Here is a 54,986-nt window from a genome sequence, read left to right as displayed (position 1 = left end):
GTGTGTCCTCTGAATCGTCAACTGAAAATCGGGAGCGCGGAGTATCCACAGGTGCGGTATCATTGTCAACCGGGCGGCTGGCGGCACCCGGCGCCCTGCTTCGGGACGTCGCCGCACCCCGCAAGGCCGCCGGACCCGCGCACGACCACCAGGAGTACCCCATGCCGCTCAAGCCCGACAGCGTTCACATCTGGCGGACGCCCGACGGTCATCATTACCTGCACTGGGAGACCAGTGACCCGTCGAGCGCGGTCGCCGTCGAACCCCTGGATGCCGCCGCCGAGGCCAGCGCGCTGCCGCCGGGCAGCGCGGGCAGGGTCCGGGTCACGGGGCTGCCCGCGGCGCGGCGGCACTTCTTCCGCCTGCGCGACAGCCACGGCACGGAGGTGGTTGCCCCGGCCCGGGGCCTCGGACTGCCGGGGGGTGTGAACTTCCGCGACTTCGGCGGCTACCGCGCCGCCGACGGCCGCCGCGTCCGCTGGGGCTACCTGTTCCGCTCCGGCAACCTGTCGCGGCTCACCGAGGAGGCCCAGGGCATGTTCGCCGGGCTCGGCATCGACGTGGTCTGCGACTTCCGTCGCGAGGACGAGCAGGCGAGCGACCCCAGCCGGCTCCCCGCCGAGACGCGGCGGATCAACCTCGCGATCACCCCCGGCAGCCAGGGCAGCGCGCTCTACGGCGGGCGCCACCGGCTCACCGGCGCCGAGGCCATGGCCGAGGCCATGCGCGACATCAACCGGGAGTTCGTGCGCTCCCAGAGCGACCGCTACGCCGCGCTCTTCGGTCACCTGCTGGCCCCCGGCAACGAGCGCTTCCTCGTGCACTGTGCGGCGGGCAAGGACCGCACCGGCTTCGCGGCGGCGCTGGTCCTCTTCGCCCTCGGTGTGCCGCGGGAAACGGTGCTGCAGGACTACCTGCTCACCCGGCATTACTTCGACCCCGCCCGCGAGCTGGCGCGGGTGCGGGAGAAATACGACATGCACCACCTCGAGGACGACACGCTGCTGCCGATGCTGCAGGTGGACGAGAGCTATCTCGGCGCGGCGCTGGCAGCGATCGAGGAGGATTACGGGTCGGTCGAGGCGTACCTGGAAGCGGCCCTGGGCGTGGGCCCGGCGGAGCGGGCGGCGCTGGCTGCCCGCTATCTCGAGGAGGACGGCTAGCCGAGGCCGAGGCCGAGCAGGAGGAGACCGAGCACGGCAAGGCCGATGCTCTGGCCGGCCTTGTCGAGGCGGAACAGGCCGTAGAGGTAGGCGAGGGGCGGCAGGAGCGTGGCGAAGAGGCCCCAGGCATAGTCTTCGCGCCAGGCAGTGATGAGCATGAGCACCCAGCTCACCAGCAGCAAGGCAGCGCCAAAGGTCGTCATTGCAGCACTCGCAGCGTCCATGGTTCCTCCGTGATGGACTTGGGGGTCTCTGAAGCGCGGCAAAGCCTACCAGACTGGGCCGCGGGCGCCACTGTTTTCTGGGCCCCGGCTTTCCCGCACGAGCCGTTCTGCCGGATGACGCTGCAGGGCTTTTTCGTTAAGGTTAGGCGCTTTTTTTCGAGGATACCCGCGTGAGCGAGCACGATCCCTACGCCGACATCAGGCCCTATCGCGACGACGAGGTCGCCCCGGTGCTCGCCCGGCTGCTCGAGGACCGGGAGCTCACCGGCGCCATCGCCGCGTTCCGCTTCGGCGGCCTGGCGCGGCTGCTGCCGTTCCTGCTGCGCCCGGCGGTGCGCTGGTACCTCAAGCGCCAGCTGCGCGGCGTCGAAACCGTCCATGACCTGCAGCTGGTGATCCGCGGCTACATGGATGCCATGATCGAGAACACGACCGCCGGCCTGACGGTGACCGGTCTCGACAAGCTCGACCCGGCCCGCGCCTGGCTCTTCGTGAGCAACCACCGGGATATCGCCATGGACCCGGCGTTCACCAACTACGCGCTGCACGTGAACGGTTTCGACACGCTGCAGATCGCCATCGGGGACAACCTGCTCACCAAGCCCTGGGTTTCGGACCTCATGCGCCTGAACAAGAGCTTCATCGTCCGCCGCTCCGCCGCCGGCCCGCGGGAGCTGCTGGCCGCCTCCCGCCACCTCTCCGCCTATATCCGCCACGCGCTCACCGAGCAGCATGCCAACGTCTGGATCGCCCAGCGCGAGGGGCGCGCCAAGGACGGTATCGACCGCACGGAGCCCGCGGTGATCAAGATGCTCTCCCTGAGCCGGGACAAGGCGAGCGAGGACTTCGGCGAACACATCGCCAGCCTGGGTATCGTTCCGGTCGCCATCTCCTACGAGATCGATCCCTGCGATGCGCTCAAGGCGCGCGAGCTCGCCGAGCGCGCCCGCACCGGCGCCTATGAAAAGGGTGAACAGGAGGATGTCGCTTCCATCGGCGTGGGCATCGCGGGCAGCAAGGGCCGGGTACACGTCAGCTTCGGCACCCCGCTCGACCGGCGTTTCGACAGCGCTGCGGCGGTGGCCGCGGAGATCGACCGGCAGGTGCTGGCCGGCTTCCGACTGCACCCGAGCAACCTCCAGGCCTGGGAGGCTCTCGAGGGCCGGCGAGCGCCCGCGGGGCTGCGCTGCGAGGCGGGCTCCGTGTCCGCCGCCGCTTTCCGGGCGCGCATGGAGGCGATACCCGAGGATCACCGCCCCTTTGCCCTCGCCATCTACGCCAACGCGGTTCGCAGCCAGCTGTCCCTGCGCGAGGCGGCCTGACCGACTTGCTGAGCGAGGCCCTCAAGGACCGGATCCGCGACGCCTACAGCGCCACGGTGGCCGCGCGCAACCTGAGCCCACGCCTCGGCCAGCGGCAGATGATCGGCGCCGTGGCCCGCGCGCTGGCCCGCTTGCCGGGCGATCGCAGCGCGCCGGCCGAGCCGCCCATCTGCGTCGTCGAGGCCGGCACCGGTACCGGCAAGACGCTCGCCTACGCCCTCGCGGCCATCCCCATCGCCCAGGACCGCGGCAAGCGCCTGGTGGTGGCGACCGCCACCGTGGCCCTGCAGGAGCAGTTCGTGCACAAGGATCTGCCGGACATTGCCGCCGGCAGCGGTCTCGCCTTCACCGCCGCCCTGGCCAAGGGACGGCGGCGCTACGTGTGCCTCAGCAAGCTGGACCGGCAGCTGGCGCAGGGGCAGGACGCCTCGGCGGCGATTCCCCTCTATCCCGACGAGCTGCCCGCCGCCGGTGCCGGCGACGCGCTGCCGGTCTACGAGGCCATGATCGACGCTCTCGGCCGCGGCAGCTGGGACGGCGACCGGGACAGCTGGCCCGAGGCGCTGGACGAGCCCACCTGGCTGCCGGTTACTACCGATCACAACCAGTGCACCGGGCGCCGCTGCCCGAATGTCGGCCAGTGCAGCTTCTTCCGCGCCCGGGAGGCGCTGCAGGGGGCCGATATCGTGGTCGCCAACCACGACCTGGTGCTCGCGGATCTCGCCCTGGGCGGTGGCGCGATCCTGCCGCCCCCGGAAGACACCATCTACATCTTCGACGAGGGCCACCACCTCCCGGACAAGGCCCTCAACCACTTCTCCAGCTTCTGCCGCCTGCACAGCACGCGGCAGTGGCTGCGCGGCAGCGCGCGCGGGCTCGCCGCGGGCGTGGCGGATATCGGCGGGGTCGCGGGCGTCGGTCCCCTGCTGGAAAAGCTGCCCGACCAGCTGGAGGAGCTCGCCGTGGGCCTCGAGGCGGCGGAGGACGCGGTGGTGGCGCTCCTCGCCGGGGAGGACGCGCGCACCGGCCGGGAGGCCGAGCGGCTGCGCTTTCCGCACGGCGTGGTGCCGGAGGCGCTCGTGCCGCTGGCCGGCACGCTCGCAGCGGGCTTCGGCCGCCTGGCCTCAGGGCTGGCCCGGCTCGAGGGCTGCCTCGAGGACGAGCTTGAAAACGGCGACCGGGAGTCTGTCGAGCCCTGGCACCTCGCCGTCGCGGGCATGCGCGGCCGGGCCGAGAACACCCTGGCACTGTGGCAGGATTACGCGGTGCCGGACCCGGAGGGCCCCCCGCCCCGGGCGCGCTGGATCAGCCGCGCCCGCGCCGGTGCCGGCGGGCCGGTGGGGCACGACCTGCTGTGCAGCCCGATCCTGGCGACGGATATTCTCGCCGAGCACCTCTGGCCCCGCGCCGCCGGCGTGGTGGTCACCTCGGCAACCCTGACGGCCCTCGGCAGCTTCGACCGTTTCCGCCAGCGCAGCGGCGTGCCGGAGGACGCGATCTTCGAGGTCGTCGGCAGCCCCTTCGACTATACCCGGGCGACGCTGTCTGTACCGGCCATGGCGGCTGACGGGGGCAACGCCGCCGCCCACACCGAAGAGCTCATCGAGCGCCTGCCCGGATGGCTGGACCCGGCGGAGGCGGCGCTGGTGCTGTTCGCGTCGCGGCGGCAGATGCTGGAGGTGCGCGACGGCGTCGCCGACCGTCTCGGCGACCGGCTGCTGGTTCAGGACAGCCTGGGCAAGCAGGAGATTCTCCGCCGCCACCGGGAGGCGGTGGACGCGGGCCGGGGCAGCGTCATCTTCGGCCTGGCGAGCTTTGCCGAGGGTGTGGACCTGCCCGGCGACTACTGCCGCCACGTGGTCATCGCCAAGCTGCCCTTTGCCGTGCCCGACAGCCCCCTGGAAGCCGCGCTCGCCGAGTGGGTGGAGGACCGGGGCGGCAACGCCTTCATGGAGATCAGCGTCCCCGACGCCGCGCTCCGCCTGACCCAGGCCAGCGGCCGATTGCTGCGCACGGAGGCGGACGGCGGGCGCATCACCCTCTGCGACCGCCGCGTGGTCACCCGGCGCTACGGCCGCGCGATCCTCGACTCCCTGCCGCCTTTCCGGCGCGAAATCGCCTGAAAACAATCCCTTGCCCGCCCGTGAAGAAGTGCTAGGCCAAAGAAGGCGGCGGGGTTCAGGCGTTGGGAACTGAAGCGGGTGCCAAGAAACGCCGGGGTCGCTCGAGTCCACGTCACCGCTTCATGGAATACTCGGGCCCGGCCGCTTGCGGGGATGGAGCGGGTGATGGGAATCGAACCCACGTCATCAGCTTGGGAAGCTGAGGTTCTACCATTGAACTACACCCGCGGGGGAAGCGCAGCTTAGGCCAAGTCCCCGCCGCCGTCAAAAGGGTCGGCTCTGGTACCCTAGACGGCCATGGAGGGGCCTATGCATACCCAGGTCGCGGAAGTGCTGATCGATATCGAGGCGGAACTCAGGCAGCTCCAGCTCTGGGAGTTCGAGCCGCCGCCGGACGAGGCCTTCGCGTCCACCCAGCCGTTCTGCTTCGACACGCTGACGCTGCCCCAGTGGCTGCAGTTCGTGTTCCTGCCGCGCATGCATGACCTCGTCGCTGCCGAGGCCTCGCTCCCCGGGGACTGCGGCATCCGTCCCATGGCCGAGGAGTACTTCCGCGACGCGCGGCTGCCCATCCGCGACCTCCTGCTCGCCCTGGACCGGGTCGACCGGCTCCTCGGCGGTCCCTGAGCGGCGGCGCTAGCCGCCCAGCCGCCAGTCCACGGAAACACCGACGATGCGCCCGCGGGCCAGCGGGCTGAAGGTGCCGCCCAGCGGCTCGCCGATGAACACGGCCGGCAGCTGCGAGTCGCCGCCGTGCTTGACCTCGTTGCGAAGGTTGCGGGCGTAGGCGGCGACGGTCCAGCGGCCGCTGCCGCTGGTCCAGGCGAGGTCCAGGTCGACGAGGTCCTGGGCCAGGATGTAGCCGAGGTTGTTGTCGGTGTAGGCGACGCGGTCGCGGTAGTTCCAGGCGGCGCGGGCGTCGAGGCGGCCGCCGGCGACGGCGCCCCGCCAGCGCGCTTCCAGGCTGCCGGTCCACTCCGGCGCCCGGGGCAGCTCGAGGTCTTCATCGGCGCTGTCCACGGTGCCGTTGCCGTCGAGGTCGAAGCGGACTTTCGTATAGCGGGCATCCAGGTAGCTCGCGGTCGCGGCGAGGGTGAAGCCCGCGCCGGCCTCGACGGTGAGGTCCAGCTCGGCGCCGGAGAGCTCCGCGCTCGCCGTGTTGCGGATCAGCTGCAGGATGCCGGCGGTGCCGCTGGGCAGGTTCACTTCCCGCTGCATGTCCTCCACCCGCGTGTGGTAGAGCGCGGCATCCAGGGCCCAGGCGCCGGCGCGTTGCTTGTAGCCCAGTTCGACCGTGTCCACCTGTTCCTCGTCGTAGGGCCCGGGCGGCTGGGCGGCGTTGGAATTGCGCAGGTTGTAGCCGCCGGAGCGGAAGCCGCGGGTCCAGCTGGCGTAGACGTGCCGGTCCGCATCCGGGCGGTAGCTCACGCCGAGCCGCGGCGAGAGCGTGTCCCACTGGTCGCGGTCGCGGAAGTCGAAGGGGCAATCGCCGCTGACCACGATATTGCAGGGCGTGGGGTTCAGGTTGAAGGAAGCGACTTGCACAGCTTTCTCCTCCCGGGACAGGCGCAGGCCGGCACTCAGCGTCCAGCGCTCGTTGAGCGCATAGTCCGCGCTACCGAACACGGCCAGCGTGTCCAGCGCCTGCTCGCCGCCGCCGTTCTGGGTGATCTGCGCGCTGCCGGGGACACCGCTCTCGCCGAGGAACAGGCGCCGGTCGTGGTAGGCGAGGTCGCCGGAGAAGAGGTAGAGGCCCGCGGTCACATCCACCGCCGACCCGAACTGCCCCCGGTAGCGCAGCTCGTTGCTCCACTGCTCGGCGTCGATCCAGCCGGGGGAGTGGAACAGGAAGCCCGGCTGGCCGTCGATGTCGCTCATGGCCACGGAGGACTGGTCGCGCCAGCCGAAGATGTTGGTCACCGTGCCTTCGCCGAAGGTCACGGCGCGGTCCCAGCGCAGGGTCAGGAAATCGCTCTCCACGGATTGGTAGCCGCGCTCGTCGATGGCGAACTCGTGGCTGTCCCGCGGAAAGTTACGCGGCGTGCCGGGTATCCCCGCGCCATTGGTGTGCGACTGCGTAGCCGCCCCCTCGCCGTCGATATCCGTGCGCTCGTAGAACAACGTCACCGTGTCGGCGGCCGTCGGTTCCCAGACCAGCGTGCCCCGGGCCATGGCCTGCTCGACGGCACCGAAGTCATCGCCATCGGCGAGGTTCTCAAACCAGCCCTGGTCGTCGTTGCCGTAGAGCACCAGCCGGCCCTCCAGGCTCTCGCCCAGCGGGCCTGACAGGCTGCCCATGAGGTAGCGCGACAGGCCGCCGTCGCCGCCGCCTTCCACGGCACCGCGCAGCGCCGCCTCGAAGCGGTCGCCGGGCTTGCGCGTTTCCAGCAGCACCGCGCCGCCGGTGACGTTGCGGCCGAAGAGAATACCCTGCGGGCCGCGCAGGACCTCGATGCGCTCGAGATCGAAGATATCGAAGACCGTGTCGTTGTTGACCGCGAGATAGACGCCGTTGACGAAGACGCCGACCGCCGGGTCGATGGACGGGATGGAGCTGTTGATGCCGAGGCCGCGGATGGAGAAGTTGGCGGTGCCGCGGCGGGTACCGACATCGTCGAGGAGGACACCGGGCAGCCCGGCGGACAGGCGGGTGAGGTCGCGTGCCTTGAGCGTCTCCAGGTCCTCGCTGCTGAAGGCCGTCACCGCCACCGGCGCCTCGATGGCGCGCTCGCTGCGCTTGCGGGCGGTCACCAGGACCTCCTCGAGGACCGGGCGGGCCCCGGTCTCCCGGGCAATGGCGGGGGTCGCCGCCGCGGCGGTGGCGAGGAGGAGGGCGGTGCTGAGGGTGCGCTGCATGGCAAACTCCCGGCTGGATGGCGCGCGAAGAGTGCGCCAAGCGCCGGGAGCTGTCAACCTGCATAGAGGCCCTGGGTTAACAGCGGGGCCGCGCCCGGTGTGGGAGCCGGCTGGTAGCGGTGTCTCGCCGGTCCCAGCCCGGCCATCACGGGCCCGGGCGGGGTCGTCGAGCGGGTCAGACCCGCTCGACGACCGTGGTGATGCCCTGGCCGAGGCCGATGCACATCGTGGAGATGCCCCAGGTCAGGTCGCGGTCCTGCATCACGTTCAGCAGCGAGCCGGTGATCCGCGTACCGGAGCAGCCGAAGGGGTGGCCGAGGGCGATGGCGCCGCCGTGGACGTTGACCTTCTCCTCCATGCTGTCCAGCAGGCCAAGGTCCTTGAGCACCGGCAGGGCCTGTGCCGCGAAGGCCTCGTTGAGCTCGACCATGTCGATGTCGCCGATGGACAGGCCCAGCTGCTTGAGGGCCTTCTTCGTCGACGGGACCGGGCCGTAGCCCATGATCGACGGGTCCACGCCGGCGACGGTCATGGCGCGGATACGGGCGATCGGTTCGAGGCCCAGGGCTTCCGCCTTCTCGGCCGAGAGCACCAGCATCGCCGAGGCGCCGTCCGAGATCTGCGAGGAGGTGCCCGCGGTCACCGTGCCGCCCTGCGGGTTGAAGGCCGGCGGCAGCTCCGCGAGGCCCTCCAGGGTCGTTTCCGGGCGGATCGTCTCGTCGCGGGTCACGGACACCAGGGCACCCTGCTCGTCGTGGCCCTCCACGGGGATGATCTCGCGATCGAACTTGCCGTCCACCGTGGCCTTGTGGGCCAGCTGGTGCGAGCGCAGCCCCAGCTTGTCCTGGTCCTCGCGCTTGATGCCGTGCATGAGCCCCAGGTACTCGGCGGTCATGCCCATCATGCCCGCCGCCTTGGCGACGTTGAGGCCGAGGCGGGGGTTGATGTCCACGTCGTCCATCATCGGCAGGTGGCCGAGGTGCTCCACGCCGCCGACGAGGTAGACGTCACCGATGCCGGCGATGATGCTGGCGGCGGCGGTGTGCAGGGCGGACATGGACGAGCCGCAGAGGCGGTTCACGGTCTGCGCGGGCACGGTGAACGGCAGCTGTGCCCGGAGCACGATGTTGCGCGCGAGGTTCATGCCCTGCTCACCCCGCTGCAGCACGCAGCCCCAGATCAGGTCGTCGATCTCCGCCGGGTCGAGCTTGTCGTTGCGGGCCAGCAGGCCCCTGATCACCGCGACGGACAGGTCGTCCGCGCGCACGTTGCGGAAGCAGCCGTTCTTGGACCGGCCCATGGCGCTGCGGGCGAAGTCGACGATGACGGCGTCTCTCGGGTTGGCTTTCACAGTCATTCTCCTTTGCTCGAGCCGGCGCTCAGTAGTAGGTCTCGCCGGCGGCGAGTTTTGCTTTCATGCCCTCGGTCAGCTCGTAGGTCTTGCCGAGGTCGGCGAACTTTTCCGACTGCTCCGCCAGCCAGGGCAGGCCGACGGTATCGAGCCAGCGGAAGACGCCGCCGCGGAAGGGCGGAAAGCCGATGCCGTAGACCAGGGCCATGTCCGCTTCGGCGGCGCTGCCGACGATGTTCTCCTCGAGGCAGCGGGCGAGCTCCGTGGCCATCGGCAGCATCATGCGGGCGATGATGTCGTCGCGCTCGAACTCGCGGCGCTCGCCGCAGACCGGGGCAATGAGCTCGTAGGCGGTCTCGGACGGGGTCTTCTTCGGCTTGCCGCGCTTGTCGGGCACGTAGTCGTAGAAGCCCTTGCCGTTTTTCTGGCCGAGGCGGTCGTTCTCGAACATGACTTCCGTCGCGGTCTTGAAGTCGAGTTTCATGCGGTCCGGGAAGCCCTCGGCCATGACGCCGGCGGCGTGCACGCCCGTATCGATGCCGACCACGTCCATGAGATAGGCCGGGCCCATGGGCCAGCCCCACTTCTCCATGACCTTGTCCACGGCCTGGAAGTCGGCGCCGTCGCGCAGGAGCTTCGAGAAGCCGTCGAAGTAGGGGAACAGTACCCGGTTGACGAGGAAGCCGGGGCAGTCCTTTACCACCACGGCCTTCTTGCCCATGCGGTTGGCATAGGCCACGGTGCGGGCGATGGCGGCGTCCGAGCTCTTCTCGCCGCGGATCACCTCGACCAGCGGCATGGCGTGCACGGGGTTGAAGAAGTGCATGCCGCAGAAGTTCTGCGGCCGCTCCAGCGCCTCGGCGAGGTAGGTGATCGAGATGGTCGAGGTGTTGGAAGCGAGGATCGTGTCCTCCGTGATCTGCTTCTCCGTCTCGGCGAGAACCGCGTGCTTGACCTTCGGGTTCTCGACCACCGCCTCGACGACGATATCGACCTGGTCGAAGCCATCGTAACTGAGCATGGGGTCGATGCTGCTGAGCACCTCGCCCATCTTCTCGGGCGTCATGCGGCCGCGCGCGACGCGCTTCGACAGCAGCTTGCCGGCCTCCGAGAGGCCGAGGTCCAGGCCTTCCTGGGCGATATCCTTCATCTTGATCGGAATGCCCTTGTAGGCGGACTGGTAGGCGATGCCGCCGCCCATGATGCCGGCGCCGAGGACCGCCGCGCGCTCGATGTTCTTGTCGGCCTGCTTTTCCCACCCCTTGGCCTGCTTGGACAGGTACTGGTCGCCGAGGAAGATGCCGACCAGGGCGGCGGCCTGCGGCGTGGTGGCCAGCTCGGCAAAGCCGCGGGCCTCGACCGCGAGGGCGTCCTCGAGGCCCATGCCCCGGGCTTCCTCGATCACCTCGACCACTTTCATGGGGGCCGGGTAGTTCTTGCCGGCCTGCTGCCCGACCATGGCCTTCATGGTGAAGAAGGCCATCATGGCCTCCGTGTCGTTCATGGGCAGGGGGCCCGCCTTGGCGGCGCGGCGGCCGGCGTAGTCGAGCCTGCCGTCGGCGGCATCGGCCAGCATCCTGAGCGCCGCGTCGCGGAGCGCGTCCGCCTCGACCACGGCATCCACCGCGCCGGCCTTGAGGGCGGCGTCGGCGCGCTGCTCCGCACCGGTGGTGATCCAGGTCACCGCCTCGTCCACGCCGATGATCCGCGGCAGGCGCACCGTGCCGCCCCAGCCGGGCAGGATGCCGAGCTTGGTTTCCGGCAGGCCGACCCTGGCGGCGCTGGCCATGACCCGGAAGTCGCAGGCCAGGCAGACCTCGAGGCCGCCGCCCATGGCGTAGCCGTTGATCGCCACCACGGTCGGGAAGGGCAGGGCCTGGAGGCGGTTGAAGTTGGCATTGTTGACGCCGGTGAAGCCGGCGATGTCATCGGCCCCGGCACCGAAGAGCTCGGTGAACTCGGTGATGTCGGCGCCGACGATGAACACCGGCTTGCCCGAGGTCACCAGCAGCCCGCGCAGGCCCTGCTCGGCCTCCAGGGCATCGAGGGCCGCGGTGAGGTCGGCGACGGTGGCCTGGTTGAACTTGTTGACCGACTCGCCGGCGAGATCAAAGCGCAACTCGGCAAAGTCGCCATCGAGGCGAGCCACGGAAAGCGCGTCACTCTGGTAGATCATGGTGAGGTCCTGTTGCTGTAGGCAATGGATGCCGGCGCGGGAGCCGGCGGGGGCCCCACAGTGTAGCGCCCGCTCCCGGTCCTGTGAATGTTTGCAGTGTAAATATTTGCCGCGTCAGCGGTCCGCGGTGGCGGCCGCCTTGCGGTGTTCGCGCAGGTGGAGGGAGATGTCGAGGCCGAGTTTGAGGGCGACCAGGACCAGCAGCAGGCCGAGGGGCTCGCCCAGGGCGAGCACGGCGAAGCCGCCGGCGATGATAGCGATGTGGAGCACGGCGATGCGCCCGTAGGGCGCGCCCATCAGCGCGTTGAGCGACGCCCGTTCGCGCTCCCCGGCGAGCAGGAAGTTGAGCACGAAGGAGCCGCCGTGGCTTACCAGCAGCGCGAGGAATGCCCAGAGCCAGTAGGGCGGTGCGTGTGCGAGGACCTGCCGGACGACCTCCAGCAGCAGCTGGATGAAGACCAGGAACAGGGGCCAGCTGTCACCGCCGAGGACCTGGGCCTGGTCGTCGATGAGCAGGGTGAGGATGAACAGCCCGTGCACCGCACAGAAGCCGCCGTAGTGAATGGCGAAAAACAGGCCCATGGGCAGTGCCCCGAGCGGGTTCACGACCAGCATCTTAAGCAGGGTGTAGAAGCCGAGGACGAGATTCTCGGACCAGTAGAGCACCACGAGGGCGGCGATATCCCAGTCGAGGAAAAGCACGCCGGCCAGGGGAACGAGGTTGGCGATAACCAGCAGCGCCAGGCTGGCCCGGCGCCGGGTGCCCGCGTAGCCGGAGACCGGCCCGGCGGCGGTGGTCACGGGAGGGTCAGTGCAGGATTCGGTCCGGCGAGCTCGCGGTGGGCAGCCTGTCCTTGCCCTGGGTGCCGCCCTTGTCGCGGTCTGGCTCCGCTTCCGTCCGTGCCCGGGGCCGTGCCTCGCCCTGTGCCCGGCCGTGCCCTTCGCCCCGTGCCTCGACCTGGCTGCGCAGGCGGCCGACGACGCTGGTCATGACGTCGATGGTCTGGCTGATCTGGTCCAGCGCCATGAGGATACTCTCGCGGTCGCTGTACGGGTCGTCGCGGTCATTCATGGCGTTTTCCCTCCGCCGGGCCCCGCCGGGCCGCGGGGCTCGGCGCTGCGCCTTTGCTGGGTCGGGCGCTATATCTGGGGGCATGGTTTCAATTGGTGTACAAGATAGTGCGCTTTTGAAGGTTCTGCAAGTTTTTGGTGCATCTTGCTTAGGCGGCGCTCTCGAGGAGCGCTTCCAACAGCGCTTTCTGCGCGTGGAGCCGGTTCTCGGCCTCGTCCCAGATCACGCTGTCCGGCGCGTCCATGAGCCCCGCGCTGATCTCCTCGCCACGGTGCGCGGGCAGGCAGTGCATGTAGAGGGCGTCCGCAGCAGCCCGGGCGAGCAGGTCCTCGTTGAGCTGGTAGGGCGCGAAGGCCTCGGCCCGGGCCCGCTGCTCGCTTTCCTGGCCCATCGAGGCCCAGACATCGGTGACCAGCAGGTCGGCGCCCGCGGCCGCCGCCGCCGGGTCGCTGACCAGCGTCACCCGGTCCGCGTTCGCCGCCAGCAGATCGGCATCCGGCTCGAACCCGGGCGGGCAGGCGATGCGCAGTTCGAAATCGAACTGCCGCGCCGCGTTGATATAGGACTGGCACATGTTGTTGCCGTCGCCCACCCAGCAGACGCTGCGCCCGGCGATGGGGCCGCGGTGCTCACGGTAGGTCTGCATGTCGGCCAGCAGCTGGCAGGGGTGGTAGCTGTCGGTCAGCGCATTGATCACGGGGACCGTGGAGTGCGCGGCGAAGCGCTCGACGATGTCGTGGCCGAAGGTGCGGATCATCACCACGTCGACCATGGAGGAGATGACCCGCGCAGAGTCCTCGATCGGTTCTCCGCGTCCGAGCTGCGTATCCGTGGGCGACAGGAACATGGCGTGGCCGCCGAGCTGGGCCATGCCGGCCTCGAAGGAGACGCGGGTGCGGGTGGAGGACTTGGCGAACACCATGGCCAGGACCTTGCCGGGGAAGCGGCGCTGGTCCTCCCCGGCGCGGTGGCCGCGCTTCAGCTCGCTGGCGCGGTCGAGGAGCGCGCGCAGCTCGGCCGGCGTGAAGTCGAGGAGGGTCAGGAAGTGCCGCGTTGCCATAGTCGATCCTCTGCGGGCGTGCCCCCGGGGTGTTGTCGAAGGCCGGTGCCCGGGCGCGGAAAAACCGGCGAGCATAGCGGCTGACCCCGGCGCTGGCAATTGTCGCGGACCGAAAGCCGGGCCGCGACATTTGGCGAATAACCGACTAAAATACGCAGGTATACGCGGCGCACCCCGCCGACATCCGCCGGGTCCCTGCCCGGGCCGGATCTTTACCCAGGCAGCAACAGGAACGCTAAGGAAGTGACGATGGATATCATGGAGCAAATCCGGGAGCAGATCGAAAACAACACGATCCTGCTGTACATGAAGGGCTCACCGAACCAGCCGCAGTGCGGTTTCTCGGCCCGGACCGTGCAGGCACTCATGGCCTGTGGCGAGCGCTTCGCCTACGTGGATGTGCTCTCCAATCCGGATATCCGCGCCAACCTTCCGCAATATGCCAACTGGCCCACCTTTCCCCAGCTCTGGGTGAAGGGCGAGCTCATCGGCGGTTGCGATATCGTGAGCGAAATGCACGAGAGCGGCGAACTCGCCACCCTCATCAAGGAGGCCGCGGGGGGCGAGGCGGTCTCCTGAGACCGTCCCTGCGCAGCTGCGCAGGAGACGGTACCGCGGTCAGGCCTCGGGCTTGACCGTGCGCGCTGCCGTTTGCAGGTAGTTCTCCAGGCCGAGGCGCTCGATGAGGCCCAGCTGGGTTTCCAGCCAGTCGATGTGCTCTTCCTCGGCCTCGAGAATGCTGACCACGAGATCGCGGGAGACGTAGTCGCCGACGCTGTCGCAGTAGGCAGCGGCCTCCTTCAGATCCTTGTGCGCGATATGCTCGAGCTTGAGGTCGCACTCGAGCATGTCCTTGGTGTCCTCACCGATCAGCAGCTTGCCGAGGTCCTGCAGGTTGGGCAGGCCCTCCAGGAAGAGGATGCGCTCGACGAGGTCATCGGCGTGCTTCATCTCGTCGATGGATTCGTGGTACTCGTGCTCCGCGAGCTCGGTCAGGCCCCAGTCCTTGTACATCTTGGCGTGCAGAAAGTACTGGTTGATCGCCACCAGCTCGTTGCCGAGGATGCGGTTGAGGTGTTCGATGACCTTGGGGTCGCCCTTCATGCTGCTATCTCCTGTCTACGGAAACCCCTGCCGGCACAGGCAGGAGCCGGGGCCAGTGTATCCGCAGGTGAAGGTGGGTGCCAGTCAGCCGGCCCGGTCAGCCCGGGCGGACGGCCGCGTAGAATCGATCTTCGGGAATGGAGAAGGCGCCGCCGCTTTCCTCGAGCACGGCTTGCGCCATGGAGCCGCACTGTCCGCACTGGCTCGCCACACCGAGGTGCTCCGTGAGTTCCTCGAGGGTGGAAATACCGGTTGAGGCCGCGGCGCGGATCTGGCTTTCGGTGATGCCGTTGCAGAGACAGACGAACATGGTGATTTCCTTTGGCTACGGGTAAGAAGCTAGTGCCAATGAGAATGATTGTCAAATGTTTTTGTGGCCTCTTGCGACCGATTCACGGCCGCGCATCGGACGCGTCGGGTATACTGCGGCGCCCCTGTTGAACGATGGTTGGCAGCATGACCCTCGACAGCTACATGCAGGAACTCGGCCGCGGCGCGCGCATCGCGTCGCGGCGCCTGGCCGCCTCGACGACCGCGGAACGCAACGGCGCCCTCAAGGCCATCGCCGAGGCCCTCGATGGCGCCCGCGACCGCATCGCCGCGGCCAACGAGGAAGACCTCGCCCGCGGCCGCGAGCAGGGTCTCGACGCGGCACTGCTGGACCGCCTGGAGCTGACCCCCGTGCGCATCGACGGCATGCTCGCCGGGCTCGTCGAGGTGGCGGCCCTGCCGGACCCGGTCGGTGCCATCAGCGATCTCGCCAGCCGCCCCTCCGGCATCCGCGTCGGCCGCATGCGCGTACCGCTGGGGGTGATCGGCATCATCTACGAATCCCGGCCCAACGTGACCGTGGACGCCGCCGCGCTCTGCCTCAAGGCGGGCAACGCCAGCATTCTCCGCGGCGGTTCCGAGGCGCTGGCGTCCAACACGGCGATCGCCGGTGCCATCGCCGAGGGCCTGCGCGCCATGGCGCTGCCGGCAGGTGCCGTGCAGGTGGTCGACACGGCGGACCGCGCGGCGGTCTCCGCCCTGCTGCGCATGGAGGCCTACGTGGACGTGGTGGTCCCCCGCGGCGGCAAGGGGCTCATCGAGCGCGTGACCGCCGAGGCGCGGGTGCCGGTGCTCAAGCATCTCCACGGCGTCTGCCACGTCTTCATCGATGCCGCCGCGGACCCGGCCATGGCCCACGCCATCGCCTTCAACGCCAAGACCCAGCGCTACGGCACCTGCAACACCATGGAGACGCTGCTGGTCGACGCCGCCATTGCCGACACGGTGCTGCCCGGCCTCGGCGAGGCCTACCGGGAAGCGGGCGTGGAACTGCGCGGCTGCAAGCGCAGCTGTGCGCTGCTGCCCGGCATCCGCCCGGCCACGGAAGCGGACTGGAGCGAGGAGTACCTGGCACCGGTGCTCGCCGTGCGCGTGGTCGATGACTACGAGGCGGCGCTCGCGCACATCGCCCGCTACGGCTCCGGCCACACCGAGGCCATCGTGACCGCGGACCACGGCCGGGCCATGCGCTTCCTGCGCGAGGTCGATGCGAGCTCGGTGATGGTCAACGCCTCCACGCGCTTTGCCGACGGCTACGAGTACGGCCTCGGTGCGGAGATCGGCATCTCCACGGACAAGCTCCATGCGCGCGGCCCGGTCGGTCTCGAGGGGCTTACCTCGCAGAAGTGGATCGTCCTCGGTGAGGGGCACGTGCGCTCTTGACCGGCGCCGGCGCGCGACCGGGCCCTGTCGCCGTCTTCGGTGGCACCTTCAACCCGGTTCACCTGGGGCACCTGCGCTCGGCGGTGGAACTGGTCGAGCGGCTGGAGCTCGACGAGCTGCGCTTCATGCCCTGCGCACTGCCGCCGCACCGTGAGGCGCCCGGTGTCGACGCCGCGAGTCGTGCGGCGATGGTGGAGCTCGCGATCGCCGGCGCCCCCCGCCTCGCCTGTGACCGCCGGGAGCTGGAGCGCGATGGTCCGTCCTACACCATCGACAGCCTGCTGTCGCTGCGCGGCGAACTGGGCTCGGGCCGTTCCCTGCTGCTGGTGATGGGCAGTGACGCGCTGGCCGGGCTGGCGGGGTGGCACCGCTGGGAGGAACTGCTGGACCACTGTCACATCGTCGCGCTCGCGCGGCCCGACGCGGCCCTGCCCGACAGCGGCCCGGTGGCCGCCTGGCTGGCCCGGCACCGGGTCGAGGCCGATGTGCTGCGGGTGCGCCCGGCGGGCGGGGTACATGTCCTGCAGCTCCGGCCGCTGCCGATTTCCGCCACGGAAATCCGCGGGCTGGTACAATCGGGTTTTTCGGCGCGCTACCTGGTCCCGGACCCGGTGCTCGCCCACATCGAACGCCACGGGCTCTACCGACAGGAGCTCCCGGGACCGGTCAAGAGACAGGTAAACACACAGGAAGGAAACGATTGCCAGCAGTGAATCCCCCGGCCGCCTTCGGCGGCCCGCGCGCAAAGTGACCGCCGAGGAACTCCGCGACCTCGCCCGCGATGCCCTCGAGGACCTCAAGGGCGTGAACGTGGTCAGCATCGACGTGCGCGACCGCACCGACGTCACCGACTTCCTGGTCGTTGCCAGCGGCACCTCCAACCGGCACGTGAAATCTCTCTCCGACAGCGTGATCGAGAAGGCCAAGAAGGCGGACGCCCGGCCCCTCGGGGTGGAGGGCCAGGACGCCGGCGAGTGGGTCCTGGTGGACCTCGGCGACGTGGTGGTCCACGTGATGCTGCCCGCGGCCCGCGATTTCTACGACCTGGAGCGGCTCTGGGCAGTCCCCGACCGGCCCGGCTGATGCGCCTGACGGTGCACGCGGTAGCCGGCAAGCTGCCGCGCTGGGTGGCGGAGGGCAGCGCCGACTACGAACGCCGCCTGCCGCGGGAACTGAAGCTCACCTGGCGCGACGTGCCGCTGGCGCGGCGCGGTGCGGACGGCAGCGGCGCCGTGCTGGCCGAGCGCGAGGGAGAGCGGCTGCTCAAGGGGCTCGGCGACGAAGACCGGGTGATCGCCCTGGACCCGACCGGTGAGCCCTGGCGGACCGAGGACCTGGCGCGGCACCTGGCGGACTGGCAGATGGACGGGCGCCCGGTGGCCTTCCTGGTCGGCGGGCCCGACGGCCTGTCCCCGGCGTGCCGGGCGCGGGCGGAGCGGAGCTGGTCCCTGGGGCGGCTGACGCTGCCCCACCCGCTGGTGCGCATCGTGCTCGTCGAGCAGCTCTACCGGGCTTGGACAATCCTCAGCAACCACCCCTATCATCGCGGCTGATGGCGCAGACAATCACCCTGAAGGATACGCGGCGGGAACTGCGTATCTTTGGCGGCCGCACAGCGGTCGCGGTGCTTGCCGTGCTCGCGGCGCTGTTCCTCGTGTTCCTGCGCTATTTCAACCTGCAGGTCACCGGTTACGAGACCTACCGCACGCAGTCGGAACGCAACCGGGTCCAGCTGCAGGCGCTGCCGCCCAAGCGCGGCCTCATCTACGATCGCCACGGCGCGCTGCTGGCGGCCAACCAGCCGAGCCATATCCTGTCCCTCGTGCGCGAGCGCGTGCCGGACCTCGAGGGGACGCTCAGCGCCCTGGGCGAACTCGTCACCGTGGACGAGGACGACCTGGAGGCGTTTCGCCGCCGCCTCGACCAGCGTCGCCCCTACGAGCCCGTGCCCCTGCGTTTCCGCCTCACCGAGGAGGAGCGGGCCCGGCTGGCGGTGAACCGCCACCGCCTGCCCGGTGTCGTGGTCGATGCGCAGCTCATGCGTCACTACCCGCAGGGCGAGCTGTTCACGCACGCCATCGGCTACGTGGGGCGCATCAACGAGCGCGAGGCGGCGCGCCTGGACGCGTCGGACTACCGCGGGACCTTCCACATCGGCAAGACCGGCATCGAGCGCCGCTACGAGGACACGCTGCACGGCGAGGTGGGCTACCAGAACGTCGAGACCAACGCCCACGGCCGCGTGCTGCGCATCCTCGACCGCTTCGACCCCGAGCCGGGCCGGGACCTCGTGCTCAACCTCGACAGCACGCTGCAGCGCGTGGCCACGGAGGCCCTCGGTGACCAGCGCGGCGCCGTGGTGGCCATGGACCCGGCGACCGGGGGCGTGCTGGCCCTGGTCTCCACACCGGTCTTCGACGGCAACCTGTTCGTGAACGGCATCAGCAGCAGCGACTACAGCGCGCTGCGCGACTCGGCGGACGTGCCTCTGTTCAATCGCGCCGTGCAGGGGCAGTACCCGCCGGGCTCGACGGTCAAGCCGCTGATGGCCGTCGCCGGCCTGGAGTCCGGGCTGGTGACGCCGGAGAGCACCGTGCCGGACCCGGGCTGGTACCGGCTCCCGGGCGACACGCGGCGCTACCGCGACTGGATCCTGCGCATCCGCGGCACCGGCCACGCCCCCGAGGTGGACCTGCACATGGCCCTGGCGGAGTCCTGCGACGTCTATTTCTACGACCTCGCCCGCCGCCTGACGGTGGACCGCATGCACGACTATCTCGCGCCCTTCGGCCTCGGCTCGCGCACGGGTATCGATACCACCAACGAGCGCCCCGGTGTGCTCCCCTCGAGCGAGTGGAAGCGCAGGACCCTGGGCCAGCCCTGGTACCCGGGGGAGACGCTCAGCGTCGGCATCGGCCAGGGCTACATGCTGGCCACCCCGGTACAGCTGGCGGCGGCCACGGCGGCGATCGCCAACCGTGGCGTCTTCCACGTACCGCAGCTGGTCCGGCGTATCGGCGGGGAGGCGGTCGTCCCCGCACCGGCGCGAATGATCGAGGCGGCGCCGGAAACCTGGGACGCGATCCACGAGGGCATGCGCGCCGTGGTCCACGGGGAGCGGGGCACGGCGAAGCTCATCGCCCGGGGCCTCCAGTACGACATGGCCGGGAAGACCGGCACCGCGCAGGTCATCGGTATCGCCCAGGGCGAGGTCTACGACGAAGACGAGATCGCCGAGCGCCACCGCAACCATGGCCTCTTCGTGGCTTTTGCACCGCTCGAAGCACCCACGATCGCCGTGGCGGTGATCGTGGAGAACGGCGGTGGCAGCACCGCCGCCTCGCCGATCGCCCGCGAGGTGATCGACGCCTGGCTCCTGCGCGGGACCCTGGCCGATGGTTGATTACGTCCGCCAGCTGCCGGGGCATGAAGCGGGCCTGGGCCAGGGCTCGCGCGCCGCCTCACGGCTGCGCCTCGATCTGCCCCTGCTGGCGCTGCTGCTGGCGCTCACCGGCTACGGACTGGTGGTCCTGTACAGCGCTGCCGACGGGGATACGGGCGCCGTGCTGCGCCAGGCGCGCTACTTCGTTCTCGGCTTCCTGGTGATGCTCATCGCGGCCCAGGTTCCCCTCGTCCGCTACCAGCGCTGGTCGCCCTGGGTCTACCTGGGCGGACTTTTCCTGCTCTTCGGCGTGATGTTCTTCGGGGTCGGCGCCAAGGGCGCCCAGCGCTGGCTCGACCTCGGCGGTTTCCGTTTCCAGCCCTCGGAGATCATGAAGCTGCTGGTGCCCATGACCGTGGCCTGGTACCTCGCCGACCGGGTGCTGCCGCCGCGGCTGCCCTACCTGCTGGTCTGCTTCGGCCTCATCGTGCTGCCGGCGGCCCTGATCCTGCAGCAGCCGGACCTGGGGACGGCACTGCTCATCGCCGCCAGTGGCCTCTTCGTCGTGTTCATGGCCGGCATGGGCTGGCGCTACATCTTCGGTGCCCTCGCCCTGGCCCTGGCCTCCGCCTGGCCCATGTGGACCTTCGTGCTCAAGGACTACCAGCGCCAGCGCATCCTCACGCTGCTGAACCCCGAGAGCGACAAGCTCGGCGCCGGCTGGAACATCATCCAGTCCAAGACCGCCATCGGCTCCGGCGGCTGGTCCGGGAAGGGCTGGCTGGAGGGCACGCAGTCACACCTCGATTTCCTCCCGGAGAGCCACACGGACTTTATCATCGCGGTGCTGGCGGAGGAGTTCGGCCTGCGCGGCGTGGTGCTCCTGCTGGCCCTGTACCTGCTCATCCTGCTGCGCGGATTCTGGATCGGCCTCAATGCCCAGAGCACCTATGGCCGCATCCTCGCCGGCAGCCTGACGCTGACTTTCTTCGTCTACATCTTTGTTAATATGGGCATGGTGTCCGGGCTCCTGCCCGTGGTCGGTGTCCCGTTACCCCTGGTGAGCGCCGGGGGCACCTCCGTGGTCACACTCCTGGCGGGCTTCGGCCTGCTCATGGCCGTCGCCGCGGAGCAACGGGTCATCGGACAATGAGCCGCCATCCCGGCCAGCGAGGGAGCCCGATGCTGCACGCCTTTCCTGTCCCCCTGCCCCTGCGGCGCCTCGCGCTGCTCGCGGGCTTTTGTATTGCCCTGCCGGCCTGCGCAGAGCACTACGGCGACCACCCGGCCGCCGCCGGCTTCATCGACGAGCTGGTGGCCGAGGACGGTTTCGAGCGCGCGGAACTGGAGGCGCTGTTCGCACAGGCGGAACGCCAGGACAGCATCCTCGAGGCGATCGCCCGGCCGGCGGAGAAGACCAAGCCCTGGCACGAGTACCGCGACATCTTCCTCACCGACCGCCGCATCGACGAGGGTATTGCCTTCCTTGCCGAGCACCGCGACACCCTCGCCGCCGCCGAGGCGGAGAGCGGCGTACCGGCGCCGGTGATCGCCGCGGTGCTCGGTGTGGAAACCTACTACGGCCGCATCACCGGCAGCTACGCGGTTATCGATGCCCTGTCGACGCTCGCCTTCGACTATCCGCCGCGCTCGCCGTTCTTCCGCCGGGAGCTGCGCCACTTCCTGCTGCTGGCGCGGGAGCAGGGCCTCGACCCGGCAACACTCGAGGGCTCCTATGCCGGCGCCATGGGTTACGGCCAGTTCATGCCGAGCAGCTACCGCAGCTACGCGGTGGATTTCGACGGCGACGGGCTCGCCGACATCTGGAACAATCCCGCCGATGCCATCGGCAGCGTTGCCAACTACCTCGCGCGCCACGGCTGGCGGCCGGGTGAGCCGGTGGCGGCACGCGCGACCCTTGCCGGGCCGGTTCCGGCGGACTGGTTCGACGACGGCCTCGACGCGGAGCGCACGGTCGCCGAGCTCGGCGCCGGGGGGCTCGTCGCCGGGCGCGAACTGCCGGCCGAGGCCCCGGCCCTGGCCCTGTCCCTGCAGGGTGACGACGGGCCCGAGTACTGGATCGGCCTGCCCAACTTCTACGTCATCACCCGCTACAACCACAGCGTGCTGTACGCGATGGCCGTGTACCAGCTGAGCGAGCGACTGCGCGAAGGTGCCGGCGCGTGAGCCTGCCCTGGGGCCTGGGCTGCCTGCTGCTCGTCGGTCTGGGCGGCTGCAGTGTTTCGGAGCCGCCCGACGGCGCACCGCTTAAGCCCATCGCGGCGCACGAGGTGCCGGATGCGGTGCCCCGCGCCGAGCCTGTCCTGCGCGCCGGGAACAGCAGTCCCTACGTGGTTAACGGCGAGACCTACCGCGTGCTGCCGACGGCGGCGGGCTACCGCGCCGAAGGTATCGCCTCCTGGTACGGGACGCGCTTCCACGGGCGCGAGACCGCCAACGGCGAGCCCTATGACCTCTACGGCCCCACGGCAGCCCACCGGACGCTGCCTATTCCCTCCTACCTCCGGGTCACCAACCTCGCCAACGGGCGTTCTATGGTGGTGCGGGTGAACGACCGCGGCCCCTTCCACGCGGACCGGGTCATCGACCTCAGCTACGGCGCCGCCGTGCGCCTGGGCTTTGCCGAGGCGGGGACCGCGCCGGTGCGCCTGGAGGCCCTCGCCCTCGCCGGCGTCGACGACCGCCGCGACAGCGAGGCCGGGGTCTACCGCTACCTCCAGCTCGGCGCGTTCTCCAGCCAGGAGACGGCGGAGAGCCTGCGCGCCCAGGTGGCCGCGCTGGTCGATGCGCCGGTGACGGTGACGCCGGTCGAGGTGCACGGTCGCGCCCTGAACCGCGTCCGTGTCGGCCCCGTGCGCGACGAGGCGCACCTCGAGTCCGTGCGGGCGCTGCTGCGCGCCCGGGGACTCGATCCGGGACAGGCCCTGCCCTGAGAGCGCCACTTTCCGCCCGGCATCGGGGGCCTTCCTTTCGCTGGCCCGGGCCATGCGGTAACATCGCGCGCTCCTAGCCATCGGGGGATTGCCTGCCATGCGTCGACTCGCCTTCGCCATTCTCGGCCTGTTCCTGGCCGTGCAGGGCCAGGCCCAGAGCATCGTGCCCGCGCCGCCGCAGGTCGCCGCCGAGGCCTTCATCCTGGTCGACGCCGCGACCGGCTTCGTGATCGCGAAGGACAACCCCGACGCGGCGCTGCCCCCGGCGAGCCTGACCAAGCTCATGACCAGCTATGTACTGGCCAACGAGATCGCCGAGGGACGGCTCTCGCGCGACGAGCAGGTGGTGGTGAGCGAGAACTCCTGGTCCCAGAACCCGGTGTTCAACGGCTCTTCCCTGATGTGGATCGAGCCCGGCAAGGACGTGACCATCGGCGAACTCGAGCGCGGCATCGTCATCGCCTCCGGCAACGACGCGACCGTCGCCGTGGCCGAGCATATCGCCGGCAGCGAGGAGGCCTTCGCCGAGCTCATGAACCAGCACGCCGAGCGTCTCGGCCTGGGCGGCTCCCACTTCATGAACTCCCACGGGCTGCCGGACCCGAACCACTACACCACGGCGCGAGACCTCGCCAAGCTGTCCGCGGCGATCATCCGCGAGTTCCCCGAGCACTATGCGCGCTACCAGGAGCTCGACTACACCTACAACGACATCAAGCAGTACAACCGCAACAAGCTGCTGCGCGAGGACCCGTCCGTGGACGGTCTCAAGACCGGTTATACCAGCGAGGCCGGCTACGGCCTGGTGGCCTCGGCGAAGCGCGGCGACATGCGGCTCATCTCGGTCGTACTCGGCACCAGCAGCCCCACGGCGCGCAAGAACGAGACCCGCAGCCTGCTCAACTACGGCTTCCGCTTCTACGAGACGGCCCGCCTCCTCGATGCCGGCGAGGAACTGGAAAAGCCGCGGGTCTGGAAAGGGCAGGTCGACTACGCCCCCGTCGGCGTCCTCGACGAGATCGTGCTCACGCTGCCCCGGGGCAAGCGCCAGCAGGTGGAGCAGCGCGTGGCCCTGGCCGATGACATCGAGGCCCCGCTGGCGATCGGCGACAGCGTCGGCACGCTGACCCTGCTGCTCGATGGCGAGCTGCTCTACCAGGGTCCGGTGGTCGCGCTCCAGGCCGTGGAGCCCGGCGGCTTCTTCGCGCGGCTCTGGGACATCATCCTCATGTGGCTCGCGAGCCTCTTCGGAGCCTGAGGCGGCCCGTGACGGAGCGGGAACCGCCGAAGATCGAGTTTCCCTGCGAGTACCCGATCAAGGTGCTCGGCCGCAACCGCGAGGGCATGCAGGACGCCGTCGTGGCGGTGTTCGAGCGCCACGCGCCGGGCTTCGACCAGGCCGGCATCAGTATCCGCGATAGCCGCAACGGCACCTTCCTGGCGATGACCGTCACCATTACCGCCACTGGGCCGGAGCAGCTTAAGGCCCTGCACCGTGACCTCATGGCAACGGGCCACGTGCAGATGGTGCTGTGAACGCGGCGCTCCGCTACCGCCGCCTCGGCGAGGCGGATTACGAAGACACCCTCGCGGCCATGCGCCGGTTTACCGACGAGCGCGGCGCCGACACCCCCGACGAACTCTGGCTCCTGCAGCATCCCCGGGTCTTCACCCAGGGCCAGGCCGGCCGCGCAGAGCATGTGCTCGCGCCCGGCGATATTCCCGTGGTGCAGGTCGATCGCGGCGGCCAGGTGACCTACCACGGCCCGGGACAGTGGGTGGTCTACCTCCTCGTCGACCTGAAGCGCCGCGGCCTCGGTGTGCGCGAGCTGGTCAGCCTGATCGAGCGCGCCATCGTCACGGTGCTCGCCGGCCACGGCATCGAGGCGGCGGCAGACCCGGCCCGGCCCGGTGTCTACGTCGACGGGGCGAAGATCGCGTCCCTGGGGCTGCGGGTGCGCCGGGGCTGCAGCTACCACGGCCTTGCCCTCAACGTGAACCTCGACCTCGAGCCTTTCGGCCGCATCAATCCCTGCGGCTACGAGGGTCTCGTGGTGACATCCATGGCGGAGCTGCTTCCGGGGCAGGCGCTGGACGAGGATGCGGTCGGCGAGGCGCTGCTCAGCGCCCTGGACGGGGAACTCGCCGCGCTCAGTGCCTGACCGGCCGCTTGGCCAGCTTGCGCTGCAGCGTCCGCCGGTGCATGCCCAGGGCCCGGGCCGTGGCCGAGATGTTGCCGTCGTGGTCCCGGAGCACGCGCTGCAGATGTTCCCATTCCAGCCTGTCCAGGGACGTGGGCTGGCTGGGGATGTCCACGGGGGCGGGCCCGGCCTCGCCGAAGGCGGCAAGGATCTCGTCGATGCTCGCGGGCTTGCAGAGGTAGTTGGTCGCACCGGCCTTGGTCGCTTCCACCGCGGTAGCGATGCTCGAGTAGCCGGTGAGAACGACCAGGCGCGCCCCCGGCGCGCAGTCGAGGAGGGCGGGGAGCGCGACGAGGCCTGAGGTGCCCGGCATGTTCAGGTCCAGCAACACGTGGCTCGGCGCAAAGCCCGGGCAACGTTCCAGCGCCGTGTCCGCATCGTTGCAGACCAGCACCGCGAAGCCGCGGCGCTCGAGGCTGCGCGCCATGATCCGGGTAAACGCCGGATCGTCGTCCACGATCAACAGCCGCTGCCGGCTCATGCCTGCTCCTCGTTCTCTGTCAGCGTGGCGGTCGCGCTGCCGCCGGTCTCCCCGGGTGGCGCGAGCGGCAGGACCAGGCGCGCCTCGCTGCCGCCGTCGAGGTTGCGCAGCTCGATCCGCCCGCCGTGCCGCTCCACCGCGGCGTGACTCAGCATGAGGCCGATACCCAGCCCCTTGCGGCTGCCCAGCAGCACCGGCTTGCCGGGGTCCGCGAGCAGCTCCCGGGGGATCCCCGGGCCGTTGTCGCGCACCGTGACCCGGCCCTCCCGTGTATCCCAGCGGGTGCTGACCTCGACCCGGTCGCCGCCGCTGTCGGCGGCGTTGTTGAGCAGGTTCTCCAGCGCCTGCGCCAGCGTGGGCTCGGTGAGCACCGCCGGGGCGGGCCCCGCCTGGGACTCGAAGCCGTGGCGCACCGCTGGCCGGCGCACGGCCCAGCGCTCCAGGGTCTCCCGCGCGAAGGCATCGAGCGGCTGGCGCCGGGGACGGGTCGCGGAGGTCAGCTCTGCGGTGCTCGACAGCTCGCGCAGGGTGCTGCGGCAGGCCGCGAGCTGGTCGCGGAGGATCTCGCAGTCGGCCCGGGCAGCGCCGGGCAGCGCCGGGTCCTCGAGCAGCTCGTCGACGGTCACGGTCATGGTCGCGAGGGGCGTGGCCAGCTCGTGCGCCGTGCCCGCGGCGAGGCTCGCCACGGCCATGATCTGGTCATTGCGCAGGCGATCTTCCCGCTGTTTCGCGTCGCGGCTGGCCTGGGCCCGCAGTATCGCACCCATGCGCACGACGAAATAGGTGATGAGGCCTGCGCTGAACAGGAAGTTGAACCACATGCCCAGGGTGTGCATGTTGCCGGCGTCGCCGTGGCCCATGGCCGCGTGCGGCGAGAACAGCGGCAGCGGTACGTAAACGTAGAGCAGCACGCTGTAGGCGACGAGGGAGGCGCCGGTCACGAGCCAGGTGTAGCGCCAGGGCAGGACGGCGGCGGAAACCACCACGGGCACGATGTAATAGGAGATGAACGGGTTGTTGGCACCGCCGCTGAAGTACATGAGCGCGCTCCAGACGGCGACATCGCCGAGCAGCTGCCCGAAGAACTCGCCGTCGGTCACCGGCCAGGGCTGGCGGCTGCGCCAGTAGGTCGCAGCGGTGAAGCCGGCGAGGAGCGCCAGGCTGGCGCTCAGCCCCGGCAGGCTGGTGCCGCCCCGGCTGGCCAGCAGCACCCAGGTGAGCACGCCGGCCTGGCCGCAGAGGGCGATGGCGCGGATCGCCAGCAGGCTGCGCAGGTTGGCGAGGGAGGCGCGGTAGGCGTCGGGGTCCGGGTGGGCGCTCAGCATGGCGCGATTATAGCCTCGCGGCACGGGCGTGGCTGCAGCCCCTCTGCTACACTCGCGCCCCCCGAGAAACGTGAACCAGGCACCCCATGACCGAGACCGCCGCGAACGACGCCGTCGCCCGGCGCCGCACCTTCGCCATCATCTCCCACCCGGACGCGGGCAAGACGACCATGACCGAGAAGCTGCTGCTCCTCGGCAGCGTCATCCAGACCGCGGGCATGGTAAAGGGGAAGAAGGGGCCGCACGCCACCTCGGACTGGATGAGCATGGAGCAGGAGCGGGGCATCTCCGTCACCTCCTCGGTGATGCAGTTTCCCTACCGGAATTGCGTCGTCAACCTGCTCGACACTCCGGGGCACGAGGACTTCTCCGAGGATACCTACCGCACGCTCACGGCGGTGGATTCCGCGCTCATGGTCATCGACGGCGCCAAGGGTGTCGAGGACCGCACCATCAAGCTGATGAACGTGTGCCGGCTGCGCGACACGCCGATCATCAGCTTCGTCAACAAGCTGGACCGCGACATCCGCGACGCCATCGAGCTGCTCGACGAGATCGAGGAAGTGCTCGGCATCGCGGCGGCGCCGGTGAACTGGCCCATCGGCATGGGCGGTCACTTCCGCGGCGTCTACAACCTGTACACGGACACGGTGCACGTCTACGAGCCGGGCCACGGCCGCGAGCTGCACCCGGACACGCGCATCGAGGGCCTGGCCAGCGACGAGGCCCGCGCCCTGCTCGGCGATGACTACGATGCGTTCTGCGAGGAGATCGAGCTCGTCCGCGGCGCCAGCCACGAGTTCGACAAGGCGGAGTTCCTCGCCGGGCGGTTGACGCCGGTGTTCTTCGGCACGGCGCTCGCCAACTTCGGCGTGCGCGAAATGCTCGACGACTTCGTGGTCTGGGCGCCGGCACCCCTGGACCGGGAGACGACGACGCGCACGGTCGCCGCCGCGGAGCCGGAGTTCAGCGGCTTCGTTTTCAAGATCCAGGCCAACATGGACCCGCGCCACCGTGACCGCATCGCCTTCCTGCGGGTCTGTGCCGGCCGCTACGAGAAGGGCATGAAGATGCGCCACGTGCGCATCGGCAAGGACATCCGCATCGCCGATGCGGTGACCTTCAAGGCCGGCGAACGGGCCCTGGTCGAGGAAGCCGTGGCCGGGGACATCATCGGCCTGCACAATCACGGCACGATACAGATCGGCGACACGTTCACCGGTGGTGAGGCGCTGCAGTTCACCGGTATCCCGCACTTCGCGCCGGAGCTGTTCCGGCGCATCCGCCTGCGCGACCCGATGAAGTCGAAGCAGCTGCAGAAGGGCCTGCAGCAGCTGTCAGAGGAGGGTTCGACGCAGGTCTTCGCGCCGCTGATCTCGACGGATCTCATCGTCGGCGCCGTGGGGCAGCTGCAGTTCGACGTGGTCGCCTACCGGCTCAAGGACGAGTACAAGGTCGAGGCGCTCTACGAGCCGGTGAACGTCTACACCGCGCGCTGGGTCTACTGCGACGACCCGCGCAAGCTCGAGGAATTCCGCAAGAAAGCGGCCGAGCATCTCTCGGAAGACGGAGGCGGCTATCTCACCTACCTGGCGCCGACGCGGGTCAACCTGTCGCTGATGGAAGAGCGCTGGCCGGACATCGACTTCCGCGCGACGCGGGAGCACTGACCTGCCGCCCGCCGGGAAAGTTGCTATGCTGTTCGGGAACGGGCCCGGGTAGCGTCCGCCGCGGGCGGCCCCGGGTAAGCTCACCGCAGCGGGAAACAGCAGGCGCCGTCATCACTTCAGCGAACGACTCTGCCATCCCAGCTTCCCCCCGCGACAGCGACGGGTGGCTGGGCGACGCCTTCGCCGCGACCCGTGCCGCCTCCGTGGCGGCCTGCGCGGGCCTGGAGGCCGAGGACTACGGTCTGCAGGCGGCCGCCTTTGCGAGCCCGCCCAAGTGGCACCTGGCGCACACGACCTGGTTCTTCGAAACCTTCATCCTCCGCCCCTACAGCCCCGGCTACCGGGTCTTCCACCCGGCCTTCGAGGTGCTGTTCAACTCCTACTACAACGGCGTGGGCGAGCAGCACCCGCGGGCGCAGCGCGGGCTCCTGTCCCGGCCGACCCTCGACGAGGTGCTCGCCTACCGCGGGCATGTCGAGGCCGCGCTGCGGCCACTCCTCTATGACCCGGCCGCGGACCCGGTGATTGCCGACCGCTGCCGTCTCGGTATCGAACACGAGCGCCAGCACCAGGAACTCTTCCACACCGACATCAAGTACTCGCTCGCCGCCAACCCGCTGGCGCCGGCGCTCGCCGATGCGCCGGCGCTGGCGGCGGCCGAGGCTCCGCCGCTCGAGTGGCTGTCCTTCGAGGGCGGGCTGGTGGAGACCGGTCACGCGGGTGACGGCTTCGCCTTCGACAACGAGCTGCCACGGCACCGCAGCTGGCTCGAGCCCTTCCGCCTCGCCAGCCGGCTGGTAACCAACGGCGAGTTCGAAGCCTTTGTCGAGGACGGCGGCTACCGGCGTCCCGAGCTCTGGCTGGCCGACGGCTGGGACCTCGCCCGGCGCGAGGGCTGGAGCGCACCGCTCTACTGGCGCGGCGACGAGGAGTTCACGCTCTACGGCCGGCGCCGCCGCGACCCTTCGGCGCCGGTGGTGCACGTGAGCGGTTACGAGGCCGATGCCTACGCCCGCTGGGCCGGGGCGCGGCTGCCCGGCGAAGCCGAGTGGGAGACGGCCGCCGCGGCGCTTGCGCCCGAGCCCCTGGGCATCGAGGCGGGCCACCTGCACCCCCGGCCCGCGGCGTCCGGACCGGCCCAGTTCTACGGCGCCTGCTGGCAGTGGACGGCGAGCGCCTACGGACCCTACCCGGGCTTTGCGCCGGGCGAGGGCGCCATCGGCGAGTACAACGGCAAGTTCATGTGCAACCAGTGGGTGCTGCGCGGCGGCGCCTGCGTCACGCCGGGCGGTCAGCTGCGGCACAGCTACCGAAATTTCTTCTATCCCGCGGACCGCTGGCAGTTCAGTGGTATCCGCCTGGCGGCGGACCATGGCTGAAGGCGGCGGCAGCCCGGCGCCGGGAAACGTCGCGTTCCATGACCTGCACCCGGCCGTGGGCGACAGCCGCAGCGAAGCCCTGGCCGGACTGCGTGCGGCACAGAAGCGCGTGGACCCGAAGCATTTCTACGACGCCCGCGGCTCGCGGCTGTTCGAGGCCATCACCCGCCTGCCCGAGTACTACCCCACGCGCACGGAAACGGCGATCCTGCGCCGCGAGGCCCGCGCCATCGCCGGCAGCTGCGGCACCCGCGCCGTGCTTATCGAGCCGGGCAGCGGCAACTGCGAGAAGGTGCAGCTGCTGCTCGATGCGCTGCGCCCGGCGGCCTACGTACCCGTCGACATCTCCGCGGCGTTCCTGCGCGAGGCGGCTCAGGCGCTGGGGGATGCCTTCCCGTGGCTGCCGGTACGCGCCATCTGTGCCGATTTCAACGCGGCCCCGGAACTCGATGACTACCTGCCGCCGGGGCGGCGCCTGGTCTTCTACCCCGGTTCGACCATCGGCAACCTCGAGCCAGCGGCTGCCCGGGGTTTCCTGCGCCGCCTCGCCGGCTGGCTCGGCGAGGACGGCGGCGCCCTGGTGGGTGTCGACCTGCACAAGGATCCGGCCGTGCTCGAGCGCGCCTACAACGACAGCGCCGGGGTCACTGCCGCCTTCAACCTCAACGTGCTGAACAGCCTGAACCGGCTCCTGGACGCGGATTTCGACAGCGCTGCGTTCAGCCACCGGGCCTTCTACGATGCCCGACGCCAGCGCATAGAGATGCACCTGGTCAGCGAGCGCGAGCAGGCCGTCAGCTGCAACGGCGAGGCTATCCACTTCGCCGCCGGCGAGACCCTGCACACGGAGAACTCCTACAAGTACACGGTGGAGGGCTTTGCCGGGCTCGCGGCCGAGGCGGGGCTGGCCGTGCGCGAGCACTGGGTGGATCCTCGCCAGCTGTTCAGCGTGCATTACCTGGAGTGCGCCTGAAGCGCGCGGCCGCCGGGGCGTCGCCGGACCCCGCTATCGCCCTCGAGGGCGTGCGCAAGGGCTGGGGCCCGCGCCCGGTGCTCGATGGCATCGACCTCGCCTTCGCCCGCGGGTGCATTACCGCCGTGGTGGGCCGCTCCGGCTGCGGCAAGTCCACGCTGCTGCGCCTGTGCAACGGTCTTCTCGTGCCGGATGCCGGCACGGTGCGCGTCCTCGGTGAGGTGCTGCCGGCGCGGGACCCGGTCGCCCTGCGCCGCCGCATCGGCTACGCGGTGCAGCAGGCGGCGCTCTTTCCCCATCTCACGGCACGGGAGAACATCACGCTGGTGGCGCGCCTGGAAGGCTGGGCCGCGGCGGCGCTGGCGGAGCGGCTGGAGACGCTGCGCGTGCTGGTCGACCTGCCCGTCGATGCGCTCGAGCGCCTGCCCCACGAGCTGAGCGGCGGCCAGCAGCAGCGCGTCGGCCTTTGCCGGGCGCTGTTCCTGCACCCGGGCCTGCTCCTGCTCGACGAGCCTTTCGCCGCCGTCGACCCGCTCTCCCGGCGGGATATCCACCAGCGGCTCCTCGCCCTGCAGGCGCACGAACCCGTGACCACCGTGCTGGTGACTCACGACATGGCCGAGGCGCTGCGCCTGGCCGAGGAGGTGGTGATCCTCGGCGGCACCGGCGGTCCCCGGGTCTACAGCCGGGCTGCGCTGCGATTGCGGCAGGGGGACAGCGACGCGGAGGCCCTGCTGCTCGAACTCATGGGCGAGGGCCCGCCATGATACGTGCCCTGGCGCTGCTGCTTCTCCTGTGGAGCACCGCGGCTCCCGCGCTCACCGTGGGCTCGAAGCGTTTTGCCGAGAGCCACCTACTGGCGGAGATCGCCGCGCAGCTCCTCGAGCGCGAGGGCTTTGCCGTCGAGCGCGCGCACGGCCTCGGCGGCTCGCTGATCGCCTGGCAGGCTCTCGGCGCCGGCGACATCGATCTCTACCCGGCCTACACCGGTACGCTCGCCCGGGCCGTGCTCAAGGCGCCGTCGCTCAGCGGCGCCGCGCTCCGCGAGCGGCTGCAGGCGGAGGGCTTCGAGCTGCTCCCGGGCCTCGGTTTCGAAAACAGCTATGCGATCGCCATCGCCAGCGGTCTCGCCGAGGCCGGCGGCCTCGAGCGGGTCTCGCAACTCGCGGAGAGGCCAACGCTGCGCCTGGGCTTCAGCCACGAGTTCCTGCGCCGGGGCGACGGCTGGGAAGCGCTCGCGCGCCATTACGGGCTGCCGCAGCAGCCCCGCGGTCTCGAGCATGCGCTGGCCTACCGGGCCGTGGCCGCGGGCGAGCTGGACGGCACCGATGCCTACACCACGGACGGCGAACTCTCGGTCCACGACCTCGTGCTGCTCGAGGACGACCGCGGCTTCTTTCCCCGTTACGAAGCGGCGCTGCTGGTGCGCGAGGACCTGCCGGCCGCCGCGCGCCGCGCGCTGGTCCGCCTCTCCGGGCGTATCGATGCTGCCACGATGCGCCGCCTCAACTACCGGGTGAGTGCCGGGGGCGAGAGCCCGGCCGCGGTGGCTGCGGCGTTCCTGGCGGCCGAGGGACTCGCGGCGGACAGCGCCGCGGTCGCGCCGCCGACGCTGCTGCGGCGGGTGCTTGCGCGGACCCTGGAGCACCTGCGCCTGACCGGCATTGCCCTCGCCGCCGGTTGCCTTGTGGCTATCCCGGGCGCGCTGCTGCTGGCGGGGCGACCACTCGCCGCCCGGGTCTTTCTCTACGCCACGGGCCTGGTACAGACCATCCCGGCGCTGGCCCTGCTGGCGCTCCTGATCCCCTTGCTCGGGCTGGGTATGTCGACGGCGATCGGCGCCCTGTTTCTCTATTCCCTGCTGCCCGTGGCGCGCAATACGCTGAGCGGGCTGCTGACCATCGACCCGGTGCTGCTGGAGGTCGCCGACGGCATCGGCCTGACCCGGCGGCAGCGATTGCTGCGGGTGCAGCTGCCGCTGGCGGCACCGGCGGTGCTGGCGGGGGTGAAGACGGCGGCGGTGGTGAGCGTGGGTACCGCGACCCTCGCCGCCTTTGTCGGCGCCGGCGGGCTCGGCGAGCCGATCATCACGGGGTTGACGCTCAATGACCGGCGCCTGATTCTCGCCGGGGCCATACCGGCGGCGCTGCTGGCGCTGGCGGTAGAGCTGTTGTTCGAGCTGCTCGAGCGTGCCCTGGTGCCGGCGCACCTGCGCGGCGGCCGCGCGGGGGCGCCGGGCTAGCGTCCTGGCCGGGTGCGTGCAGGACCGGTCTAGAGAAGCGCCTCGATATCCCGGCGCAGCTCCTCGGGCTTCGTGGTGGGGGCGTAGCGTTTGACCACCCTGCCGTCGCGGTCGACGAGGAACTTGGTGAAGTTCCACTTGATGCGCTTGCTGCCGAGCGCGCCGGGCGCCTCGGCCTTGAGGTGGTCGAAGAGCGGGTCCGTGTCGGCGCCGTTGACGGCGATCTTGCCGAACATGGGGAAGCTCACGCCGTAGTTCAGCTGGCAGAATTCGACGATCTCGTCATTGCTTCCCGGGTCCTGGCCGCCGAACTGGTTGCAGGGAAAACCGAGAATGGCGAAGTCCTTTTCCGAGAGATCCTCGTAGAGCGCCTCGAGACCGGCGAACTGCGGCGTGAACCCGCACTTGGAGGCCGTGTTCACGATCAGCAGCACCTTGCCCCGGTAGTCGCCGAGGTCCACGGGCTTTCCGGTGGCGTCAGCGCAGGTGAAGTCGTAGACGGTCTGGCTCATTGGGGGCTCCGGGTTCGTTCAGCGTGGTGTTGCCATGGCCGGCACCTGCGCCATGAGCAGGCCCAGGCGCTTCTGCTGCATCTTCAGGGAGAACTCGAGTTCACGCAGCCGGGTGCGCAGGGCGGCGTGCTCCCACTTGTACTGCAGGGCAGCGCGGTGCTCGCCGATGGCGTCCTCGATGGCGTGCACGCGACGCTCGTAGCGCTCGGCCTGGAGTTCTTTCCACTGGTTCACGGCATCCGTGAACAGCTGGTACTCGCGCTCGAGCTTCTCGAGCAGCGGCTCGCCGGCGCGGTGCCGCGCCAGGGAGCGCCGGGCGCGCTCGAACTGGGTGTCGAGGAGGGCGCGACGGATGCGGAAGGCGGGTACGCGGTTGAGTTCGGAGGCGAGGCCCACGCGGGCGCAGAGGGCGATCATCCACTTGGTGGGGTCCCACTGGTACCAGCGGATGCCGTTGCGGTAGTCGTTCTGGAAGATGTGGTGAAAGTTGTGATAGCCCTCGCCGTAGGTGAGGAAGGCGAGGAAGCCGTTGTCCCGGGCGCTGTTGCTCTCCGTGTAGGGGCGCGTGCCCCAGAAGTGCGCGAGGGAGTTGATGAAGAACGTTACGTGGTGGTTCACCACCAGCCGGGCGAGGCCCACCAGCAGCACCGTGCCGATGATGTCACCGAGGAACCAGCCCAGGAGCAGCGGCAGACCCAGGTTCATGGCCGTGGTCAGCACCACGTAGTGGCGGTGCTGCCAGGCCACGATCGGGTCGCGCTCGAGGTCCGGGACGTTGCTGAAGTCCTCCGCATTGGTGGCGTACTCGCGCAGCATCCAGCCCATGTGGCTGAACCAGAGGCCGCGGCCGGCGGAGTAGGGGTCGCGCTCGTTGTCGTCGACGTGGCGGTGGTGCCGGCGGTGGTCCGAGGCCCAGACCAGGATGCTGTTCTGCAGGGCGCCGGCGCCCCACAGCGCGAACCACAGGCGCAGGGCCCAGTGCGCCTTGTAGGCCTTGTGGGACCAGAGCCGGTGATAGCCGCCGGTAATGGCGAGCCCGTTCAGGTAGAGGAAAACGACGGCCCAGAGCCACTGCAGGGCCGTGAAACCGTGGCTCAGGCCCCACCAGGGGACTAGGACCAGTGCGGCGACGGGGAAGCCCAGGAAGATGACGGCGTTGACCGGAATGAGGGCGGGCCGGGGTGTTGCTCGGGACATGGAATACCAACCAGTAACGTGACCCGCCAATGATAGCCGCTTGCGGCGCGGCTGTCTGTCCGGGTCCTGTCCGGGTGTCGCCGGCCGTTGCTACCCGCGGCCTGCGCTGCGGGCGGCTTGCCGGGCAATACCCGCGCCGCTTCAAAGCCGCTGCAGGTAGGTCTGGTATTCCATGGTGGTGATGTGGCGCAGGAACTCGGTGATCTCCTGCTCCTTGGTGAGCGCGAAGGTGTGCTGCATGGTCCTGCCCAGGGCGCGCCGGATGAAGTCGGAATCACTGAAGGTGCGCAGCGCGTCCTGCATGAAGATCGGCAGCTGCTCCTCGCCCTCGCGGCTGTAGCCATCGCCGGTGATCGGCTCCGGGGGTTCCAGTCGCTGCTCGATGCCTTCCAGGGCGGCGGCGAGGATCACGGCGAGGACGAGGTAGGGATTCGCGTCCGCGCCGGCGACGCGGTGCTCGATGCGGCGGGCGGCGGGGCTGCCCGCGGGCACGCGCAGGGCCACGGTGCGGTTTTCATAGCCCCAGCCGGGGTAGGTGGGCGCGTGGCTGCCCTTCTGGAAGCGGCGGTAGCCGTTGAAGCTCGGCGCAAAAAGCAGGAACGAGTCAGGCATGTAGCGCAGGCAGCCGGCAATGGCGTGCTGGAGTTCGGGTGTACCGCTCTCGCCGCCGTTGTCGAAGACGTTGCGCCCCTCCCGGTTGAGGACACTGCAGTGCACGTGCAGGCCATTGCCCGCCTCGCCCTGGAAGGGCTTGGGCATGAAGCTCGCGACCAGCCCGTGACGCTCGGCAACACCCTTGATGATCCGCTTCATCATCAGGATCTGCCGCGCAGCCAGTACGGGGCTGTCCACGTGCTGCATGTTGAACTCGTACTGTGACGGGGCGGACTCCTTGACCACGCCGTCAAAGGGCAGGTCCTGGATCTCGCAGGCGCGCTGCATTTCCTCGAGCATGGCCTGGTGCCGGTGCAGCACGTCCAGCCCGTAGAGATTGCCGGTGACCGGCTCCCGGCTCGCGGGGTTGGCGCCGGCATGCGTCGGGCCGCGGCCGTCCCACTCGACCAGGCTGAACTCGAGTTCCGCCGCCACCACCGGGCGCCAGCCGCGCTCCCGGTAGCGGGCCACGACCTGCTTGAGTACCTGCCGCGGGTCGCCGAGGTAGGGGCTGCCGTCCGCCTCGAACAGGGAGAGCATCACCTGCCCGTGCGTCGCGCCGGGGGACCAGGGCGTCGGCAGCAGGGAGCCTTCGATAGGCCGGCAGACGCCGTCCTCGTCGCCGGTGGCAAAGACGAGTTCCTCCACGTCGCGGCCCCAGATATCCAGGCTGAGGGCGGTCTTGGGAAACTTGAGTTCGCCCTGGTAGATCTTCGCCAGCTTGCCGCGCGGTACCCACTTGCCCCGGAGAATGCCGTTGGCGTCGGGCAGGAGTGCCTCCACCATCGTGATTTCCGGGTGCGCGCGCAGGAACCAGTCGACTTCAATCGCCATGGTCGGAAGCCAGCTTCAATCAGTGTGCAATGTCGGGCACCGGCCTTGCCACCTCAATGCCCCGCTTTGGGTAGCTACAACCCTTACGCGGTCCCCATGTACACCCGCAACGGGTCCTCGCCGGCGGCCTCCGCCAGGCAGGACATGCTGTTGATGAACAGCGCAAACAAATCGGTCTGCGAGCTCACGTCCAGCTTCTTGTAGATGTTCTTGCGGTGCCGCCGCAGCGTCTCCCGCGCGATGCTCAGGCGCTGCGCGGAGACCTCGGTGCTGTAGCCGCGCAGCATCAGTTCGAGCACGTCCTTCTCCCTGGGGGACAGCACCGAAGCGCCGAAGGTGTTGAAGGCGAGCTCGACCTGGTGGTCGATACCGGGCTGGATGAGGTTTTTCACCGCGAAGTCGCCGAGCCGGGTGTGGGCGCGCAGGAGCGCTGCAACGGGTTCAGCGAGCAGGTACATGCGCTGGTTCTCCTCGTCGCTGAAGGGCCCCTGCTTCGGCAGCCGCATCATGCTCAGGTTGATGACGTCGCCGTCGGGAAGGCGCGCCAGGTAGACGGCCTCGTCCACCGTGCCGGTCTCGGCATAGTAGTCGCGGTAGTAAGCCGATTCCTCGAGCTTGCCCGCAGTGAGCCGGGACAGCCGGTAGATGGATGACTTCGGCCGGTCCATGGAGGCACGGAAGAAGGGGTCTTCCCGGTAGGGCCCCTCGAGGTACTGGTCGATCTGCGCATGCACGGCGTGCGCTGGAATCTCGTGGTACAGCACCCGGGGAGGAAGTTCGCGGTGGTACAGCCAGAACTGGGGATAGGCGATGGAGACCTGGTTGCGCACGGCCTCGACGAGGGACGGGAAGAAGCTGTCAGTGCCCAGGTTGTCCACGACCCGCGCGAGATCCAGGTGCCACTGGCCCAGCTCGGAAAGATCGATCATGCGTCGACCGGTGCTCCCAGTTTGTTCGCGGCAGTGTGGGCAGCCCCCGCGGGCCTGTCAACCGGCAGCGCGCGGTGTGCGCTCACCACGGCAGCGGCGCGGTGCGCCAGCGCCCGCGCCAGGCCGCCTCCACGCGGTCCGGGTAATGTCGGCTGCCGCTGGAGCCGTTGTAGGCGGCGAGGGCGCGGCGCAGGTCTCCGTTTTCGCGCTCCAGATAGAACTGGAGGATGCGGCAGCCGTAGGCGAGGTTGGTGCGGTTGTGCGTGAGGTTGTCGCCGGGGCGGCCGATCTCGCCTTTCCAGAAAGGCATGACCTGCATGAGCCCCTGGGCGCCGGCGCGGGAAACGGCGAAGCGGTCGAAGCTGCTCTCCACCTCGATCACGGCGAGGACCAGCTCCGGCGCGAGGCCGCTCTGCGTGGCTGCCGCGTGCACCTGGCGCAGGAGCGCCAGGCGCCGGGCGGGGTCGCGCACAAAGGGGGCGAGGCGTGTCGCCATGTCCACGAGCCAGACTTCCGCCGCGTAGCGGTCCTGGAAGCTGTCGCTCTCGTTGATGGTGCGCTCGAGGAAGGCGCGCAGGGCGGCGCGTTCCTCGCCTTCGGGCACCGGAGCAGCGAGGGCGCCCGCCGCCAGTGTCACAAGCAGCGGCGCGACCAGTAGCGGCGCGAGGCGCCGCCGCGCCTCAGCCCGCCAGCCTGGCGCGCAGGAAGTCGAGGGCCTGGTCACGGTCGATGCGCTCTGCCTCTTCATCCCGGCGGCCCTTGTACTCGAACTGCCCGTCGGCCAGGGACTTGTCACCGATCACGATGCGGTGGGGAATACCGATCAGTTCCATGTCGGCAAACTTCACCCCGGGGCGCTCGTCGCGGTCGTCCAGGAGCACGTCGATGCCGGCTTCCCGGCAGGCCGCGTACAGGGCCTCTGCCGCTTCCGCCACCGCCTCGGACTTGTGCATGTTCAGCGGCACGATCACCACCTCGAAGGGCGCCATGGCGGCTGGCCAGATGATGCCGTTCTCGTCGTGATTCTGCTCGATCGCGGCGGCCACGATGCGGCTCACGCCGATGCCGTAGCAGCCCATGTAGAGCGTGACGCCACGCCCGCTCTCGTCGAGGACCGTGGCGTCCATGGCCTCGCTGTACTTGGTGCCGAGCTGGAAGATGTGGCCGACCTCGATGCCGCGCTTGATCATCAGCCGGCCCTTGCCGTCCGGGCTCGGGTCGCCCTCGACCACCTCGCGCAGGTCCTCGACGCGGGGCAGGGGCAGGTCGCGCTCCCAGTTGACGCCCGTGAGGTGGTAGCCGTCGCGATTGGCGCCGCAGGCGAAGTCGGCCAGCACCGCGGCGGAACGGTCCACGATCACCGGCAGCGCAAGGCCCACGGGACCGAGGGAGCCGAAGCCGGCGCCGGCCGCCGCGCGCACTTCTTCCTCGCCGGCGAGGCGCAGGGGTGAGGCGACCCCCGCCAGCTTCTCGGCCTTCACGGCGTTCAGGCTGTGGTCGCCGCGAAGTACCAGGGCGACCAGGCTGCCGGCCTCCTCGCCGGCGACGATGAGGGTCTTGACGGTCTGCGTGGCCGCGATGCCGAGCTGGCTGCACAGGCTGTCGATGCTGTCGACACCGGGCGTGGCGACCTCCTCGAGTGCCGCGGCGGCCGCGGGGCGCTCGTCCGCCGGGGCCAGCGCCTCGGCCATCTCGATGTTTGCTGCGTAGTCGCTGCCGTCACTGAACGCGATGGCGTCCTCGCCGGACTCGGCGAGCACGTGGAACTCCTGCGAGGTGCTGCCGCCGATGCTGCCGCTGTCGGCGACCACGGGACGGAAGGCCAGGCCCAGGCGCTCGAAGATCGCGCTGTAGGCGGCGTGCATTACCCAGTAGGTTTCCTCCAGGGAGGCCTGGCTGCTGTGGAAGGAGTAGGCGTCCTTCATAATGAACTCCCGCGAGCGCATCACGCCGAAGCGCGGGCGGATCTCGTCGCGGACCTTCGTCTGCACCTGGTAGAGGTTGATGGGCAGCTGCCGGTAGCTGCTGACCTCGTTGCGCACGAGCTCGGTAACGACCTCCTCGTGCGTGGGGCCGAGGCAGAAGTCGCGGTCGTGCCGGTCCTTGATGCGCAGGAGTTCCGGCCCGTACTGCACCCAGCGCCCGGACTCCTGCCAGAGCTCGGCCGGCTGCATCACCGGCATGGTGACCTCCTGTGCGCCGGTGCGATCCATTTCCTCGCGGACGACGCGCTCGACCTTGCGCAGCACGCGCAGGCCGGTGGGAAGCCAGGTGTAGAGACCGGCGCTGAGCTTGCGGATAAGCCCCGCGCGGAGCATGAGCCGGTGGCTGATAATCTCGGCGTCGGCCGGCGTTTCTTTCTGCGTGGCCAGGAGGTAGTGACGAGTGCGCATGGTGGCATTCCGGGGATGCTGCGAATGCGGCGAAGTTTACGTGTGAAACTTCCACCGGTACAGGCGAAAGCCCCCCGGGCCTGTAAAAAACAGGGTAAAAGCGCGTTTTTTCGCTACTCATAACCGCAAAACCCTTGTATTACAGTATTTTTTGTTTTAAACAAGCACGAAGTCGGGTGCGAGCACTGTCAATGCCGGGGTCAACGCATTGAACGCAGGGCTTAGTGCGCGGCTTGGATGAGGCCATTAAAAAGCAACGAGGAAGGGTTGAAACATGGCAACACGCAAAGCTGCAGCGAAGAAGAAGGCGCCGGCCAAGAAGAAGGTAGCCGCCAAAAAGGCACCGGCAAAGAAAGCACCCGCCAAGAAGGCCGCTCCGGCCAGGAAGGCACCTGCGAAAAAGGCACCGGCTGCAAAAGCCGCCCCGGCTCGCAAGACGACCGCACTCAAGGACAAGCTCACCAAGACGCAGATCGTCGGCAACATCGCCGAGAGCACCGGCCTCAGCAAGAAGCAGGTGTCTGATGTCATGGTCGAGCTCGAGGCGCTTATCGAACGCTCCATCAAAAAGCGTTCCGTCGGTGAGTTCACGCTCCCGGGCCTGATGAAAATCACCACCGTCAAGAAGCCGGCCCGCAAGGCGCGCAAGGGGATCAACCCCTTCACCGGTGAAGAGACGGTCTTCAAGGCCAAGCCGGCGAGCGTTGCCGTGAAGGTGCGCCCGCTGAAGAAGATGAAGGAGTTCGCCGACTCCTGATCGGCGCCTGACCACCGGCGCCGTCGGGCGCCGGTGGCTTCCTTCCGCCAGGTCTGCCTCCCGGGGCGGGCAGGGCCGACGACCCCCCTCGATAACTGCCGCCCACGCCCTTGGCCGCCTCAGACGCCATGGGGTAGAATCCCGCGCTTCCCCTACTCCGGCCAGATTCCGGGCGAGCAGCCATGCCAATCTACGAGTACCAGTGCCAGGCCTGCGGTGAACTGACCGAGGCCCTGCAGAAGCTCAGTGACGCGCCGCTGACGCGTTGTCCCGCCTGCGGCGCAGAAGCCCTGCGCAAGAAGGTGTCCGCCGCGTCCTTCCGGCTCAAGGGCAGTGGCTGGTACGAGACGGACTTCAAGACCGGCGGCAAGAAGAACCTCGCCGGCGAGAGCGACGGCAAGCCGGCGGGCGACAGCAAGGCTGACGGCAAGGACGGCAAGGACGGCAAGAAGGAAGGGAAAGCGGACGGCAAGACTGACAGCAAGAAGGAAGCGGGCGGCGGTGGCAAGGCCGCGGCCGACAAGAGCAAGGGCGGGAACAGCTCCAGCGCCAACTGACGGCCCGCCGGCGCGGGCCCCAGCAACCGGGAAACAGCAACCATGCGCAGCCATTACTGCGGCGTGCTCGGCAACGCCAACATCGACGAGACCGTGACTCTCTGCGGCTGGGTAGACCGCCGCCGGGATCACGGCGGCGTCATCTTCCTGGACCTGCGCGACCGGGAGGGCATCGTCCAGGTGGTCTTCGACCCGGACACGGAAGAGCACTTCCAGCGCGCGGACCGGGTCCGCAGCGAGTACGTGCTGCGGGTAACCGGCCGCGTGCGCGCCCGCTCCGAGGCCACGATCAACCCGGCCATGGCGACCGGCACCATCGAGGTGCTGGGCAAGGAGCTGGAGGTACTCAATACCGCGGCGACTCCCCCCTTCCAGCTCGATGAGCACACCGCCGTGGGCGAGGAAGTGCGCCTGCGCTACCGCTACATGGACCTGCGCCGTCCGGAGATGCAGAGCCGCCTGATGCTGCGCTCGCGCATCACCGCCGCGGTGCGCCGCTTTCTCGACGGCGAGGGATTCCTCGACATCGAGACGCCGGTGCTGACCCGCGCCACGCCGGAGGGGGCCCGCGATTACCTCGTGCCCAGCCGGACCCATCCGGGGGCCTTCTTCGCGCTGCCGCAGTCGCCGCAGCTCTTCAAGCAGCTGCTCATGGTGTCCGGCTTCGACCGCTATTACCAGGTCGCCAAGTGCTTCCGCGACGAGGACCTGCGCGCGGACCGGCAGCCCGAGTTCACCCAGATCGATATCGAGACCGCCTTCCTCGACGAGGCCGGGGTGATGGACATCACCGAGCGCATGATCCGCGAGCTGTTCCGCGAGGTGCTCGACGTCGACCTCGGTGACTTCCAGCACATGACCTGGGCGGAGGCCATGGAGCGCTTCGGTTCCGACAAGCCGGACCTGCGCATTCCCCTGGAGCTGTGCAGCCTCGATGACCTCATGGCGACGGTGGACTTCAAGGTGTTCCGTGGCCCTGCGGAGGATCCCCGCGGGCGCGTCGCCGCCCTGCGCGTGCCCGGCGGCGCCACGCTGTCGCGCAAGGAGATCGACGACTACACCCGCTACGTCGGCAACTACGGCGCCCGCGGCCTCGCCTGGATCAAGGTCAACGACCTCGCGGCGGGGCTCGACGGCCTGCAGTCGCCGATTCTCAAGTTCATGCCCGCCGAGGTCGTGGACCGGATGCTCGAGCGCCTCTGCGCCGAGGACGGCGATATCCTTTTCTTCGGCGCGGACCGGGCGGGCACCGTCAACGAGTCCCTCGGTGCGCTGCGCGTCAAGGTGGGCGTCGACCGCGGCTTTGTCCGCGAAGGCTGGGCCCCGCTCTGGGTCGTCGACTTCCCCATGTTCGAGGAAGACACGGACGGCAGCTTGGCGCCCCTGCACCACCCCTTCACGGCACCTGCCTGCGATGTCGAGAGCCTGCGCCGTTCCCCCGGCGAGGCGCTGTCCCGGGCCTACGACATGGTGCTCAACGGCACGGAGCTCGGCGGCGGCAGTATCCGTATCCACGACCGCGCCATGCAGGAAGCGGTCTTCGACATCCTCGGGATCGAGCCGGAGGAGGCAGAGAGCAAGTTCGGCTTCCTTCTCGACGCGCTGCGCTACGGCGCACCGCCGCACGGTGGCCTCGCCTTCGGCCTCGACCGGCTGGTGATGCTGATGACCGGCGCGAGCTCGATCCGCGACGTGATTGCCTTCCCGAAAACCCAGACCGCTCACTGCGTGATGACCGACGCGCCGTCGCCGGTCAGTGCCGCCCAGCTCAAGGAGGTGGGCATCCGCCTGCGCCAGGAGCAGCGCGCAGCGGGCGAGGCCCCGGCCGCCGGCGACGAGCCGGCGCGGTAGCGGGCGAGGGCGGGACAGGCAGGGGAACGGCTGGGGAAAGGACAGGAGGACATCATGGCCGGCCACAGTAAATGGGCCAACATCAAGCACCGCAAGGCGGCCCAGGACGCCAAGCGCGGGAAGATGTTCACCAAGCTCATCCGCGAACTGGTGGTGGCCGCCAAGGAGGGCGGGCCGCTCCCGGAAGACAACCCGCGGCTGCGCGCGGCCGTAGACAAGGCCCTCGGCGCCAACATGACCCGCGACACCATCGACCGGGCCATCGCCCGCGGCGCTGGCAATAACGAGGCCGACGACGTCGAGGAACTGACCTACGAGGGCTATGCGGCGGGCGGTATCGCCGTGCTGCTGGAGGTCATGACCGACAACCGCAACCGCACCGTCGCCGAGGTGCGCCATGCCTTCAGCAAGCGCGGCGGCAACCTCGGCACGGACGGCTCCGTTGCCTATCTCTTCACCCGGCGCGGCCAGCTCACCTTCCCCGCGGGCACCGATGAAGAGCAGCTCATGGAAGTGGCCCTGGAGGCGGGCGCCGAGGACATCATCCCCAACGACGACGGCTCCTTCGACGTGATGACACCCTGGGAGGACTTCTCTGCCATCAAGGCGGCCCTCGAGGAAGCGGGCCTCGTGCCCGAGAGCGGGGAGGTCGCCATGATCGCCAGCACCACGGTGCCCGTGGACGCCGCCGGCGCCGAGTCGCTCATGGGGCTGGTCGACGCGCTGGAGGATCTCGATGATGTCCAGAACGTGTACACGAACGTCGATATCCCCGACGAGGTCCTCGCCGAGCTGCAGGGTTGAACACGAGGGCTGAGCGGCTTCGCCCCGCCGCCGAAATACTGTAAATTCTTACAGTTATGAGGGCAGGCGCAGCGCCGGAGCGGCACCCATGGCGGTAATCCTCGGGATCGACCCCGGCTCCGTGAAGACGGGCTTTGGTATCATCGAGACCGGGCCGCGGGGCGCCCGTTACCTGACCAGCGGCGTGATCCGCCTGCCCGCGGGGCCGCTGCCGGAGCGCTTGCGCGTGCTCGCCGCGGGCATCACCGAGCTGGTCGAGCTGCACTGCCCGTCGGAGCTGGCCATCGAGCAGGTGTTCATGGCCCGCAGCGCCGGTTCCGCTCTCAAGCTCGGCCAGGCCCGGGGCGCGGCCATCGTCCCCTGCGTCGCGGCCGGTATGCAGGTCAGCGAGTACTCGGCGCGGCAGATCAAGCAGGCGGTCGTCGGCACCGGCGCCGCCGACAAGGTGCAGGTGCAGCATATGGTAAAGACACTCCTCAAGCTCCCCGGCACGCCGCAGGAAGACGCGGCCGACGCGCTGGCCGCGGCGCTCTGCCACGTGCACACGCAGGCGGGGCTCATCGCCCTGGCCGGCGCCAGCGCCGTGCGCCGGCGCCGGGTCCGCTGAGGGCCGACGCGATGATCGGCAGCCTGCGCGGCGTCCTGGTAGCGAAGCAGCCCCCCGAGATCCTCGTCGATGTCGGCGGCATCGGCTACGAGCTGCAGGTGCCCATGACCACCCTGTTCCAGCTCCCGGCCCTCGGCCAGGAAGTCGCCCTGGTGACCCACTTCGCCGTGCGCGAGGATGCGCAGGTTCTCTATGGCTTCATCGACGCCCGGGACCGGGAGCTGTTCCGCAACCTCGTGCGCGTTTCCGGCGTCGGCCCGAAGCTCGCCCTGGCGATTCTCTCCGGCATGGATGCAGACAGCTTCGTGCGCTGCGTGCAGCGCGACGACAGCGCCTCCCTCGTGGCCCTGCCGGGCGTCGGCCGCAAGACCGCCGAGCGGCTGCTGGTGGAGATGCGCGACCGCCTCAAGGGCTGGCTGGAGGACGCGGCGGCCCCCGCTGCCGCGCCGGCCGCAGGCCGCCCGGCGGACATCACCGCCGATGCCGAGGGCGCGCTCGTGGCCCTCGGCTACAAGCCCGCGGAGGCCGCCCGCCTGGTGGCCGCGGTGAACGACGACAGCATCGGCGACAGCGAGGAGCTGATCCGCCGCGCCCTGCGTTCGACGGTGCGCGCATGAACGGGGGCGGGGGATGATCGAACCGGACCGGCTGCTCGCGGCCGAGGGCGGCGGCGAGCGCGAGGACGCCCAGGACCGTGCCATCCGCCCGAAGACCCTCGAGGATTATGTCGGCCAGCCGGTCGTGCGCGAGCAGATGGGCATCTTTCTCGCCGCGGCAAAGGCCCGTCGCGAGCCCCTGGACCACACGCTGATCTTCGGCCCCCCGGGGCTCGGCAAGACCACCCTGGCCGCCATCGTGGCCCACGAGCTCGGTGTCTCCCTGAAGACCACGTCCGGCCCCGTGCTCGAGAAGGCCGGCGACATCGCCGCGCTGATGACCAACCTCGAGCCCGGGGACGTGCTTTTCATCGACGAGATCCACCGGCTGAGCCCCTTCGTCGAGGAGATCCTCTACCCGGCCATGGAGGACTACCAGCTCGACATCATGATCGGCGAGGGGCCGGCGGCGCGCTCCATCAAGCTCGATCTGCCGCCCTTTACGCTGGTCGGCGCCACCACGCGCGCCGGCCTGCTGACCTCGCCGCTGAGGGATCGCTTCGGCATCGTGCAGCGCCTGGAGTTTTACGAGGTGGCTGACCTCGCCCATATCGTCGGCCGCAGCGCGGGCATCCTCGGTATTCCCATGGACGCCGGCGGCGCGGCGGAGATCGCCCGGCGTTCCCGGGGTACGCCGCGCATCGCCAACCGGCTGCTCCGGCGCGTGCGCGACTTTGCCGAGGTCCGCGGCGACGGGCGCATCGATGCCGGCACGGCGGACCGGGCCCTCGACATGCTCAGCGTCGATGCCGCCGGCTTCGATCATCTCGACCGGCGCCTGCTGCTCACGCTGATCGAGAAGTTCGACGGCGGCCCCGTGGGCATCGACAGCCTCGCCGCCTCGCTCTCGGAGGAGCGCGGCACCATCGAGGACGTGCTCGAGCCGTACCTGATCCAGCAGGGCTTCATCGTCCGCACCCCCCGCGGCCGCGTGGTCACCCGCAACGCCTACCTGCACTTCGGGCTCCCCGCCCCGGAGCGCGGCAGGGAGGTGCCGCCACAGCCGTCCCTGCCCCTGGACGGGTCGCCGGACGAGGAACCGTGAGCGGCGGTGAATTTTCGCTGCCGGTGCGCGTCTACATTGAAGATACGGACGCCGGCGGCATCGTCTACTACGTGAATTACCTGAAGTTCATGGAGCGCGCCCGCACCGAGTTCCTGCGCGAGCTCGGCAGCGGCTGGGACAAGCTGCTCCCGGCGGGCCTCATGTTCGTGGTCCGCGATGCGTCGCTGACCTGGCATGCACCGGCACGGCTCGATGACCTGCTCGCGGTGACCGTGCTGCCGCACCGGGCCGCCGGCGCGACGCTGGCGCTGGCGCAGGCTGTGCGAAGGGGTGGCGAAACGCTGGTCAGCGGGGAGATCACCATCGCCTGCGTGGACGGTGCCACGCTGCGGCCGCGTCGCATCCCGCGCGACATGCTTGCTACACTTCGCGCCGTCATCACCGGGGAGTAGGGACTTGGAAGAACAGCTCAGCCTTCTGGACCTCGTGCTCAATGCGAGCTTCACCGTGCAGGCGGTCATGCTGCTCCTGCTCGCCGCGTCCGTCACCTCCTGGTACATGATCGCGCAGCGCGTCCTCTACTACCGCCAGAGCCTCGGCGACATGCTCGCCTTCGAGGAGCAGTTCTGGTCCGGCATCGACCTCGCCGAGCTCTACCGCGAGGGCAACCAGCGCGCCGCGGACGGCGACACGATCCTCGGCATGGAAAGCATCTTCCGCGCCGGCTTCAAGGAGTTTTCCCGGCTCGCCAAGCAGTCCGACATGGATGCCGAGGCGACCGTGGAGGGCGCGCGCCGGGCCATGCGCGTGGCCACGCTGCGCGAGGAGGAGCGGCTGGAGAAGAATCTCCCCTTCCTCGCTTCCGTGGGCTCCACCAGCCCCTACATCGGCCTGTTCGGTACCGTGTGGGGGATCATGCATTCCTTCCGCGGCCTCGCCAACGCGACCCAGGCCACCCTGGCCACGGTAGCGCCGGGGATCTCCGAGGCCCTGGTGGCCACGGCCATGGGCCTGTTCGCAGCCATCCCCGCGGTGATGGCCTACAACCGCTTCGCCGCCCGCGTGGACATGTTCGAGAACCGCTACGAGACCTTCGTCGACGAGTTCTCGAGCATCCTCTACCGCCAGGCCTACGCCCTGCGCGGCCGTCCCCGGGAGGGCTGATCCGCGGTGGGCCGCCAGCGCAACAAGCACCGGCCCATGGCCGAGATCAACGTCGTGCCCTACATCGACGTGATGCTCGTGCTGCTGATCATCTTCATGGTGACCGCGCCGATGCTCATGCAGGGTGTGAAGGTGGAGCTGCCCGACGCCGCGGCGGAGCCGGTGGAGAACCAGGACAGCGAGCCGGTGATCGTATCGGTGAACAGCGCGGGCCAGCTCTTTCTCAACCTGGGCGCTGACGAGGAGCGGCCCCTCTCGCTGGCCACGATCCAGCAGCGGGTAGGGGCGGTGATGCGCCGCAGCCCGGACAAGCCGGTGCTGGTCTGGGGGGACGAGGCCGTGCCCTACGGTGAAGTCGTCACCCTCATGGCTGCCCTGCAGGAGGCCGGCGCGCCCGCCGTCGGCCTGGTCACGGAAGACCCGCGATGAGCGCCCTGCTGGCGCCGGACAGCCCGGCTCTCAAGCTGCTGCCCGCGGCGGCCACGCTGGCCCTCCACGGGCTTCTGCTGCTCGCGCTGGCCGCGCGCTGGGAGTGGCAGCCCGAGCGGACCATCGAGGCGCGCACCATCACGCCGAAGATCATCGAGGCGAAGCTGGTGACCCTGGACCAGCTGCGCCCGGAGCCGAAACCAAAGGCCGAACCCCGGCCCGCGCCGAAGCCGAGATCGGAGCCGAAGGCCCAGCCGCGGCAGCAGGCCAGGCCGACACCGAAGCCCGCGCCTGCGGCGCAGCAGACAAAGCCGGTCGAGACGGCGCCCAGGCCCGAGCCGAAACCCGAGCCCAGGCCCGAGCCGCGGGAAGCGCAGCGCATGAGCGCCGAGGAACTGGCTGCCCTGGCGCGCAGGGAGCTCGAAGCGGCGGTGGCCAGCGAGGAAGAGGCCCGCGTTGCCGTCACTGCCGAGGAGATGGCAGCCAGCTACGCGGCGCTGATCCAGCGCACGGTGATCGGCTACTGGAGCCGGCCGCCGAGCGCGCGCAACGGCATGGAGGCGCTCCTCTCGGTGCAGCTCGTGCCCACCGGCGAGATCGTGAGCGTGACCGTGCTACGCTCCAGCGGTAACGCCGCCTTCGACCGCTCGGCGGTGAACGCGGTGGAGAAGGCTGGCAGCTTCCCGGAGCTGTCCAACCTGCCGACCCGCGAGTTCGAAAAGACATTCCGGCGTTTCCGCCTCCTGTTCAGACCCGAGGACCTTCGCTACTGATGACGATCAACAGACGTGTTGCCTGCCTTGTCCGTGTCCTGTTCCTGGCTCTCCTCGCGCCGCTCGCCGCCCGCGCGGAGCTGGTCATCGAGATTACCCAGGGCGTGGACGACCCGACGCCCATCGCCGTCGTGCCCTTTGCCAGCACGGGTGCGATACCGGAAGACATCGCCGGGGTCGTGCAGGGCGACCTCGCCCGCAGCGGCCAGTTCGCCCCGGTGGACCGCGGCGACATGCTCAGCCTGCCGAGCAGCGAAGCGGAAATCTTCTACCGCGACTGGCGCGCCATCGGTACCGAGTACCTGCTTGTCGGCCGGGCGAGCGCGGCGGAGGAGCTGCGGATCGACTATGCCCTCTACGACGTGAACCGCCAGCGCGAGGTGACCACGGGCACGGTGACGGGTCCCGTGAACGAGGCGCGCATGCTGGCGCACCGGGTCTCCGACGCAATCTACGAGCGGCTCACGGGCATTCCCGGTGCCTTTGCCACCCGCCTGCTATACGTCTCCGTGACCCGCAACCCCGGCGGCAAGGACTATTACCGTCTCACCCTCGCCGACAGCGACGGCGCGCGGCCCATCGTGCTGCTCGAGTCCCGGGAACCGGTGATGGCGCCGACCTGGGCGCCGGATGCGAGCCAGGTGGCCTACGTGTCTTTCGAGACCGGCCGACCGGCGATCTTCCGCCAGGACCTGCAGACCGGCGCCCGCGAGCAGCTCACCAACTTCCGGGGCCTGAACAGCTCTCCGGCCTGGTCGCCGGACGGCAACACGCTGGCCATGGTGCTGTCCAAGGACGGCAGCCCGGACATCTACCTGCTCGACCTCGCCAGCAAGCGCCTGACCCGCATCACGCGTCACTACGCCATCGATACGGAACCGACCTGGATGCCGGACGGGAAATCGCTGCTGTTCACCTCCGACCGGGGCGGCCGGCCGCAGATCTACCGCTACAACCTGCAGTCCGGGATTACCGACCGGGTCACCTTCGAGGGGGTCTACAACGCCCGGGCCCGGGTCGCCCAGGACGGGCGTAACGTGGCCCTGGTCCACCAGCGGGAGGGGCAGTTCCACATCGCCATCCACGACCTGGTGACCGAGCGCCTGCATGTGCTCACGAGCACGGACCTGGACGAAAGTCCGAGTATCGCGCCCAATGGCTCTATGATATTGTATGCCACCAAGCTGGGGGACCGTGGGATTCTCTCTGCCGTGTCCGTCGACGGCGGCGTCAAGTTCCGTCTGCCGGCGCGCAGCGGGGACGTCCGCGAGCCGGCCTGGTCGCCGTATATCAGCCAGTGAGCGCCCGACAGCGCGGCCGCTCTAACAACGATATGAAGGGAAGGAAAACCGCTATGAACCATCTGCCAGTCGCCGGCAAGGCACTGACCCTGCTGTTCACCGCCGCGTTCCTCGTTGCCTGCTCCGGCTCCGGCAGCAAGGAAGACGAAGCCGCCGCCGAGGCTGCACGCCAGGCCGAGGTCGCCGCCGCGGAAGCCGCCCGGGAAGCGGAGCGCCAGGCTGCCGAGGCCGCTGCCGCCGAGCAGCGCCAGCTTGAGCAGGCTGCCATGGCCGCCGGCAACGTCTTTTACTTCGACTTCGACAGCTCCGTGCTCAAGCCGGAAGCGCAGGACGCGCTGGACGCCCACATCGCGCTGCTGAAGACCAATGACGCGAGTGTCCGGCTCGAGGGCCACACCGACGAGCGCGGCACCCGCGACTACAACATGGCGCTTGGCGAACGCCGTGCCAATGCCGTGCGCGACTACATGGTCGTCAACGGCATCGCCAGCTACCGCATCGAAACCATCAGCTACGGCGAAGAAAAGCCGGTCGCCTACGGCTCCGGCGAGGCGAACTGGTCGCAGAACCGCCGCGTGGAGCTGGTGAAGTAAGCGACAGCGGCACGCGATGCGGTATCGAGCACCCAAGGTACTCCTGACCGGGCTGGCCCTCATGGCCGGCCCGGTGTCCTTTGGGGCCCTGGGCCAGGACTACATCGACGTCGAGGCCGAGCGCGCCCGCGCCGGCAACAGCAGTGCGGCCCAGCCGACCCCGGCGCGCAGCTACGGGCTCGACAGTAGCGCCGCACCCGCCCCGGTCAGCCGCGCCCCGGCGCCTGCGGGCAACAGCGAGCAGACCATCGGCAATCTCTTCATCCAGCTGCAGCGTTTGCAGCAGGAAGTCATGCAGCTCAACGGCAAGGTCGAAGAACAGGCCTACGAGATCCGCCGGCTGAAGGAACAGAGCCTCGAGCGCTACCTCGACCTGGACCGGCGCCTCGCCGGCGGGGCCGCTCCGACCGACAGCAGCAGCGGTGAGAGCCCGGTCATGAGCACCCCGGCCGCCAGCGGAGGCAGCGAGGCGGCCGAACTGCCCGGCGAGGGCGACGCCTACCGCGCGGCCTACGCGCTGGTGCGCAACCAGGAGTTCGGCGACGCCGTCACGGCCTTCAAGCAGTTCCTCGAGCGTTTCCCGGACGGGCGCTACGCGGCGAACGCGCACTACTGGCTCGGCGAACTCTACCTCGTGCTGCAGCCGCCGGACCCGGAGGCGGCGCGGCAGTCCTTCATGCTTCTCCTCGACCAGTACCCGGGTAACGCCAAGGAACCCGACGCCCTCTACAAGCTGGGGCGGGTGCACTACATCAAGGGCAACCGGGACCGCTCGAGGGAATTCCTGGACCGGGTGATCCGCCAGTACCCGGAGAGCTCCGCCGCGGGGCTGGCCAAGGAATTCATCCAGCAGAATCTCTGAGCGGGTCGACCATGACCGCCGCCGTAGACCCCAGCGCAACGACCCTGCGCATCACCGAGATCTTCCACTCGCTCCAGGGCGAGGCGAGGACCGTGGGCCTGCCCACCGTCTTCGTGCGCCTCACCGGCTGCCCGCTGCGCTGCGTCTACTGCGACACGGCCTATGCCTTCAGCGGCGGCGAGCTGTGGACGCAGGAGCGGGTCCTCGACGCCGTCGCCGGCTACGGCGCCCGCTACGTCACCGTGACCGGCGGTGAGCCGCTCGCACAGCCGGCCTGCCTGCCGCTGCTTGCGGTGCTCTGCGACGCCGGCTATGAGGTCTCCCTGGAGACCAGCGGCGCCATGCCCGTGGCGGAGGTGGACCCGCGGGTGGTGAAAGTGCTCGACCTGAAGACGCCGGCCTCCGGGGAAATGGCGCGCAATGACTACGGCAACATCGAGCACCTGACCGGGCAGGACCAGGTCAAGTTCGTGATCTGCGACCGCGCGGACTATGACTGGGCGCGCTTCAAGCTCGACGAGTACCGCCTGGCGGAGCGCGCCGGCGATGTGCTCTTCTCCCCCAGCCACGGTGAGCAGGATCCCCGGGAGCTCGCCGAGTGGATCCTGGCGGACCGGCTGCCGGTGCGCCTGCAGCTGCAGCTGCACAAGCTCCTCTGGAACGACGAGCCGGGACACTGACAGCCGTGGAAAAGCGTGCCGTCATCCTGACTTCGGGAGGCCTGGACTCCAGCACCGTGCTCGCCATGGCCCGGGCCGAGGGTTATGCCTGCTATACGCTGAGCTTCGACTACGGACAGCGACACCGGGCGGAACTCAATGCGGCGGCGCGGGTGTCCGCGGCGCTCGGCGACGTTGAGCACAAGGTCGTCTCGCTGAACCTCGACAGTATCGGCGGATCGGCGCTCACGGATGCCGCCATCGCCGTGCCCGAGGAGGCTACCGAGGGCATCCCGGTCACCTACGTGCCGGCGCGCAATACCGTGTTCCTCGCCATCGCCCTCGGCTGGGCCGAGGTGCTCGACGCCCGCGACATCTTCATCGGCGTCAACGCCGTGGACTACTCCGGCTACCCGGACTGCCGGCCGGCCTTCATTGAAGCCTTTGAGCGTGTCGCCAACCTGGCCACCCGCGTGGGCGTGGAAGAGGGTGGTATCCGCGTGCGCGCGCCGCTCATGGACCTGGGCAAGGCGGCGATCGTCCGCCGCGGCATCGAGCTCGGAGTCGACTACGCGCTCACGGTGTCCTGCTACCAGGCCACGGACGACGGCCTGGCCTGCGGCCGCTGCGACGCCTGCCGGCTGCGCCGGGAGGGCTTCGAAGCCGCCGGCGTACCGGACCCCACGCACTACGCCGGGAGCTGAGGCCGAACCCGGAAATCGCCCTTGTGTTTTGCCGGCAAATCCGTAAGATACGCGCCTCACTCGGTGCTCGGGCAACGCCCCGCCGGGGCCCTCCTCAGGGCCGTTAGCTCAGTTGGTAGAGCAGTTGGCTTTTAACCAATTGGTCGCTGGTTCGAGCCCAGCACGGCCCACCATTTTTTTCCAGCTGATAACCACACTGCCGTCGATAATGATTGGTCGCTGGGCTGCGCGCCCCGGTTGAGCCCAGCACGGCCCACCACTTTTTCAGTCCAAGTGCCTCACTGCCGTCGATAATGAGTGGCCTTCGAGTTGGCGCAATGCGCCGGTCGGTCAATCATTGTCGCTGCAGCTAGCCGTTCTCCCCGTTCTGCCGCCGAAGAGTGGGTGACGATACCGCTGTTCGCGTGATCCATGCTCAGCCTGCGCACCCCGGTCTTTGGATGGTTGCCACTGAAGTAGATGGCTCAAGCTACTTTTTGCGCGTCATGAATTCAGTGAACAGTTAACCAGTACGTGAGGTGCTCTGGCATTCGATAAAGTGGCGACTGGTTATCATTTCCGGGCTTGTGATTTTCTCGGTTATTTATAGGCTCTAGGTTAGAGGTTTAATAGTTCATGTATGGGTTTCGTAGCTTACCAAGGTTGAGCTGACCGAACGCATGGTTCCTGCCGATGGCAACGTTGATTCCCTCACTCAATTCCTGTCTGCCGAAAATGACGTCCGGAGAGAAACGTCTGGCGAGGCGGCTGGAAAGTCATCTGGAGGACGATTATTCCTGCTGGTTCGACATTCCGCTCGGCGGCCGGCAGAAGTATTCAGATTTCATCGTCTTGCACCCCGCTCGCGGGCTTCTTCTCCTCGAGGTCAAAGATTGGAAGCTCGACACGATTCGTTCAGTCGATCGCGCCTCTGTCGAACTGCTCACAAGCAGTGGCATAAAGCGTGTCGGAAATCCAATCGAGCAGGTGAGGCAGTGTGCCTATCAGTTAGTTAACAGGCTCCAGGCCGACCATCAACTCGTCCATCCGGGTGGGCGCTACAAGGGTAATTTGATCTTCCCTTACGGCTTCGGGGTCGTACTCTCCAATATTACGCGCAAGCAATTCGAGAGAGCTCAACTTGGAGAGGTGCTCCCGACCAACCAGACACTCTGCAGCGATGAAATGACTGAATCTACTGATTTGGAGGTGTTTCAGTCGAAGCTCTGGGGCATGTTCAACGTAGTGTTCCAGCGAAAATTGTCATTGCCCCAGCTCGATCGAATTCGCTGGCATATCTTTCCAGAAGTCCGCATAGGGACTGAGGAGTTTGTGTTCGAATCACCTCCGCAAGGGGAAACAGACAAGAGTGTGGCCGAGCTGCTACCGGACGTCGTGAAAGTCATGGACATGCAGCAAGAAAAACTGGCCCGGAGTCTAGGTTCTGGTCATCGAGTCATCCATGGAGTGGCGGGTTCGGGCAAAACGATGATCCTTGGCTATCGCAGCCTTTATTTAGCTGAGGTTTTAAGCAAGCCAATCTTGGTGGTCTGTTTCAACATCACGCTCGCTGCGCGACTACGCAGCATGCTGGCGAGTCGGGGAGTGGGCGACAAAGTACAGGTCTATCACTTTCATGACTGGTGCGCGTCACAAATGAGGGCGTATAACCTGCCGCGCCCGCAGCATGGCGACAGTTACGCTGCGGACCTCGTGAACAGCGTCATTCGGGCGGTGGACAGAGGGCAGATTCCGCGAGGACAGTATGGCGCTCTGTTGATTGACGAGGGGCACGATTTTGAAGCTGATTGGCTAAGGATGGTAGTGCAGATGGTCGATCCGAAGGAAGGGTCGCTACTGTTGCTGTACGACGATGCGCAGTCAATCTATCGGTCCAAGAAACCTCTCGACTTCAGCCTATCCAGCGTTGGGATTCAAGCTCGTGGGCGAACCACTGTGCTCCGAATCAACTACCGGAACACCGACGAGATTCTTGCTTTTGCCTATCGCTTCGCGAGCAACTACCTCTCTCCGTCAGCGAGTGATGAAGACCACGTGCCGCTTGTGGAGCCGGAGGCGGCCGGGCGATCTGGCCCTCAGCCTTACTTCAGACTGCTGCAGGCAGAGTCCGATGAGCATCGTTACGTTTCAAGATTTCTGCGCGCAATGAATGAAAAGCGCTGCCAGCCCTGGAGCGATATGCTGGTCACGTGCGTAACGAAGCGGCTTGCAGATCGGATCTGCGCAGCCCTTTCAGCAGAGGGGGTCCCGCACAGCAGAGTTATCGACCAGCAGGAAAAGAAGTCTCTCGATATGAGTGCAGATACGGTCAAGGTGATGACAATGCACAGTAGTAAGGGGCTGGAGTTTCCGTTAGTTGTGATCCCGGGCGTGGGCTATCTGCCGAGAGATAATATTGAACAGGAGGCGGAAGCCCGCTTGCTCTACGTCGCGATGACACGAGCGACTGAAAAGCTTCTGCTGACGGCCAGTCGTCGTTCTGAGTTTGTGAAATTGCTCGAGGCGCCTGTCCTTACCGGGCACATAGGTGACACTTTAGTTCCGAGCACATAGGTGACACTTCCGGAGCAAAGGGGTTTATCCTCACCGGCTCCACCCGGTTCAGGGCTCGGTCAAATAACCCTAGATCGTAATCCATCCGGCGGGCCGTATTAAGGCCAGATCGCATACACATAGATAGCGTAGCCGGCGAGTAGTAGCGCACCTTCCCGGCGTGAGATTCGAAGTCCTGTCCACGCGAACAGCAGCAGCGCGGCGGATACGCCAACCATAGCGAGGTTGTCGAAGCGGATGATCGCTGCTGGGACAGGGCCCGGGGCGATCAGCGCGGTGAAGCCGCCGATTCCGAGAAGATTGTAGATATTCGACCCGATGATGTTGCCGAACGCCACGTCTCCCTGCTTGCGAATGCTGGCAACCACCGATGTGACGAACTCAGGCATCGAGGTTCCGACCGCGACGATGGTCAGCCCG

At 68.8% G+C, this 54,986-nt stretch carries 55 protein-coding genes, 2 tRNA genes and 1 pseudogene (1 of these 58 running past the window's edge); 39 read left to right on the top strand and 19 right to left on the bottom strand.

Features of this window, described 5'->3' with window-relative positions; genetic code table 11:
* The first annotated feature begins 161 nt into the window (after positions 1-161).
* The gene (locus tag RKE50_RS14735; protein WP_350037567.1) at positions 162-1,163 is read left to right on the top strand and encodes a tyrosine-protein phosphatase; all 1,002 of its coding nucleotides are present in this window, start codon (positions 162-164) and stop codon (positions 1,161-1,163) included.
* Here the strand turns inward: RKE50_RS14735 and RKE50_RS14730 are convergent.
* Complete coding sequence (locus RKE50_RS14730; RefSeq protein ID WP_350037565.1) at positions 1,160-1,387, bottom strand: hypothetical protein; 228 nt, start codon at positions 1,385-1,387, stop codon at positions 1,160-1,162. The genes RKE50_RS14735 and RKE50_RS14730 overlap by 4 nt on opposite strands.
* Before the next feature lie 170 nt (positions 1,388-1,557).
* Between RKE50_RS14730 and RKE50_RS14725 the strand changes: the two genes are divergently transcribed.
* Positions 1,558-2,709, top strand: a complete 1,152-nt coding sequence (locus RKE50_RS14725) for a 1-acyl-sn-glycerol-3-phosphate acyltransferase (RefSeq protein ID WP_350037563.1) — start codon at positions 1,558-1,560, stop codon at positions 2,707-2,709.
* A gap of 5 nt (positions 2,710-2,714) precedes the next feature.
* Positions 2,715-4,832, top strand: coding sequence for an ATP-dependent DNA helicase DinG (gene dinG, locus RKE50_RS14720; RefSeq protein WP_350037561.1), 2,118 nt, complete (start codon positions 2,715-2,717; stop codon positions 4,830-4,832).
* A 154-nt stretch (positions 4,833-4,986) separates the two neighbouring features.
* On the opposite strand, the gene RKE50_RS14715 is transcribed toward dinG, so the two are convergent.
* A tRNA-Gly gene (locus RKE50_RS14715) sits at positions 4,987-5,060 on the bottom strand.
* Between the two features lie 81 nt (positions 5,061-5,141).
* On the opposite strand from RKE50_RS14715, the gene RKE50_RS14710 reads away from it, so the two are divergent.
* On the top strand, positions 5,142-5,459 hold the full coding sequence (locus RKE50_RS14710) for a YqcC family protein (protein ID WP_350037559.1): 318 nt from the start codon (positions 5,142-5,144) through the stop codon (positions 5,457-5,459).
* Between the two features lie 9 nt (positions 5,460-5,468).
* On the opposite strand, the gene RKE50_RS14705 is transcribed toward RKE50_RS14710, so the two are convergent.
* The 6 genes from RKE50_RS14705 to argF form a co-directional block, all read right to left on the bottom strand.
* On the bottom strand, positions 5,469-7,688 hold the full coding sequence (locus RKE50_RS14705) for a TonB-dependent receptor (RefSeq protein WP_350037557.1): 2,220 nt from the start codon (positions 7,686-7,688) through the stop codon (positions 5,469-5,471).
* A gap of 175 nt (positions 7,689-7,863) precedes the next feature.
* A complete protein-coding gene (gene fadA / locus RKE50_RS14700; protein WP_502937893.1) occupies positions 7,864-9,039 on the bottom strand; it encodes an acetyl-CoA C-acyltransferase FadA in 1,176 nt (391 codons plus the stop codon).
* A 28-nt stretch (positions 9,040-9,067) separates the two neighbouring features.
* Positions 9,068-11,215: a fatty acid oxidation complex subunit alpha FadB gene (fadB, locus tag RKE50_RS14695; RefSeq protein WP_350037554.1), complete on the bottom strand. Its 2,148-nt coding sequence runs from the start codon at positions 11,213-11,215 to the stop codon at positions 9,068-9,070.
* A gap of 114 nt (positions 11,216-11,329) precedes the next feature.
* Positions 11,330-12,016, bottom strand: a complete 687-nt coding sequence (locus RKE50_RS14690) for a DUF6498-containing protein (protein ID WP_350037552.1) — start codon at positions 12,014-12,016, stop codon at positions 11,330-11,332.
* A 7-nt stretch (positions 12,017-12,023) separates the two neighbouring features.
* Positions 12,024-12,287, bottom strand: coding sequence for a hypothetical protein (locus RKE50_RS14685; RefSeq protein ID WP_350037550.1), 264 nt, complete (start codon positions 12,285-12,287; stop codon positions 12,024-12,026).
* A gap of 148 nt (positions 12,288-12,435) precedes the next feature.
* Positions 12,436-13,347, bottom strand: coding sequence for an ornithine carbamoyltransferase (gene argF / locus RKE50_RS14680; protein ID WP_350037548.1), 912 nt, complete (start codon positions 13,345-13,347; stop codon positions 12,436-12,438).
* Positions 13,348-13,596: 249 nt separating this feature from the next.
* Between argF and grxD the strand changes: the two genes are divergently transcribed.
* The gene (gene grxD / locus RKE50_RS14675; protein ID WP_350037546.1) at positions 13,597-13,926 is read left to right on the top strand and encodes a Grx4 family monothiol glutaredoxin; all 330 of its coding nucleotides are present in this window, start codon (positions 13,597-13,599) and stop codon (positions 13,924-13,926) included.
* Between the two features lie 39 nt (positions 13,927-13,965).
* Here the strand turns inward: grxD and bfr are convergent, their stop codons facing one another.
* Together bfr and RKE50_RS14665 are read right to left on the bottom strand one after the other, a co-directional pair.
* Entirely contained in the window at positions 13,966-14,451 is a 486-nt protein-coding gene (bfr, locus tag RKE50_RS14670) for a bacterioferritin (protein ID WP_350037545.1), read from the bottom strand.
* A gap of 97 nt (positions 14,452-14,548) precedes the next feature.
* Positions 14,549-14,761, bottom strand: coding sequence for a bacterioferritin-associated ferredoxin (locus tag RKE50_RS14665; protein ID WP_350037543.1), 213 nt, complete (start codon positions 14,759-14,761; stop codon positions 14,549-14,551).
* 146 nt (positions 14,762-14,907) lie between these two features.
* On the opposite strand from RKE50_RS14665, the gene RKE50_RS14660 reads away from it, so the two are divergent.
* From RKE50_RS14660 to lipB, 11 genes are all read left to right on the top strand, one after another.
* Complete coding sequence (locus RKE50_RS14660) at positions 14,908-16,164, top strand: glutamate-5-semialdehyde dehydrogenase (RefSeq protein ID WP_350037541.1); 1,257 nt, start codon at positions 14,908-14,910, stop codon at positions 16,162-16,164.
* Positions 16,161-16,877, top strand: coding sequence for a nicotinate-nucleotide adenylyltransferase (gene nadD, locus RKE50_RS14655; protein ID WP_350037540.1), 717 nt, complete (start codon positions 16,161-16,163; stop codon positions 16,875-16,877). Before RKE50_RS14660 ends, nadD begins: the two co-directional genes overlap by 4 nt.
* Positions 16,878-16,911: 34 nt before the next feature.
* Positions 16,912-17,247 (top strand): ribosome silencing factor, encoded by a 336-nt coding sequence (gene rsfS, locus RKE50_RS14650; protein WP_350037538.1) that lies wholly within the window; start codon positions 16,912-16,914, stop codon positions 17,245-17,247.
* Entirely contained in the window at positions 17,247-17,717 is a 471-nt protein-coding gene (rlmH, locus tag RKE50_RS14645) for a 23S rRNA (pseudouridine(1915)-N(3))-methyltransferase RlmH (RefSeq protein ID WP_350037536.1), read from the top strand. Before rsfS ends, rlmH begins: the two co-directional genes overlap by 1 nt.
* Complete coding sequence (gene mrdA, locus RKE50_RS14640; protein WP_350037535.1) at positions 17,717-19,567, top strand: penicillin-binding protein 2; 1,851 nt, start codon at positions 17,717-17,719, stop codon at positions 19,565-19,567. The genes rlmH and mrdA overlap by 1 nt, the downstream gene beginning before the upstream one ends.
* Positions 19,560-20,699 (top strand): rod shape-determining protein RodA, encoded by a 1,140-nt coding sequence (gene rodA, locus RKE50_RS14635; protein WP_350037534.1) that lies wholly within the window; start codon positions 19,560-19,562, stop codon positions 20,697-20,699. Before mrdA ends, rodA begins: the two co-directional genes overlap by 8 nt.
* A 29-nt stretch (positions 20,700-20,728) precedes the next feature.
* Entirely contained in the window at positions 20,729-21,733 is a 1,005-nt protein-coding gene (mltB, locus tag RKE50_RS14630) for a lytic murein transglycosylase B (protein WP_350037533.1), read from the top strand.
* Positions 21,730-22,500: a septal ring lytic transglycosylase RlpA family protein gene (locus RKE50_RS14625; RefSeq protein ID WP_350037531.1), complete on the top strand. Its 771-nt coding sequence runs from the start codon at positions 21,730-21,732 to the stop codon at positions 22,498-22,500. Before mltB ends, RKE50_RS14625 begins: the two co-directional genes overlap by 4 nt.
* 97 nt (positions 22,501-22,597) lie before the next feature.
* On the top strand, positions 22,598-23,758 hold the full coding sequence (locus RKE50_RS14620) for a D-alanyl-D-alanine carboxypeptidase family protein (protein ID WP_350037530.1): 1,161 nt from the start codon (positions 22,598-22,600) through the stop codon (positions 23,756-23,758).
* Between the two features lie 8 nt (positions 23,759-23,766).
* On the top strand, positions 23,767-24,036 hold the full coding sequence (locus tag RKE50_RS14615) for a YbeD family protein (protein WP_350037528.1): 270 nt from the start codon (positions 23,767-23,769) through the stop codon (positions 24,034-24,036).
* Positions 24,033-24,662: a lipoyl(octanoyl) transferase LipB gene (gene lipB, locus RKE50_RS14610; RefSeq protein WP_350037526.1), complete on the top strand. Its 630-nt coding sequence runs from the start codon at positions 24,033-24,035 to the stop codon at positions 24,660-24,662. The genes RKE50_RS14615 and lipB overlap by 4 nt, the downstream gene beginning before the upstream one ends.
* Here lipB and RKE50_RS14605 read toward each other — a convergent pair.
* The gene (locus tag RKE50_RS14605; protein ID WP_350037524.1) at positions 24,652-25,182 is read right to left on the bottom strand and encodes a response regulator transcription factor; all 531 of its coding nucleotides are present in this window, start codon (positions 25,180-25,182) and stop codon (positions 24,652-24,654) included. The two genes, lipB and RKE50_RS14605, sit on opposite strands and share 11 nt — an antisense overlap.
* Positions 25,179-26,507: an ATP-binding protein gene (locus RKE50_RS14600; protein WP_350037522.1), complete on the bottom strand. Its 1,329-nt coding sequence runs from the start codon at positions 26,505-26,507 to the stop codon at positions 25,179-25,181. The genes RKE50_RS14605 and RKE50_RS14600 overlap by 4 nt, the downstream gene beginning before the upstream one ends.
* Positions 26,508-26,593: 86 nt before the next feature.
* On the opposite strand from RKE50_RS14600, the gene RKE50_RS14595 reads away from it, so the two are divergent.
* The 5 genes from RKE50_RS14595 (at position 26,594) to RKE50_RS14575 (ending at position 32,771) form a co-directional block, all read left to right on the top strand.
* On the top strand, positions 26,594-28,177 hold the full coding sequence (locus RKE50_RS14595; protein WP_350037520.1) for a peptide chain release factor 3: 1,584 nt from the start codon (positions 26,594-26,596) through the stop codon (positions 28,175-28,177).
* A 110-nt stretch (positions 28,178-28,287) separates the two neighbouring features.
* Positions 28,288-29,556 (top strand): ergothioneine biosynthesis protein EgtB, encoded by a 1,269-nt coding sequence (gene egtB / locus RKE50_RS14590; RefSeq protein ID WP_350037890.1) that lies wholly within the window; start codon positions 28,288-28,290, stop codon positions 29,554-29,556.
* Positions 29,549-30,529 carry an L-histidine N(alpha)-methyltransferase gene (egtD, locus tag RKE50_RS14585; protein WP_350037518.1) on the top strand — a complete coding sequence of 327 codons (981 nt, stop codon included), beginning with the start codon at positions 29,549-29,551 and terminating at the stop codon, positions 30,527-30,529. The genes egtB and egtD overlap by 8 nt, the downstream gene beginning before the upstream one ends.
* Positions 30,520-31,296, top strand: a complete 777-nt coding sequence (locus RKE50_RS14580) for an ATP-binding cassette domain-containing protein (RefSeq protein WP_350037516.1) — start codon at positions 30,520-30,522, stop codon at positions 31,294-31,296. The genes egtD and RKE50_RS14580 overlap by 10 nt, the downstream gene beginning before the upstream one ends.
* Positions 31,293-32,771 carry a glycine betaine ABC transporter substrate-binding protein gene (locus tag RKE50_RS14575; RefSeq protein WP_350037515.1) on the top strand — a complete coding sequence of 493 codons (1,479 nt, stop codon included), beginning with the start codon at positions 31,293-31,295 and terminating at the stop codon, positions 32,769-32,771. Before RKE50_RS14580 ends, RKE50_RS14575 begins: the two co-directional genes overlap by 4 nt.
* Positions 32,772-32,800: 29 nt before the next feature.
* On the opposite strand, the gene RKE50_RS14570 is transcribed toward RKE50_RS14575, so the two are convergent.
* The 6 genes from RKE50_RS14570 to RKE50_RS14545 all read right to left on the bottom strand — a co-directional run bounded on the left by RKE50_RS14570 (position 32,801) and on the right by RKE50_RS14545 (position 39,290).
* Positions 32,801-33,283, bottom strand: a complete 483-nt coding sequence (locus RKE50_RS14570; RefSeq protein WP_350037513.1) for a glutathione peroxidase — start codon at positions 33,281-33,283, stop codon at positions 32,801-32,803.
* 18 nt (positions 33,284-33,301) lie between these two features.
* The gene (locus tag RKE50_RS14565) at positions 33,302-34,480 is read right to left on the bottom strand and encodes an acyl-CoA desaturase (RefSeq protein ID WP_350037511.1); all 1,179 of its coding nucleotides are present in this window, start codon (positions 34,478-34,480) and stop codon (positions 33,302-33,304) included.
* A gap of 141 nt (positions 34,481-34,621) precedes the next feature.
* On the bottom strand, positions 34,622-35,968 hold the full coding sequence (locus tag RKE50_RS14560) for a glutamine synthetase family protein (protein WP_350037509.1): 1,347 nt from the start codon (positions 35,966-35,968) through the stop codon (positions 34,622-34,624).
* A gap of 83 nt (positions 35,969-36,051) precedes the next feature.
* Positions 36,052-36,897 carry a helix-turn-helix domain-containing protein gene (locus RKE50_RS14555; RefSeq protein ID WP_350037507.1) on the bottom strand — a complete coding sequence of 282 codons (846 nt, stop codon included), beginning with the start codon at positions 36,895-36,897 and terminating at the stop codon, positions 36,052-36,054.
* Positions 36,898-36,979: 82 nt separating this feature from the next.
* A complete protein-coding gene (locus RKE50_RS14550; protein WP_502937898.1) occupies positions 36,980-37,540 on the bottom strand; it encodes a transglycosylase SLT domain-containing protein in 561 nt (186 codons plus the stop codon).
* Between the two features lie 37 nt (positions 37,541-37,577).
* A complete protein-coding gene (locus RKE50_RS14545; RefSeq protein ID WP_350037505.1) occupies positions 37,578-39,290 on the bottom strand; it encodes a proline--tRNA ligase in 1,713 nt (570 codons plus the stop codon).
* A 274-nt stretch (positions 39,291-39,564) separates the two neighbouring features.
* Between RKE50_RS14545 and RKE50_RS14540 the strand changes: the two genes are divergently transcribed.
* The 18 genes and pseudogenes from RKE50_RS14540 (at position 39,565) to RKE50_RS14455 (ending at position 54,566) form a co-directional block, all read left to right on the top strand.
* Positions 39,565-40,047, top strand: a complete 483-nt coding sequence (locus tag RKE50_RS14540) for an HU family DNA-binding protein (RefSeq protein ID WP_350037503.1) — start codon at positions 39,565-39,567, stop codon at positions 40,045-40,047.
* 182 nt (positions 40,048-40,229) lie between these two features.
* A pseudogene (locus tag RKE50_RS14535) lies at positions 40,230-40,475 on the top strand (FmdB family zinc ribbon protein); the annotation flags it as partial.
* A gap of 171 nt (positions 40,476-40,646) precedes the next feature.
* Positions 40,647-42,455: an aspartate--tRNA ligase gene (gene aspS, locus RKE50_RS14530; protein WP_350037499.1), complete on the top strand. Its 1,809-nt coding sequence runs from the start codon at positions 40,647-40,649 to the stop codon at positions 42,453-42,455.
* Positions 42,456-42,509: 54 nt separating this feature from the next.
* Positions 42,510-43,259 carry a YebC/PmpR family DNA-binding transcriptional regulator gene (locus RKE50_RS14525; RefSeq protein ID WP_350037497.1) on the top strand — a complete coding sequence of 250 codons (750 nt, stop codon included), beginning with the start codon at positions 42,510-42,512 and terminating at the stop codon, positions 43,257-43,259.
* A gap of 88 nt (positions 43,260-43,347) precedes the next feature.
* The gene (gene ruvC, locus RKE50_RS14520; protein WP_350037495.1) at positions 43,348-43,866 is read left to right on the top strand and encodes a crossover junction endodeoxyribonuclease RuvC; all 519 of its coding nucleotides are present in this window, start codon (positions 43,348-43,350) and stop codon (positions 43,864-43,866) included.
* Between the two features lie 11 nt (positions 43,867-43,877).
* A complete protein-coding gene (gene ruvA / locus RKE50_RS14515; RefSeq protein WP_350037493.1) occupies positions 43,878-44,483 on the top strand; it encodes a Holliday junction branch migration protein RuvA in 606 nt (201 codons plus the stop codon).
* A 13-nt stretch (positions 44,484-44,496) separates the two neighbouring features.
* Positions 44,497-45,567, top strand: coding sequence for a Holliday junction branch migration DNA helicase RuvB (ruvB, locus tag RKE50_RS14510; RefSeq protein WP_350037491.1), 1,071 nt, complete (start codon positions 44,497-44,499; stop codon positions 45,565-45,567).
* Positions 45,564-45,980: a tol-pal system-associated acyl-CoA thioesterase gene (gene ybgC, locus RKE50_RS14505; RefSeq protein WP_350037489.1), complete on the top strand. Its 417-nt coding sequence runs from the start codon at positions 45,564-45,566 to the stop codon at positions 45,978-45,980. Before ruvB ends, ybgC begins: the two co-directional genes overlap by 4 nt.
* Positions 45,981-45,984: 4 nt before the next feature.
* A complete protein-coding gene (tolQ, locus tag RKE50_RS14500; protein ID WP_350037487.1) occupies positions 45,985-46,692 on the top strand; it encodes a protein TolQ in 708 nt (235 codons plus the stop codon).
* A gap of 36 nt (positions 46,693-46,728) precedes the next feature.
* The gene (gene tolR, locus RKE50_RS14495) at positions 46,729-47,121 is read left to right on the top strand and encodes a protein TolR (protein ID WP_350037886.1); all 393 of its coding nucleotides are present in this window, start codon (positions 46,729-46,731) and stop codon (positions 47,119-47,121) included.
* A complete protein-coding gene (gene tolA, locus RKE50_RS14490) occupies positions 47,118-47,894 on the top strand; it encodes a cell envelope integrity protein TolA (RefSeq protein ID WP_350037485.1) in 777 nt (258 codons plus the stop codon). Before tolR ends, tolA begins: the two co-directional genes overlap by 4 nt.
* On the top strand, positions 47,894-49,195 hold the full coding sequence (tolB, locus tag RKE50_RS14485) for a Tol-Pal system beta propeller repeat protein TolB (protein ID WP_350037483.1): 1,302 nt from the start codon (positions 47,894-47,896) through the stop codon (positions 49,193-49,195). Before tolA ends, tolB begins: the two co-directional genes overlap by 1 nt.
* A gap of 53 nt (positions 49,196-49,248) precedes the next feature.
* Positions 49,249-49,788: a peptidoglycan-associated lipoprotein Pal gene (pal, locus tag RKE50_RS14480; protein ID WP_350037481.1), complete on the top strand. Its 540-nt coding sequence runs from the start codon at positions 49,249-49,251 to the stop codon at positions 49,786-49,788.
* 16 nt (positions 49,789-49,804) lie between these two features.
* Positions 49,805-50,650, top strand: coding sequence for a tol-pal system protein YbgF (gene ybgF, locus RKE50_RS14475; RefSeq protein WP_350037479.1), 846 nt, complete (start codon positions 49,805-49,807; stop codon positions 50,648-50,650).
* Positions 50,651-50,661: 11 nt separating this feature from the next.
* Positions 50,662-51,330 (top strand): 7-carboxy-7-deazaguanine synthase QueE, encoded by a 669-nt coding sequence (gene queE / locus RKE50_RS14470; RefSeq protein WP_350037477.1) that lies wholly within the window; start codon positions 50,662-50,664, stop codon positions 51,328-51,330.
* 5 nt (positions 51,331-51,335) lie between these two features.
* Complete coding sequence (gene queC, locus RKE50_RS14465) at positions 51,336-52,013, top strand: 7-cyano-7-deazaguanine synthase QueC (RefSeq protein ID WP_350037475.1); 678 nt, start codon at positions 51,336-51,338, stop codon at positions 52,011-52,013.
* Positions 52,014-52,110: 97 nt separating this feature from the next.
* Positions 52,111-52,186: transfer RNA gene (locus RKE50_RS14460), tRNA-Lys, on the top strand.
* 499 nt (positions 52,187-52,685) lie between these two features.
* Positions 52,686-54,566 carry a 3'-5' exonuclease gene (locus RKE50_RS14455; RefSeq protein ID WP_350037473.1) on the top strand — a complete coding sequence of 627 codons (1,881 nt, stop codon included), beginning with the start codon at positions 52,686-52,688 and terminating at the stop codon, positions 54,564-54,566.
* Between the two features lie 98 nt (positions 54,567-54,664).
* Here the strand turns inward: RKE50_RS14455 and RKE50_RS14450 are convergent, their stop codons facing one another.
* Positions 54,665-54,986, bottom strand: the 3' portion of a protein-coding gene (locus RKE50_RS14450; RefSeq protein ID WP_350037471.1) for a calcium/sodium antiporter. It continues 662 nt past the right edge of the window; the window shows 322 of its 984 coding nt (coding positions 663-984); its start codon lies beyond the right edge, outside the window; it ends in the stop codon at positions 54,665-54,667.

Origin of the sequence: Pseudohaliea sp. (assembly GCF_040217025.1) — a bacterium.
Lineage (GTDB): Bacteria > Pseudomonadota > Gammaproteobacteria > Pseudomonadales > Halieaceae > Pseudohaliea.
The sequence above is the reverse complement of the archived record's forward strand: the minus strand, read 5'-3'. Positions and strand labels throughout refer to the sequence as shown.

Excerpts from the sequence above, each read along its gene's own strand:
- RKE50_RS14665 (WP_350037543.1), bottom strand. The coding sequence starts at position 14,761 with ATGTTCGTCTGTCTCTGCAACGGCATCACCGAAAGCCAGATCCGCGCC.
- mrdA (WP_350037535.1), top strand. The coding sequence starts at position 17,717 with ATGGCGCAGACAATCACCCTGAAGGATACGCGGCGGGAACTGCGTATC.
- RKE50_RS14735 (WP_350037567.1), top strand. The coding sequence starts at position 162 with ATGCCGCTCAAGCCCGACAGCGTTCACATCTGGCGGACGCCCGACGGT.
- argF (WP_350037548.1), bottom strand. The coding sequence starts at position 13,347 with ATGGCAACGCGGCACTTCCTGACCCTCCTCGACTTCACGCCGGCCGAG.
- tolA (WP_350037485.1), top strand. The coding sequence starts at position 47,118 with ATGAGCGCCCTGCTGGCGCCGGACAGCCCGGCTCTCAAGCTGCTGCCC.
- aspS (WP_350037499.1), top strand. The coding sequence starts at position 40,647 with ATGCGCAGCCATTACTGCGGCGTGCTCGGCAACGCCAACATCGACGAG.
- RKE50_RS14525 (WP_350037497.1), top strand. The coding sequence starts at position 42,510 with ATGGCCGGCCACAGTAAATGGGCCAACATCAAGCACCGCAAGGCGGCC.
- RKE50_RS14710 (WP_350037559.1), top strand. The coding sequence starts at position 5,142 with ATGCATACCCAGGTCGCGGAAGTGCTGATCGATATCGAGGCGGAACTC.
- ruvB (WP_350037491.1), top strand. The coding sequence starts at position 44,497 with ATGATCGAACCGGACCGGCTGCTCGCGGCCGAGGGCGGCGGCGAGCGC.
- grxD (WP_350037546.1), top strand. The coding sequence starts at position 13,597 with ATGGATATCATGGAGCAAATCCGGGAGCAGATCGAAAACAACACGATC.
- RKE50_RS14685 (WP_350037550.1), bottom strand. The coding sequence starts at position 12,287 with ATGAATGACCGCGACGACCCGTACAGCGACCGCGAGAGTATCCTCATG.
- rodA (WP_350037534.1), top strand. The coding sequence starts at position 19,560 with ATGGTTGATTACGTCCGCCAGCTGCCGGGGCATGAAGCGGGCCTGGGC.
- RKE50_RS14620 (WP_350037530.1), top strand. The coding sequence starts at position 22,598 with ATGCGTCGACTCGCCTTCGCCATTCTCGGCCTGTTCCTGGCCGTGCAG.
- ybgF (WP_350037479.1), top strand. The coding sequence starts at position 49,805 with ATGCGGTATCGAGCACCCAAGGTACTCCTGACCGGGCTGGCCCTCATG.
- mltB (WP_350037533.1), top strand. The coding sequence starts at position 20,729 with ATGCTGCACGCCTTTCCTGTCCCCCTGCCCCTGCGGCGCCTCGCGCTG.
- RKE50_RS14605 (WP_350037524.1), bottom strand. The coding sequence starts at position 25,182 with ATGAGCCGGCAGCGGCTGTTGATCGTGGACGACGATCCGGCGTTTACC.
- RKE50_RS14545 (WP_350037505.1), bottom strand. The coding sequence starts at position 39,290 with ATGCGCACTCGTCACTACCTCCTGGCCACGCAGAAAGAAACGCCGGCC.
- egtD (WP_350037518.1), top strand. The coding sequence starts at position 29,549 with ATGGCTGAAGGCGGCGGCAGCCCGGCGCCGGGAAACGTCGCGTTCCAT.
- tolB (WP_350037483.1), top strand. The coding sequence starts at position 47,894 with ATGACGATCAACAGACGTGTTGCCTGCCTTGTCCGTGTCCTGTTCCTG.
- bfr (WP_350037545.1), bottom strand. The coding sequence starts at position 14,451 with ATGAAGGGCGACCCCAAGGTCATCGAACACCTCAACCGCATCCTCGGC.
- RKE50_RS14600 (WP_350037522.1), bottom strand. The coding sequence starts at position 26,507 with ATGCTGAGCGCCCACCCGGACCCCGACGCCTACCGCGCCTCCCTCGCC.
- ruvC (WP_350037495.1), top strand. The coding sequence starts at position 43,348 with ATGGCGGTAATCCTCGGGATCGACCCCGGCTCCGTGAAGACGGGCTTT.
- RKE50_RS14705 (WP_350037557.1), bottom strand. The coding sequence starts at position 7,688 with ATGCAGCGCACCCTCAGCACCGCCCTCCTCCTCGCCACCGCCGCGGCG.
- RKE50_RS14455 (WP_350037473.1), top strand. The coding sequence starts at position 52,686 with ATGGCAACGTTGATTCCCTCACTCAATTCCTGTCTGCCGAAAATGACG.
- RKE50_RS14555 (WP_350037507.1), bottom strand. The coding sequence starts at position 36,897 with ATGATCGATCTTTCCGAGCTGGGCCAGTGGCACCTGGATCTCGCGCGG.
- RKE50_RS14595 (WP_350037520.1), top strand. The coding sequence starts at position 26,594 with ATGACCGAGACCGCCGCGAACGACGCCGTCGCCCGGCGCCGCACCTTC.
- fadB (WP_350037554.1), bottom strand. The coding sequence starts at position 11,215 with ATGATCTACCAGAGTGACGCGCTTTCCGTGGCTCGCCTCGATGGCGAC.
- rlmH (WP_350037536.1), top strand. The coding sequence starts at position 17,247 with ATGCGCCTGACGGTGCACGCGGTAGCCGGCAAGCTGCCGCGCTGGGTG.
- RKE50_RS14570 (WP_350037513.1), bottom strand. The coding sequence starts at position 33,283 with ATGAGCCAGACCGTCTACGACTTCACCTGCGCTGACGCCACCGGAAAG.
- pal (WP_350037481.1), top strand. The coding sequence starts at position 49,249 with ATGAACCATCTGCCAGTCGCCGGCAAGGCACTGACCCTGCTGTTCACC.
- RKE50_RS14540 (WP_350037503.1), top strand. The coding sequence starts at position 39,565 with ATGGCAACACGCAAAGCTGCAGCGAAGAAGAAGGCGCCGGCCAAGAAG.
- RKE50_RS14730 (WP_350037565.1), bottom strand. The coding sequence starts at position 1,387 with ATGGACGCTGCGAGTGCTGCAATGACGACCTTTGGCGCTGCCTTGCTG.
- RKE50_RS14660 (WP_350037541.1), top strand. The coding sequence starts at position 14,908 with ATGACCCTCGACAGCTACATGCAGGAACTCGGCCGCGGCGCGCGCATC.
- RKE50_RS14575 (WP_350037515.1), top strand. The coding sequence starts at position 31,293 with ATGATACGTGCCCTGGCGCTGCTGCTTCTCCTGTGGAGCACCGCGGCT.
- tolR (WP_350037886.1), top strand. The coding sequence starts at position 46,729 with ATGGCCGAGATCAACGTCGTGCCCTACATCGACGTGATGCTCGTGCTG.
- RKE50_RS14560 (WP_350037509.1), bottom strand. The coding sequence starts at position 35,968 with ATGGCGATTGAAGTCGACTGGTTCCTGCGCGCGCACCCGGAAATCACG.
- queE (WP_350037477.1), top strand. The coding sequence starts at position 50,662 with ATGACCGCCGCCGTAGACCCCAGCGCAACGACCCTGCGCATCACCGAG.
- ruvA (WP_350037493.1), top strand. The coding sequence starts at position 43,878 with ATGATCGGCAGCCTGCGCGGCGTCCTGGTAGCGAAGCAGCCCCCCGAG.
- RKE50_RS14565 (WP_350037511.1), bottom strand. The coding sequence starts at position 34,480 with ATGTCCCGAGCAACACCCCGGCCCGCCCTCATTCCGGTCAACGCCGTC.